The organism is Streptomyces sp. NPDC087787 (assembly GCF_044743035.1).
Taxonomy (GTDB): domain Bacteria; phylum Actinomycetota; class Actinomycetes; order Streptomycetales; family Streptomycetaceae; genus Streptomyces.
The window spans coordinates 55,606-113,276 of sequence record NZ_JBIUVQ010000020.1; the positions used below are offsets into that span (position 1 = coordinate 55,606).

The following is a 57,671-nucleotide window of genomic DNA, read 5'->3' on the forward strand; positions in this document are numbered from 1 at the left end:
GGCCCGTCCCGCAGCGGCCGTCCGCGATACGCATGCGCGTCTCGCGGGCCGATCCCTGGTCGGTGATGACGACGAGCTGTCTGGTGCTGCTGGGGCTGGGGGCCTGCGTGCTCGTCACCATGGTGCTCGTCTGGGCCATGCTGACCGCGCTGGACCCGGAGGCCTGGCCCTCCTTCGGCTGGACGCTCGTCATCGCCGCCGGTGTCGTCACCCTGGAGGTCGTTCTGGGTACGGCCCTGGCGACCCTGGGCGCGTTCCTCTACAACATGTCCTCCCAGTACGCCGGGGGTGTCCATCTGACCCTGGCCGACGACACGGCGGCGGGCTCGGACCCGCGGCCCGAGCTGCTGCCGGACGTCGGCCGCGTGTTCCGCCGGCTCCAGGCTCGCGTGGGATTCCCGCCGACCGGATGGGGTGCGCGCTACGTCGAGTTCGTCGACCACTGCGGCGACGCGTGGCGGCGGCTGAAGGGCCGGGCCGGCGCCAACGACCGGGCCGGCGGGCACGGCCGGGGCAGCGGGCCTGTTCGTGGCAGCGGTCACGAGGAGCGTGCGCGCGGGGACCGGGACGACCCGGACGCCCGGGTCGAGGAGACCACTTCCGGCTGACAGGCCCCCGCCTGGACTAGGCCCGGCTCCGCGCACCTGCTGGTCAGTCGCCGGCGACGGGCGGCAGGTGCAGCAGGCGCGCGATGGTGCGCAGGACGCCGTTGTCGTTGTTGGACGGGGCCAGGTGGCGGGCCCGGCCGATGACCTCGGGGTGGGCGTTGGCCATGGCGAACGACCACTCGGCGGCGTCCAGCATCTCCAGGTCGTTGAGGTAGTCGCCGAACACCAGGGTCTGCGCGGGCGTGATCCCCAGGTCGCGCTGGAGCCGGCGCAGGGCGGCGCCCTTGTCGGCGGTGCGGTTCATGACGTCGACCCAGTGCTCGCCCGAGACGACGACCTGGTGGGTCCCGGCGAACGGCGCCAGCGCCGGGGCGGTGGTCCGCTCGGCCGACCCGAAGTCGAACAGGGCCACCTTGATGATGTCGTCCTCCACGGCAGCCGCGTCCGGCACGATCCGGTGCCGTACGTAGTACTTGCGGACCTCGGCCAGGAACGCCTCGTCGGTCCGCTCCACGTAGGCCGACCGCTTGCCGCAGACCACGGCACCCACATCCACGCCCCCGGTGGCGAGTTCCCGTACGGCCCCGATCAGGCGGGCCGCGACGGCCGGGTCCAGAGGGTCGGAGCTCAGTTCCACGCCGTCCCGGACGACATGGGTCCCGTTCTCCGCGATGAACACCATGCCCTCGTCATGGCCGGCGAACTGCTCGGCCAGTGTGGCGTACTGGCGGCCGCTCGCGGGGCTGAACAGCACACCGCGGCGGCGCAGTTCGGCCAGGGTCGGCCAGAGTCCGGCCGGGAGCCGCTTGGCGTCGTCCAGGAGCGTGCCGTCCATGTCGGTGACGATCAGCCGTATGCCGGCGGGGCCGGTCAGGTTCCCGGGGGCGGGTTCGGAGGCGGTGAGCAGGGGCGAGGGTGTGCTGGGCATGTCCGTTTTCCGTGGCGGCGCGGCAGGCGCGTCCGGTGGTGGGTGCGCCGGCTCCGTTGCCGTGCGCGGGGCGTGCGGTGGCCGCCCCGAACCGGCTCCGGGCCGTCGTCGGCCGGGTCGGTCGGGCCGTGGTGCCACGGCCCGGCCAGCCTACCGGGGCCCGCCCGGCCGGCCAGCCGGGTTCGGCCGATTCCCGGACACGGTGATCACCGGGCGGCACAATGGCGGCGTCGGCCGCGGCAGGCCGCCGGCAGGGGCGTAGGCAGGAAAGCGACGGCAGGAGCGCGGACGTGGGAGCGGGCCGCACACCGCCGGGCACCTGCGCCCGCACCGGGGTGGCCGGCTCTGTCGAGGGCCTGTTCGAGCCGGGCCCGGTGCCGTGCTCGCGGTGGCGTCCGGGCGGCGACTCCCCCGTCGCGGTACCGCGGTTCGGCGCGGTCGCCGTGAAACGCTGACGCGGGCGGCGCCGGCCGCCGGTTCGCCCGAGCCCGTCGAGGAGGACTATGACCACCCTTGCCGACCCCGTTCCCGGCGGGCGTCCCGGCGACGTCGAGCGGGCCACCGCGCTCAGCGGCGAACTGGCCGGCCGTGGCGTGCACGGCGTCGTCCTGGCCTACGTGGACACCGCGGGGATCGGCCGGGTCAAGACGGTCCCGACGGCGAAGCTGCCCTCGGCCGCCGCCTGGGGGGTGGGCATGTCCCCGGTGTTCGACACCTTCCTGGCGCACGACTCGATCGTGACCACCGACGTCCTCGGCTCCCCCGACGGCGATCTGCGGCTCTACCCCGACCTCGACCGGCTGGTGGCCCTGTCCGGGCAGCCCGGCTGGGCCTGGGCCCCGGTCGACCGGATCACGCAGGAGGGCGAGCGCCACCCCGGGTGCGGCCGTACGTTCCTGCGCCGGATCAGCGCCGAGGCCGAGCGGCGGCACGGCCTCACCTTCAAGGCGGCCGTCGAGATCGAGTGGGCCGTTGGCCGGGGCGACGCGCCCGGCGGCGCGTTCGAGCCCGCGGTGTCGGGTCCGGCGTACGGGGCGGTCCGGCAGGTGGAGCTGAGCGACTGCGCCGCCGATCTGCTGGCCGCCCTCGCCGCGCAGGGCGTGGAGGTGGACCAGTTCCACCCCGAGTACGCGGCCGGGCAGTTCGAGGTGTCCGTCGGCGCGCTGGATCCGGTGGCGGCGGCCGACCGCAGCGTGCTGGTGCGGCAGACCGTGCGGGCCGTGGCCGGGCGGCACGGGCTGAAGGTGTCCTTCGCGCCGGCCGTCCTCGCGCGGGGCGTGGGCAACGGAGGCCACGTCCACCTCTCGGCCTGGCGCGACGGGACCAACCTGCACTCCGGGGGCGAGGGCCGCTACGGCATGACGCCGGAGGCCGAGTCCTTCACGGCCGGCCTCCTCGCCCACCTGCCCGCCCTGACGGCGGTGACCGCGCCGAGCCCGGCCAGCTACCTCCGGCTCAGACCCTCCCAGTGGGCCGGGGTGTTCACCGCCTGGGGCCGGGAGACCCGGGAGGCCGCGCTGCGCGTGGTCACCGGGACCCGCGGGCAGCGTGGGCAGGCGGCCAACCTGGAGGTCAAACCGGTCGACCTCGCGGCCAACCCGTACCTGGCGCTGGGCTGCCTGATCGCCGCCGGGCTGGACGGCACCGCCTCCTCGGCGTCCCTGCCCGAGGAGATCACCGGGGACCCGGTGCGGTTCGGCGAGGCGGAAGCGGCGGCCCGGGGCGTACGGCGGCTGCCGGTCTCACTGGCGGAGGCGGTCGCCGCGTTCCGCGGGGACGACGTGTTGCGCACCGCCCTCGGACCGGTCCTGGCCGACGCGATCACCGCCGTGCGCCGGGGCGAGATCGCGGCCGTCGAGGGGCTGGACGACGAGCAGGTCGCGGCGGCGTACCGCTGGGTGTACTGATGGGCGCGCCGGCCGGGGCCGACGCGGTCCACGAGGTGCTCGCGGCGCTGCCGCTCGTGGATCACCACTGCCACGGGGTCGTCACCGCCGACCTGGACCGTTGCGGCTTCGAGTCCCTGCTCACCGAGGGCGAGGCATGGCCCGGCAGCGGGATCTCGCCGTTCGACAGCCCGGTCGGCGTGGCCGTGCGCCGCCACTGCGCGCCGGTCCTCGACCTGCCGCGACACGCACCCGCGGAGGAGTATCTGGACCGCCGCACCGAGCTGGGCGCGGCGGAGGTCAACCGGCGCTTCCTCGGCGCCTGCGGCACGGACGTCTTCTGCGTCGACACCGGATTCGCTCCCGAGCCCGGCACCACCCCGCGGGAGCTGGCCGGCGCGGCGGGCGGTGACGCGGTGGCGTACGAGGTCGTGCGCCTGGAGCGCGTCGCGGAGGCCGTGGCGGCCGGGGGCGTCGAGCCCGGCGAGTACGGTGCCGCCTTCCGCGCGGCCGCGCAGGACGCCGTGCGGCGGCCGGGCGTGGTCGCGGTGAAGTCGGTGGCCGCCTACCGCACCGGCTTCGGCCTGGACCCGGCCCGCCCCGGCCGGGAGGAGGTCGCGCGGGCGGCGGCGGGCTGGCTCGCCCGCGGCGGCGACCGTCTCGACGATCCGGTGCTCGTACGGCATCTGCTGTGGACGGCCGTCGGTCTCGGTCTGCCGCTCCAGTTGCACACCGGGTTCGGCGACAGTGACATCCGTCTGCACCGTACGGACCCCGCCCTTCTGACCGACTGGCTGCGCCTGACCGCCGGCACGGTCCCGGTCCTGCTGCTGCACTGCTGGCCCTACCAGCGCCAGGCCGCCTATCTGGCCGCCGTGTTCGAGCACGTGTACCTCGACGTGGGCCTGACACTGCACCACGTGGGGCCCGCCCGGGCTCGGGCGGTACTCGCCGAGGCCCTGGAGATCACGCCGTTCCGCAAGCTGCTGTACAGCTCCGACGGCTACGGTGTGGCGGAGTTCCACCACCTGGGCGCGGTGTCCTTCCGGCAGGGCCTGGCCGGGCTGCTGCGGGAGCGGGTGGACACCGACGAGCTGAGCTGGGCGGACGCGGTGCGGATCGCCCGCTGGACGGGGCGGGACAACGCCCGGCGGGTCTACGGACCGGCCGGCCTCACCGCCCTCGACGACCCCGGCTGACGACGCCGGTCTTCCTGTCACCGACCTCCCCCATCGAGCACCACTGAAAGTATGATCAAGCGATGTCTGACATGACCGAAACCACGCCCGGTTGGCTGACCACGGACGAGCTGGAGTCGGCGCGCGCCCGCATGCCGATCCTGTACGTCGAGGCGGTACCGGTGCGCGTCGACGACAGCGGCGAAGTGACCAGCATCGGACTGCTGCTGCGCATCGGACCGGACGGAACGGTCAGCCGGACCCTGGTCTCCGGCCGGGTGCTGCACCACGAGCGCGTGCGGGACGCCCTGCTGCGGCATCTGGAGAAGGACCTCGGCCCGGTGGCGCTGCCCCGCGTGCCGGCGTCCCTCCAGCCGTTCACCGTCGCCGAGTACTTCCCGACGGCCGGTATCACGCAGTACCACGATCCGCGTCAGCACGCCGTGTCGCTTGCCTACATCGTGCCGGTCGCCGGTGACTGCCGTCCCCGGCAGGACGCGCTGGACCTGGTCTGGTTCAGCCCGCAGGAGGCGGCCTCCGCCGCGCTCCACAGTGAGATGCCGGGCGGGCACGGGGTGCTGCTCAAGCAGGCACTGGCCCACGTGGGCCACGCGTACTGACGCGCTGCGGGGAGGGCGCCGGCATCACCGGCGGCCCCCTCCCCGGCTCGGCCCGGCTAGCCGGCGGTCGCGCGGGCGGCCGGGACGGGGCCGCGGTCCTCGTCCGTCACGAGGTGGTCGGCCGGGCCGTCCGGGTCGAGGAGCCGGCCCAGCCGGCCCGGCACGTCGAAGCCGACGAGGACCACGACGATCATCGTCCCGGCGAAGGTGAGGACGGCCAGCGCGTGGCCCAGGTCCATGCCGGAGGCGAGGCGGGCGCCGAGGACGGGCGCCACGGCGCCGCCCAGGGCACCCACGTTGTACGTGAAGCCCAGCGCGGCGGCCCGGGTGTGGGTCGGGAAGTGACCGCCGATGTACCGGGGCAGCAGGCCGGAGATGCCGAAGCTGGTGGCCTGGAGCACGAACAGCAGCACACCGAGCAGCGGCAGGCTGTCCCGCACCGCGAAGACCGGGAAGACGAAGGCCAGTGAGGCCAGCAGCGTGAAGGCGTACGCCTTCCTGGTGCCGATCCGGTCGCCCACGAACCCGGCCAGCCAGCAGCCCGCCATCGTGCCGAAGCCGGCGTAGTAGAGCGCGTCGGTGACCTGGCCGGCGTCGTAGCCCAGGTCGGTCTTCAGATAGGTGGGCAGCAGCGCCTGGATGGGCCAGGAGTACAGGAACGCGAAGAAGATCGTGACGATCATCGACACGTACAGCAGCCAGCCGCGGCGGCCGCCCAGCTGCACGGCGAAGGCGATCAGGCAGGCTCCGGCGAGCACCGACAGCACCGGTACGAGACCGTCGCCGAGCGGGGTGAAGACGGCGAAGAGCGAGACGGTGGCCGCCACCGCGAGCACCACGTTGACGGTGGCCCTGGACCGGGTGGCGAACAGCGGGCGGAAGGGGTTGGGCCGCCGCTCCCGCTCGGCGACCGAGGCCTTCCAGTCGGCGGCCTCGGGCAGCGCGCGGCGCATCCACAGCGCGATCAGGACGGGGATCAGGCCGAGGTAGAACATCCAGCGCCAGCCGAGCGACGGCACGACCCACTTGTAGACCTGGGCGGCCAGCACCGTGCCCACTGAGTAGCCGGAGATCAGGAAGCCGCTGGCCCGGTTGCGCATGCGCACCGGCCAGCTCTCCATGACGTAGGTGGCGCTGGACGAGTATTCGCCCGCCATGCCCATGCCGATGGCGAGCCGGGCGACGAACAGGCTGGTGTAGTCCCAGGCGAATCCGCAGGCGAAGGTGCCCAGGGAGTACAGCAGGATGCTGACCACCATCGAGAGCTTGCGCCCGAAGCGGTCGCCGAGGGCGCCGAGCAGCGCGCCGCCGAGCCACCGTGTGATGAACGCGGCGGAGACCAGGCTCGCCGCCTGGACGGTGTCGAGGTGGAAGTCCGCGCTGATCTCGGTGAGGACCAGGGTGATCAGCACGAAGTCGAAGCCGTCGAGGACGTAGCCGATCCAGGCGGCGAAGAACGACTTCCACTGACTGCGGTCCACCTGGCGGAACCAGGGCGGCTTGGATGGCGCGATGTGGTGCACGGTTGCTCCAGGATGCCGGACGGACTCGTCGCCGAGCACCGTCGGAAGGTAAAGACGCCTCTATCGACGTGTGAGGTGCGTCGCGAAGCGGTGGGTGAGGGCGGTCGGGGCGGTGATGGCGGTGCCGACGACCACGCTGTGGGCGCCCCGGGTGAGCGCTTCGGCCGCCTCCTCGGGGGTGCCGATCCGTCCCTCGGCGACGACCGGGGTACCGGTCGCGCGGGCGAGGGCGGCGACCAGCTCCAGGTCGGGGCCGGACTGGCGCGGGGAGCCGGGCGCGTATCCCGACAGGGTGGTGGAGACGAAGTCGGCGCCCTGCCCGGCGGCGAGCAGGCCTTCCTCCAGCGTGGCGACGTCCGCCATGACCAGGGCGCCCGCCGCGTGCACGGCGGTCACGAGGTCGGCGAAGGAGCCGCCGTCCGGACGCGGGCGGGCCGTGGCGTCCGCGGCGACCACGTGGGCGCCGGCCTCGGCGACGGCGAGGGCGTGCCGCACGGTCGGGGTGATGTAGACGCCGGTGTCGCCGTCCTTCCACAGCCCGATCACCGGAAGGGAGACGGCGGCGGCGACGGCGGCCACCACCTCGGGGCCGTTGACGCGGACGGCCGCGGCGCCGCCGGCCTCGGCCGAGCGCGCCAGCCGCACCAGGGTCGCGGTGTCGCGCATCGGGTCGCCCTCGGGGGCCTGGCAGGAGACGATCAGCCGGCCCGCGACGGCGGCTACGGGCGAGGGGGTCGTGGTCATCGGGGTCCTCCTGTGAAGTGCGGGGACGCGGTGCGGGTGAGCAGGGCCGCCCCCAGGACGGCCGCGTCGGAGCCGAGGCGCGGAGGGACCGGGCGCAGATGGCGCAGCGGGGCCATCAGCTCGGCGCGGAAGGCGTCGGTCAGCGCGGACCAGTACAGGTCGCCGATCCGGGGTACGCCGCCGCCGATCACGACGCGGTGCGGGCCGAGCGCGTTGGCCAGTCCGCCGACGGCGCTTCCCGTGGCCCGCGCCCCGGTGGTGATCGCCTGCCGTGCGGTGGCGTCGCCCGCGCCGGCGCGTTCCGCCACGGTCTGGAGGCGGTCGGCGGTGCGGCCGCTCAGGCGCTCGTACAGGGCCGTGATCGCGGGTCCCGAGGCGATCGCCTCCAGGTGGCCGCTGCCGCCGCAGGTGCAGGGCAGGCCGGTGGCCTCGGGGCTCGGCACATGACCGAGGTGGCCCGCGATGCCCGCGCTGCCGTGCAGCATCCGGCCGTCCACCGCGACGGCGCCGCCGACTCCGGTGCCCACGGCGACGTAGACGAGGGAGGCGTACGGGTCGCCGGCCTCGGCGAGTTCGGTGGCGGCCGTGGCGCGTACGTCGTTGTCGCAGGCGACCGGCAGCCCCGTACGGTCGGACAGGCCTGCGGCCAGCGCGGTGCCGGCCCATCCGGTGATGGAGTCGGTGGCGCTGGTGACGATGCCGGTGCGCGGGTCCACGACTCCGGCGGCGGCGACTCCGATCGCCCGGGCGCCGTCGTCCACCTCGCGGGCCGCGGCGGCGAGCGCGTCGAGCACGGCCGGCGCGCCCGCCCGCGCCGGTGTCGGGCGGGTGTGCCGGCGCAGCACCGTGCCGTCCGGGCCGACCAGGGCGGCCGCGATCTTGGTGCCGCCCAGGTCGAGTCCGATGACGGGAGTGGTGTGCGGGGCCGGGGTCCGCGTCATCGGACCGGGGTGAGCCCGGCGGCGCGCAGCCGCGCGTCGACCGCGGCTACGGGTGCGGCGCCGAGCTGGATCTGCGGGAAGGCGGTGTCGCCGCAGTCGATGACGCCCAGCAGTCGCAGCGCCGTCTTGAACGCGCCCAGTGCGGAGGAGCTGCGGCCCATCTCGGCCTCGGGGCCCGCGTCGACCATGGTGAACAGGCCGGTGAGCCGCTCCTGCTCCTGGACGGCCAGCGGCCAGTCGCCGGCCCGGGCCGCCTCGTAGAGCCGGACGTAGCCGGCGGGGTCGACGTTGCCGAGGCCGGGGACGACGCCGTCGGCGCCGGCCAGCAGGGCCGCGTCCACGGTCAGTTCGGAGCCGGTGAGGACGGAGAAGGCGGGGGCGGGTCCCTCGGCGCGGCCCTGGCGTCCGCCGAGTGCGACGAGCAGGCGGCGCAGGGAGCCCTCGTCGCCGCTGCTGTCCTTGAGCCCGGCCAGGGTGCCGTCGGCGGCCAGTTCGAGGATCAGGGCGGTCGACAGCTTGCTGTGCACGGAGACCGGCAGGTCGTAGGCGAACAGCGGCAGGTCCACCGTCTGGCGGATCCTGCGGAAGTGGGCGGCGATCTCCCGGGGGTGGGTGCGGGTGTAGAACGGCGCGGTGACGACCAGGGCGTCCGCGCCGAGCCTGGCCGCCTCGCGGGCGTGGTCCAGGACGCGGGGGGTGGTGGTGTCGATGACGCCGGCGAGGACCGGTACCCGTCCGTCGACCACGTTGACCACCGTCTCCAGGGCGGTGCCCCGCTGCTCGTCGGTGAGGTAGGCGACCTCGCTGGTCGAGCCGAGGGCGAAGAGCCCGTGGACGCCGCCGCCGAGCAGGTGCTCGACCAGCCGGGCCAGGGAGGCCGTGTCGACCTCGCCGTGGGCGTCGAGCGGGGTGCACACGGGCGGGACGACTCCGCGCAGGGGTGCGGTCAGAGGCATGGGGGCTACTCCATGGGCTGGGTGACGGAACTGCGAGAACTGTGGATCGCAGCCGGCCGCGAAAAGGACGTCAGATGTCTGACGTCTGAACCATAAGACGCGGCCGCCCGGGTCGGTCAAGAGGGGGATGGCTCACACTCTCGACTCAGACCCGGGCGGCAGGTCCCGCGTTGGGAACGACGTCCGGAGCCCGCCGGTACGGGCACGCGACTTCCGGCGACCGGTAAGGCGGTGCGCTCGGGCGGCTTCCGGTGACCGGTCAGGCGGCATGCCCGGGCGGCTTCCCGTGAGCTGTCAGGCGGTGCGTTCGGCCTCGCCCACCGCACCCCGGCCCGCGTGCGCCTGCGCCTCCGCCAGCCGCCTGCGCACCGGCGCGTAGTGGCCGGAGAGGGCGTGCACGAAGCCCTCGACGTCCCCCTGCCTGGCCGCCCGCACGATGGCACGGTGGTCGGCGATGGTTCCCGCCTCGGCCTCCTCGGAGATGCCCTCCAACTGGGGCGCGACGATGGCGTAGACGTCCCAGAAGGCCAGCGAGAGCTGGCTGACCAGCTCGTTCTCCAGCGGCTTCATCAGCCGCTCATGGAAGGACCGGTCGCATTCCGCGAAGCCGCGGTCGTCATGGGCGCCGCGCCGGTCCATCTCGTCGACGAGGGCGTCGAGGGCGTCGAGATCCTCGGGCCCGAGCGTCGCCATGATGCGCGCGGCCATGCCGCGTTCGATCAGCTCCCGCACCTCGATCAGCTCGGACAGGATCCGGAAGTCGTCCTTGGGGCTGAGCAGGCCACGGAAGGCCAGCCCCTCCACCAGCGCGGACAGGCTCAGCCGGCCGACATACGTGCCGTGACCGCGCCGCACCTCGACGATGTCCAGCACCGCCAGGGTCTTCACGGCCTCACGGATGCTGGACCGGCTGGCACCGAGGGCGGTGCACAACTCCGCCTCCGACGGCAGCGGGTCCCCCGGCTTGAGGTGATTGTCGAGGATGTAGCTCTTGATCGCCTCCGAGACCTCCTGACGCAGTGACGGCCTGACCGCCGCACGGACCTCTTGCGGACGCGACGAATTCACCTCTTGACCCCTTCTGCTCAATGAAGCTACCTTCACAGCCTATCAAGGTCGGACATCAGACGTCTGATGACGAGACCTCAATTCTTCTTTCGTTTCCTCGCTTTGTGCCGCCCCCAGGAGGGACCTCTCGTGTCGTACAAGACGCCCGTCGGCATGGATCGTCGCAGATTTCTGCGCTATGCGAGTGCCCTCGGGGCCGCCTCGGCCCTGACCGCCTCGATCTCCGCGTGCAGCGGCCCGGCCTCGACCGGCTCGGACGCCGGCGCGGGCGGCTCGGGAGGTAAGGACACCATCGAGACGGGCATCTCCTACGCCCTCTCGACCGGCTTCGACCCGATGACCGCCTCGGGCGCCACCCCGATCGCCGCCAACCTGCACGTCTTCGAGGGCCTGGTGGACCTGGATCCGGCCACCCTCGAAGCCCGGCCCGGCCTGGCCACCGCGCTGCCGGTCAAGGTGAACGCCACCACCTACCGCGCCACCCTGCGCGAGGGCGCCACCTTCCACGACGGCTCCGACGTCACCTCCGAGGACGTCGTCCACAGCTTCGAGCGGATCCTCGACGAGAAGAACGCCTCCCTGATGGCGCAGTTCCTGCCGTTCCTCGACTCGGTGAAGGCAGTCGACGCCAGGACGGTCGAGTTCAAGCTGAAGTATCCCTTCGCGCTGTTCCCCGGCCGTGTCTCGGTCGCCAAGATCGTTCCGAAGAAGCTGGTGGAGGCGGACCAGAAGGGCTTCGACGCCCTGCCGGTCGGCTCGGGCCCGTACCGGATGGTCTCGGCGACCCGCGAGGACAAGATCGTCTTCGAGGCGTACGACAAGTACAACGGCAGCCACCCGGCCAAGGCCAAGAAGATGGTCTGGCGCCTGGTCTCCGACCCCGCCGCGCGGGTCAGCGCCATGGAGTCCGGCCGCGTGCAGGCCATCGAGGACGTGCCCTACCTGGACGTGGACCGCCTCGCCCGGAAGGTGAAGGTCGAGTCCGTGCAGTCCTTCGGCCTGCTCTTCCTGATGTTCAACTGCAAGAAGAAGCCCTTCGACGACAAGCGGGTGCGCCAGGCGCTGCACTACGCGCTGGACACCGACAAGCTCATCACCACGGCCATGGCCGGCAACGGCACGGCCGCGCGCAGTTACCTCCAGCCCACCCACCCCGACTTCCACCAGGCCGCCACGGTCTACGGGCACGACCCGGCCAGGGCCAGGAAGCTGCTCGACGAGGCCGGCGCCAAGAACCTCTCGGTCACGCTGCTGACCACCGACACCGGCTGGGTCAAGGACGTGGCCCCGCTGGTCAAGGAGAGCTGGGACGCGATCGGCGTGAAGACCACGCTGAGCATCGGCCAGTCCTCCGCCCAGTACGCCAAGGTGGACGCCGGCTCCTACACCGTCCTGCTCGCCCCCGGCGACCCGTCCGTCTTCGGCAACGACGTCGACCTGCTGATGCGCTGGTACTACTCCGGACTGTGGCCCGAGAGCCGCTACGGCTGGGGCGGGACCGCCGAGTACAAGAAGGTCAACTCCCTCCTGGACAAGGCCGCCCAGGCCGCCGACGAGGCCACGCGCAAGGAGCTGTGGGGCCAGGCCGTCGACCTGGTCGCGGACGCCGCCGCCCTCTATCCCGTGCTGCACCGCAAGCTGCCCACGGCCTGGAACGACAAGGCGCTGCGGGGGTTCAAGCCCCTGCCGACGACCGGCCTGTCGCTCCTGGACGTCGGCCGCGCCTGACTCGCCGTCCGGCCCCGTCGCCACGGCGGCGCGCACGGTCACTCCGGCGGGGACCCCGCCGGACGGCTGCCGCGGCCACGGCACCGCCTGCCGGGCGGTGGCCGCGCGCCGGTGCCTGCCGGGCGGTGGCCGCGCGCCGGTGCCTGCCGGGCGGTGGCCGCGCGCCGGTGCCTGCCGAGCGGCTGACGCCGGCCCGTCGGCCGCCGGACGGCTGCCGGGCCCGCGGGCCTGCTGGGCGGCCGCCGTGCCCGGGGCCTGCTGGACAGCAACCGCAATCCGGTGCCTACCAGGCGGCTGCCACAGCTTGTCTGCCTGCCGAACGGCTGACGCCGGCCCCGGCGCCCGCCGGACGGCTGCCGTGCCCGGGGCCTGCTGGACAGCAACCGCAGTCCGGTGCCTACCAGGCGGCTGCCACGACCCGGCCCCGCTGGGCGGCTGCCACAGCTCCGGCGCCCGCCGGACGGCTGCCGCGCCCGCGGGCCTGCTGGGCGGCTGCCGTACCGGCGCTCGCCGGGCGGCTGACGCAACCGTGCCGTACCAAACGGCTGCCACAACCCGGCCCCGCCGGGCGGCAGCCGTGTCCGCCGAACGGCTGACACAACCCCGGCGCCCGCCGGACGGCTGCCGCAACCCCGGTGCCCTCCCCCTTCTCTAGGAACCCACGATGGTCACATTCCTCCGGCTCGCGCTGCGCCGTCTGGCGATCATGCCGATGATGATCCTCGGCATCACGCTGCTCGTCTTCGTGGTGCTTCAGTTCTCGCCCGTCGACCCCGCCTACAACGCTCTGGGCGACGGCGCCTCGGCCGCGGCCCGCGCTGCCTTCGCCGAGGCCAACGGCCTCAACGACCCGCTGCCGGTGCGCTACGTCCGCTTCCTCGGCCGGCTGCTGAGCGGAGACCTCGGCTCCACCGTGCCGCCCAGCCAGCCGGTACTCGACCGCATCTCTGTCGCGCTTCCCCTCACCCTCCAGCTCACCGCGCTCGGTCTGGTGATCGCGATCGTCCTCGCCCTCGTGCTCGGCGTGACCGGCGCGGTCTTCCGGGACCGCTGGCCCGACCAGCTCACCCGGGTGCTGTCGATCGCGGGCGTAGCGGTCCCGTCGTTCTGGCTCGGGGTGCTGCTCATCCAGCAGTTCGCCCTGAACAGCCCGGTGTTCCCCACCGGGGGCTACGTCAACCCGGCCGACTCCTTCAGCGGCTGGCTCAGGTCCCTGACCCTGCCGGCCTTCGCCCTCGCGGTCCCCGTCGCGGCCTCGCTGGCCCGTCTGGTGCGCACCTCCATGGTGGCCGAGCTGGACCGCGACTACGTACGGACCGCCACCGGCAACGGACTGCCCCGTCACGTCGTCGTCCGGGGCGTGCTGCGCAACGCGCTCATCACCCCGCTGACCGTGCTCGGCGTACGGGTGGGCTACCTGCTCAGCGGAGCGGTCGTGATCGAGACGATCTTCGACCTGCCCGGCATGGGCAAGCTGATCCTCGAGGGGGTCACCGGCGGCGACGTCGCACTCGTCCAGGGCACCGTGCTCACCATCGCCGTCGCCTTCCTGGTCGTCAACGTCGTCGTCGACCTGCTGTACCTGCTGGTCAACCCGCGTATCAGGACGGTGTGACATGTTCCCCAGAAGCGGTCTCGTCAGGAGACTGTCCCGCCCCGGCATCCGGTTCCGGGCGCTTCCGCCGTCCTCACGGCTCGCCCTCGGCGTGCTGGCGGTCGTGGTCCTCGCCGCCGTGTTCGCGCCGCTGATCGCCGCCGATCCGCTCGCCACCGGCGTCCCCGTCCAGGCGCCCAGCGGCGCCCACTGGTTCGGCACCGACCGGGTCGGCCGGGACATCTTCGCGCGTGTCGTCCACGGCGCCCGGTACTCCCTGGTCATCGGTCTCGGCTCGACCGCCGCCGCCCTCGTGCTGGGCGCCGTCCTCGGCTCACTCGCCGCCACCTCGCGCAAACTCGGCGACGAGTCGGTGATGCGCACCCTCGACATCGTGATGGCCTTCCCGCCGATCGCGCTCGCGGCCGTGCTGGTCACCGTCTTCGGCACCAGCCTGCCCGTGCTCATCCTCTGTATCGCGTTCGTCTACATGCCCTCGCTCGCCCGTGTGGTGCGCGCCAACGTCATGGCGCAGTACGGCGAGGACTACGTGGCCGCCGAGAAGGTGATCGGCGCCCGCCGCGCGTACATCGTCGTCCGCCACGTGGCCGTCAACTGCGCCGCGCCCGTCATGGTGTTCGCCACCGTGCTGGTCGCCGACGCCATCATCTTCGAGGCCAGCCTGTCCTTCATCGGGGCCGGCGTGCAGGACCCCGACCCCAGCTGGGGCAACGTCCTGTCCTACGGCCGGCAGATCCTGCTGTCGGGCGGCTGGTGGGCCACCCTGCTGCCCGGCCTTGTGCTGCTGGCGACCGTACTCGCCCTGAACATCCTGTCCGAGGGCCTCACCGACGCGGCGGCGGCCCCGTCCGACGCCCGCGCGGACGACGGGGATCCACAGCCGTCGGCGCCCTCCATGCCCGGGTCCGCCGCGTCCGGTGCGGCGGGGAGCACCGAGTCCGCCGGCGCGGCCGGTGCCTCCGGTGCCGCTGGTCCCGCCGCGAGCACCGACGCCGCCACGGACGTCGACGCCGCGCTCGCCCGGCTCTCCGCGCGTGTGCTGAGTGGTCCGTCCGCCGTCACTCCGGTCGCCGGCGACGCGCCCGAGCTCCTGGTCGTGGAGGACCTGACCATCCGCTTCCCGGACCGCTACGGCGACACCCGGGTCGTGGACGGCATCTCCTTCTCGGTCCGCGAGGGCGAGACCCTCGGCCTGGTCGGGGAGTCCGGATGCGGCAAGAGCATCACCAGCCTGGCCGTCATGGGGCTGCTGGCCCGCAACGCCGAGGTCGGCGGTCGCGTCGAGTACCGCGGCCAAAACCTCCTGGAGCTCGGCCCCCGGCAGCGCCGTGCCCTCAACGGCCCGGAGATCGCCATGGTCTACCAGGACGCTCTCTCCTCACTGAACCCCTCGGTGCTCGTCGGCCGTCAGCTCAAGCAGCTCACCAGCCGCGGCGGTACGCAGACCCCCGCGGAACTGCTCGAACTGGTCGGCCTCGACCCGCGGCGGACCCTGCGCAGCTACCCGCACGAACTCTCCGGCGGCCAGCGTCAGCGCGTACTGATCGCCATGGCGCTCTCCCGCAGCCCCCGCCTGCTGATCGCGGACGAGCCGACCACCGCGCTCGACGTCACCGTCCAGGCCCAGGTGGTGGAGCTGCTCGAACGGCTGCGCGACGAGCTCGGCTTCGCGATGATCCTCGTCTCCCACGACCTGGCGCTCGTCGGCGACCTGTCGCACCGGATCGCCGTGATGTACGCCGGCCAGGTCGCGGAGGTCGCCGAGACACGGTCGCTGCTGTCCGCGCCCGCCCACCCCTACACCCGCGGGCTGCTCGGCTCGGTGGTGTCCCTGGAGGCGGGCGCCGAGCGGCTGCACCAGATCCCCGGCATCGTCCCGGCGCCCCGTCGCTTCGGGGACGGCTGCCGGTTCGCCTCGCGCTGCGCCGCGGCCACCGACGTGTGCCGCACCACCCCGCCCGTCCCCGGCGGCGGGCCCGACCACAGCACCGCGTGCCACCACCCCGTGCCGGCCGCCATGCTTCAGGGGAGCAACCGATGATCCGGCTCGACCACGTTCACGTACGCCACAAGGCCCGCGGCGGCGGCCTGTTCGACCGCAGCCACGTGCACGCCCTGACCGACGCCTCGCTGGAGGTCGGGCGCGGGGAGATCGTCGGCCTGGTCGGCGAGTCCGGCTGCGGCAAGTCGACCCTGGCCCGGGTGTTGACGGGTCTGCAGCGGCCCACCGAGGGCACGGTCACCTTCCACGGCGAGGACCTGTGGACGATGCCCGGCGCCCGGCGGCGCGGCGAGTTCGGGTCCTCCGTCGGCGTCGTCTTCCAGGACCCGTCGACCGCCCTGAACCCGCGGCTGCCGGTTGGCCGGATCCTGCGTGACCCGCTGGACGTGCACCGGCGGGGTGACGACAAGGAACGCGACGCGCGGGTCGAGGAGTTGCTGGACCTGGTCGGCCTGCCCGCGCACACCCTGCGGGCCCTGCCGGGACAGCTCTCGGGCGGGCAGCGCCAGCGCGTCGCCATCGCCCGCGCGCTCGCCCTGGAACCGGAGTTGATCGTCGCCGACGAGCCGACCAGCGCCCTCGACGTGTCGGTGCGCGCGCAGGTCCTCAACCTCCTGGTGGACCTGCGGGACCGGCTGAACCTCGGCATGGTGTTCATCTCGCACGACATCCAGACCGTGCGGCACCTCGCCGACCGGCTCGCGGTGCTCTACCTCGGCCGGATCGTGGAGGAGGGCCCGGCGCGACGCGTCGCCGACTCCCCCGCGCACCCGTACACCCAGGCCCTGCTGTCGGCCACCCCGAGCCTGATGGAGCGCAGCGAACGCATCGTGCTGCACGGGCCGGTGCCGTCGGCGGTCAACCCACCGCCGGGCTGCCCCTTCAGCACCCGCTGCTGGAAGGCCGACGACGCCTGCGTGACGGCCTTCCCCGCGGCCCGGTCCGACCCGGACGAATCCCACCGGTGGCACTGCGTCCACCCGCAGACCGGGGACGACCGGCCGTAGGGAGGCCGTTGTGCAAGGGCCCTCTCCTCCGCCTTCCCGAGGCGGAAGAGAGGGCCCCCGGAGATCCGAGGCCCTCGGCGGTCACGGTCCGTCCGGCCCTGTGCCTTCGGCCCGCCGGGAAAGACTCGGCAGGATCAGGCAAGAGGCCGGGAGGATCCTGCTGTCCCGCCGGGGCGTCGGATTGGTTGCCTTGAGGTGTCACATTTCGTGTGGGGACTACGGGCCCCACGTGCGCAGGAGGCACATCATGAACGACCCCGCGCTTGGCGATCTGGACGGCCGCGCTCTCGCCGATACCGGAGCTGGCGCCAGTGACGACGGCTACCTGCGTCATCCCGACATACAGCTCCAACGAGCAGGGAGCCAAGCACACTGTCGCCCGGATCCAGCTACTGGGCGGCACCGCCGTGGCGCTGCCCCTCGGCATCGGGGACACAGCGGGATTCCCGGCCTTCCGTGAGGCTGTGGCCGATGCCCTGCGCGAGACATGGCAGCGGGGGACGTTCGACCACCTCGTCAACAACGCGGGCTTCGCCGGAATGGCGATGATCCAGGACACCGGTACTGGCTGCCACAGTCGCAAGCCGGCCATGATGCAGCTCGGCGAACGGGCCGATGCGTACAGGGTGTTCCGCCCTCAGCGTGCTGCGCGCCCCACGTTCCGAGAATGACCAAGGGCCGGTTTCGGATGTCTCCGAAACCGGCCCTGATCTGCGACTGTCTCCAGTCGGGACGACAGGATTTGAACCTGCGACCCCTTGACCCCCAGTCAAGTGCGCTACCAAGCTGCGCCACGTCCCGTTGCCCGTCTGACCTGGGGTTTCCCCTGGCTGAACGCGCAGGAAAACAATACCGCACTCAGGTCGGTGGTCGCGCACGGGTTTTGTCCGGGCGGTGACGGGGTGGCGCTACTTGACCTCAAGTTTGGTTGAGGTCACACGATCGTGGCATGACGATCATCGAGGAGACCGAACGCGCCCACGGCTACGGCGATCTGCCCGGGCTGATGGGGCTCATGACCGGCGACGAGAAGCACGGACCGGCGGCCACGTCCACGCTGGACGTGCTCTGGGTGCTCTACGACCGGGTGCTCAGGGTCCGCCCGGAGCAGCCGGACGACCCCGAGCGGGACCGGTTCCTGCTGTCGAAGGGGCACGGCCCGATGGCGTACTACGCGGTGCTCGCCGCGAAGGGCTTCGTGCCGGTCGACTGGCTGCCGGACTTCGGTACCTACGACTCCCCGCTCGGCCACCATCCGGACCGCACCCTGGTGCCGGGCGCCGAGATCGGCAGCGGGTCGCTCGGGCACGGACTGCCCATCGCCGTCGGCACGGCCCTGGGGCTGCGTGCCCAGGGGCTGAAGCGGCCCCGCGTGTGGGTGCTGACCGGGGACGCCGAACTGGACGAGGGCAGCAACCACGAGGCCATCGCCTTCGCGGGGCCCGCCGGACTCGAACAATTGCACACCGTCGTCGTCGACAACGCCTCCGCCAGTCATGCCCGTCCCGGGGGGATCGTGGCCCGCTTCGAGGTGGCGGGCTGGTCGACCGTGAGCGTCGACGGCCGCGATCACGAGGCGCTGTACGCCGCGTTCACCGCGCCGCATCCGGGGCGCCCGCACGTGGTGGTGGCCCGGGTGGAGCCGAAGAACCCGTGATCCAGAGGCGCAGAGCAGACCCCCGACTTCCCGACACAGAAAGGCCCGACCTTCATGGACACCATGCGTGACCGTCTCGCACCGGCCGTCTCGCGCCTGCTCGACGAGGATCCGCGGGTGGCGCTCGTCCTCGCCGAGATCGGCAAGGACGGTTTCACCGACGCGTGGCGCCGGCATCCCGACCGGGTGATCAACGTCGGCATCCGCGAGCAGCTCCTCGTCGGAGCCGGCGCCGGACTGGCGTTGACCGGTATGCGACCCATCCTGCACACCTTCGCGAGCTTCCTCGTCGAGCGCCCCTTCGAACAGGTCAAACTGGATCTGGGGCACCAGGGCGTGGGCGCGGTGCTGGTCAGCGCCGCCGCCTCCTTCGACTGGCCCGCGGGCGGCTACACCCACATGGCACCCGGCGACGTGGCACTGCTCGACACCCTGGACGGCTGGACCGTCCATGTGCCAGGGCACCCGGACGAGGCCGAGGCGCTGCTGCGGCACGCGGTCGCCGCGGGCGACGACAAGGTCTACGTACGGCTGTCCGTGCAGTCGAACGCCCACCGCCGCGCGGTCGACGGCGAGCACTTCGTGACCGTCCGCGAGGGCCGCTCGGGCGTGGTGGTCGCCGTCGGGCCCCTGCTCGACGCCGTGCTCACCGCGACGGAGGGCCTGGACACCACCGTGCTGTACGCGACGACCGTACGGCCCTTCGACGCGGCCGCGCTGCGCCGGGCCACCGAGGCCGCCGGTACGGACGTCGTCCTGGTCGAGCCGTACCTGTCGGGCACGTCGGCCTCGGCGGCGAACGACGCGCTCCGCGATGTGCCGCACCGCGTCCTGGGGCTCGGCGTGCGCCGCGCCGAGCTGCGGCGCTACGGGACCGCGGAGGAGCACACCGCCGCGCACGGGCTCGACGCCCGGTCGCTGCGGGAACGGATCTCTGCGTTCCTCGGGACCCGGGCCGGGGCGGGCATCGCAAGCGCCTCAGGCGCCTGAGGGCCTGTCCCCCGAAGCCGGTATCGGAAGGCTCGATGTCTGAAGGCCGATGCCTCAAGGGGGGCCAGCGCCTTCAGGGGCCGGTGTCTGAAGGCTTTCGCGCGAAGGCAGGGTGGCGGTGGCCGGCCCCGGGGCCAAAGTCGCCCCCGTCAGTGGGGTTCGGGCTGCGTCCGACCGGGTGCCGTCTCCACGGCCCCCTCGGGCGCGTGCGGGCCATGGGTGCCGCGTGCGTCGGCACGTATGAGGCCGCGTATCGCGGGCACCGCCAGCAGGATCGCCGGGACGACGAGACTCATCCCGGCGGACACCAGCAGCACATGGTCCGCGCCCAGGACGGTGGCGGCCGGGCCGGCCAGGGCCTGGCCCACGGGCATCATGGCGAGGGAGCCCGCCACGTCGTAGGCGTGGATGCGGTTGAGGACGTCGGAGGGGACCTGGGTCTGGACGCTGGTCGCCCACATCACGCCCCAGAACGACATGCCCGCCCCGGCGACGGCGGCGCCGGCCGCCATGGCCGGCACGCCGAAGCCGGCCCCGACCGTCGCCGGGAAGCCGACGAAGGCGAACAGGGCGAAAGCTCCGGCGCGGAGCATACGGCGGGGGCGCAGCCGCAGGGCGAGGAAGCCGCCGACGACGGTACCGGCGCCGAGGGCGGAGTTGATCAGGCCGTAGGCGCGCGGGCCGTGCTGCTGGACGACTTCGGTCGCCACCAGCGGGACGGTCGGACCCCAGACGGCGATCATGTACAGACACCAGACGGCGATGACGCCCCAGAGCCATGACCTGGCCCTGAACTCCCGCCATCCTGCGATCAGATCCGCTCTGAAGGCACCGGTCGCGGTGGCGTCCGGGGTGCTGGTCCGGGTGAGCGCGGGCAGCCGGAGCAGGAGCAGGCACAGGGCGCTGACCCCGTAGGTGGCGGCGTGCGCCGCGAACACCCCGCCGGGTGAGGCGAAGCCGACGAGCAGGCCCGCGGCGGCGGGGCCCGCGAGCTGGGCCGCGGACTCGGCGATGCGTATGGCGCCGTTGGCCGCCTGGACGTCGGAGGCGAGCCGGGGCACCGTGCTCGCCACGCCGGGCTGGAACACGGCGCCCGCCACGCCGTTGACGAGGCCGATCGCGCAGATCTCCCAGAGCACCACGTGCCCGGAGTAGAAGAGCACGGCGGCCAGGGACTGGGTGCCGACCCGCACCAGGTCGGCGCCGATCATCAGCTTGCGGGTGCTGAACCGGTCGGCGATGACCCCGCCGAAGACCACGAGACCGGCGAAGGCGGCGGCCGTCGAGGCCATGGCGAGGCCGACCGCGCCCGCACCGTACCCGTGCTGGAGCAGGCCCGCGGCGAGGGCGACCGGCAGCATGGTGTCGCCGAGCCGGGCGACGGCCCGCGCGACGAAGAACAGCGCGAAGTCCCGCGACCACACGGGCCGCGCCAGACCTCCGTCCCCCACTCCGGCTCCGGCCTCGACTCGGGCCCCCGCTCCGGCCCCAGCCCCGACCCCAGCTGCGGCAGCGGCAGCGAGCTCGTCCCGCCCCGGTGCCTCCCCCGTCGACGGCTGCGACGGCTGCGACGACGTCCCGGTCATCCCTGCGGCACTCCCCTCCCCGACCGATCCCCCACTCCCCGGCCGACCGCGGCCCCTCCCGCGCCGGCCTGCCCCACTGTCTCCGGATCATGCCACGGCTCGCTGACAACGCCCGAGGGGTTGTCAGGGGGCGGTGGGCAGTCCCAGCTCCGGATGGGCCTCGAGCAGCCGCGGCAAAGCCGCCTGGCGCCAGGAGTCCGCCAGGATGTCCCGCAGCTCGGCCTCGTCCTCCAGCGCCGCGAGCCGGACCCGTACCCAGGCGAACTGCGCCTCATGACCGGCGATCCAGAACTTCTCCGGCTCGGCCAGGACCAGTTCGTCCCGCTCCTCCTTGGGACAGCGCACGGCTATGGAGGTCTCCTCCTCCGGCAGGGTGGCGAACATCTTCCCCGCGACCCGGAACGTGGGCATGCTCCAGGCGGTCTTCTCGGTGGTGTCCGGCAGGGACAGGGCGATACGGCGTACGTCATGGGCATCCGGCATGCCACGCACGCTAACCCGTGCCACTGACAGCCGGCCCGAGGAAGCCGGGGACACCCCCTACGTCTGCGCCGCCTCGTCCAGGGCCTGGAGCACCGGGCGGATCAGCGGGTGCCCCTCGGCGCCACGGCGCACCGCCGCGAAGACCCGTCGGGTGGGCGCCACGCCGTCCACGGGCCGGACGACCACGCCGGTGAGGTCCATGCCGCGCAGCGCGGAGCGCGGGACGAGGGCCACGCCCGCGTCGGCCGAGGCGAGGGCCACGACGGCGCGGAAGTCGTCGGAGGAGTGTTCCAGGCGGGGCTGGAAGCCGGCGCTCTCGCAGGCCAGGACGACCACGTCGTGGCAGGGGTTGCCGGGGTAGGGACCGATCCAGGTGTCCTTGGCCAGCTCGGCGAGCTGGACCTCGGCGGCGTCGGCCAGCCGGTGGGCGACCGGAACGACCGCGTCGAACGGCTCGGCGTACAGCGGTACGTGGGTCAGCCGGGGGTCGTCGGCGGACGGCGCGCCCCGGTACTCGACGGCGACCGCCACGTCGACCTGCCGGTCCAGCACCATGGGCAGGCTGGCGTCGCCCTCCGCGTCCCGCACGCGGATGCGGATGCCGGGCGCCGTACCGGCCAGGCGGGCCACCGCGGGCGCCACCACCTGCGCGATGCCCGTGGCGAAGGCGGCGACCGTCACCGTGCCGGCCTCGCCGGAGCCGTAGGCGGCGAGTTCGGCCTCCGCCCGCTCCAGCTGGGCGAGGACCGCGTTGGTGTGGCTGAGCAGGATCTCCCCGGCCGGGGTCAGCCGTACGCCCTTGGCGCCGCGCTCGACCAGCCGGTGGCCGGTCTCCTGCTCCAGGGCCGTGAGCTGCTGCGAGACGGCCGAGGGGGTGAGGTAGAGCGCGGCGGCAGCGGCGGTCACCGTGCGGTGGTCGGCCACCGCACGGAGGATGTGCAGCCGCCGCGCTTCGATCATGCGAACGATTATCGCAAGACCTGGGACCGGGCGGTCTCCGGCTCAGCCCTCCAGCTCGGCGCGCGCCGCGACGAACGCGTCCACCGCGCGGTTCACGTCCTCGATGGAGTGCGCGGCGGAGAGCTGCACGCGGATGCGCGCCTGGCCCTGCGGCACGACCGGGTAGGAGAAGCCGATCACGTACACGCCGCGTTCCAGAAGCAGCTCCGCCATGCGGGCCGCCTCGGCCGCGTCGCCGATCATCACCGGGGCGATGGCGTGGTCGCCGGGGAGGATGTCGAAGCCCTCCTCGGTCATCCGGCGGCGGAACAGCGCGGTGTTCTCGGTGAGCCGGACCCGCAGGTCGTCCGCGGACTCCAGCAGGTCAAGGACCTTCAGGGAGGCAGCCGCGATCACCGGGGCGAGCGTGTTGGAGAACAGGTACGGCCGGGAGCGCTGGCGCAGCAGGGCGACGATCTCGGCGCGGGCGGCGACGTAGCCGCCGGAGGCGCCGCCGAGCGCCTTGCCGAGGGTGCCGGTGATGATGTCCACGCGGTCCATGACGCCGTGCAGTTCGGGGGTGCCGCGGCCGCCGGGGCCGACGAAGCCGACGGCGTGGGAGTCGTCGACCATGACCATGGCGTCGTAGCGGTCGGCGAGGTCGCAGATCTCGCGCAGCGGCGCCACGTAGCCGTCCATCGAGAACACGCCGTCGGTGACGACCAGCTTGCGGCGCGCCCCGCCCTCGGTGGCCTCCTTCAACTGCCGCTCCAGGTCCGCGAGATCGCGGTTGGCGTAGCGGAAGCGGCGGGCCTTGGACAGCCGGATGCCGTCGATGATCGAGGCGTGGTTGAGGGCGTCGGAGATGACCGCGTCCTCGGGGCCGAGCAGCGTCTCGAACACGCCGCCGTTGGCGTCGAAGCAGGAGGAGTACAGGATCGTGTCCTCCTGGCCGAGGAACGCCGACAGCCGGGCCTCCAGCTCCTTGTGCACCTCCTGGGTGCCGCAGATGAAGCGCACGGAGGCCATGCCGTAGCCCCAGCGGTCCAGGGCCTGGTGGGCGGCGGTGACGACCTCGGGGTGGTCGGCGAGGCCGAGGTAGTTGTTGGCGCAGAAGTTGAGGACCTCGCCGGGGCGGCCGCCCGCGGTGACCTCGACGGTCGCGGACTGCGGGCTGCCGATGACGCGCTCGGGCTTGTGCAGCCCGGCGGCGCGGATCTCGTCGAGGGTGGCGCGCAGGTCGTCGCGCACGGAGTCGAACATCAGGGTGCTCCTTGAAGGTGCCGGCGGAAGAGAGTGAGGGAGGCGGTCACGCGGTCCAGTCGAGGATGATCTTTCCGCCCTTGCCGCTGGCCGCGTCGGTGAAGGCCTCCTCGAAGTCCTCGTAGCCGTACCGGCCGGTGACGACGGGAGCGAGGTCGAGGCCGCCCTCCAGCAGTACCGACATGGCGTACCAGGTCTCGAACATCTCCCGGCCGTAGATGCCCTTGATGGTGATCATCGAGGTGACGACGCGGGCCCAGTCGACGGGGAACTCCTGGGCGGGCAGGCCCAGCATCGCGATCTTGCCGCCGTGCGTCATGTTCGCGATCATGTCGCGCATCGCCTCGGGGCGGCCGGACATCTCCAGGCCGACGTCGAAGCCCTCGCGCAGGCCGAGCGTGCGCTGTCCCTCGGCGATCGTGTCCTTGGAGACGTTGAGGGCGAGGCTCACGCCGATCTTGCGGGCCAGCTCGAGGCGCTCCTCGCTCACGTCGGTGATGACGACGTTGCGCGCGCCGGCGTGCCGCGCGACGGCCGCCGCCATCAGGCCGATCGGGCCCGCACCGGTGATCAGGACGTCCTCGCCGACCAGCGGGAAGGACAGCGCGGTGTGCACGGCGTTGCCGAACGGGTCGAAGATCGCGGCGATGTCGAGGTCGACGGGGACGCGGTGCACCCAGACGTTGGCGGCGGGCAGGGCGACGTACTCGGCGAACGCGCCGTCGCGTCCGACCCCGAGGCCGATGGTGGCCCGGCACAGGTGGCGGCGTCCGGCCAGGCAGTTGCGGCACTTTCCGCACACCAGGTGGCCCTCGCCGCTGACCCGGTCGCCGGGCTTGATGTCGTCGACGTCCGCGCCGGTCTCGACGACCTCGCCGACGAACTCGTGCCCGACCACGAGCGGGGTGCGGATCGCCTGCTGGGCCCAGCCGTCCCAGGCCCGGATGTGCAGGTCGGTGCCGCAGATGCCGGTCCGCAGGACCTTGATCAGTACGTCACCCGGTCCGATGACGGGCTCGGGGACGTCCGCGAGCCACAACCCGGGCTCCGCCTTCTGCTTGACCAGCGCCTTCAACGCTACCGCTCCTGTGGTTCCGGGCCCCGGGTCAGGGCGTGCCAGGGCAGCCCGCGTCCGGGGGAGGGGTGGATTCCATCAGCAATCTGCCGTACGGCGGCACGCCGGTCCATCGAGGATTTCTTAAGCACGGCCACAGCTCCGCTTCACACCGTTCCCGGGCGTCGCCACAGGTCAGAACAGGAAACCCTCGGGCTCCCGGCGTTCCAGCCGGGGGGCGAGTTCCGCGGCGGCCGCCTTGATGGTCCGCAGCCCCTCCCGGCCCCACGGCCGCGGTTCGACGTCGACGACGCACACCGTGCCGAGCACCATCTGCGAACTGTCGATGAGCGGTGCGCCCAGATAGGAGCGGATGCCGAACTCGTCCACGATCGCGTTGCCCGCGAACCGCGGATAGTCGCGCACGTCCTCGAGGACCAGGGCCTTGTGCCGCACCACGACATGCGGGCAGAAGCCGTAGTCGCGGGCCAGCCGGCGGCCCAGCTCACGCCGGCCTCCGTCGCCGTCCCCTCCGGCGTCGGTGCCGGTGTCGGTGTCCACGCTCAGGACATCGCGTTCGGGCCGGTGCAGCCCGGCGAAGAACTGCCCCCGCTCGTCCAGGAAGTTGACCATCGCGTACGGCGCCCGGGTGAACGCGGCGAGGCGGTCGGCGAAGGCGTCGAGAGCGGGCTCGGACCGCTCCCCCAGGCCCAGGCGGCGCAGCCGCTCGGTGCGGGCGGGGGCGTCCTTGTCCTCCGGGGTCAGCAGCAGGCGACCGGCCGGGCGGAGCGGCTCGTAGCTCATGGCCGGGCTCCGTCGCTGTCGTCGTATGTCATGTACGGGCTCCCTGACGGTGTGCGGGGTCAGTGTGCCGGGGTCATCCGTGCGCGCCCCGGGCCGGCGCGGGGACGGCGGGTGCGTGGGCGAGGAGATGCCGGACGAGGGTCAGCAGGGTCTGGATGCCTGAGCTGGAGATACGGGCGTCGCAGCGGACCACGGGGATCCGCGGGTCGAGGTCGAGGGCCGCGCGCACCTCCTCGGCATCGTAGCGGTGGGCGCCGTCGAACTCGTTGACGCCGACGACGAAGGCGAGGCCGCGTCGTTCGAAGAAGTCGACGGCGGCGAAGCACTCCTCCAGCCTGCGGGTGTCGGCGAGGATCACCGCGCCCAGGGCGCCCTCGCACAACTCGTCCCACATGAACCAGAAGCGCTCCTGGCCGGGCGTGCCGAACAGGTAGAGCACGTGCCGCGGGTCCAGGGTGATGCGACCGAAGTCCATCGCGACGGTCGTCTCGACCTTGTTCTCCACGCCGTCGAGGTTGTCCGTGGCCGCGCTGACCGTGGTGAGCAACTCCTCCGTGCTCAGCGGCGCGATCTCGCTGACCGCGCCGACGAAGGTCGTCTTGCCCACCCCGAACCCTCCCGCCACCAGGATCTTCAGCGCGGTGGGGAAGGGGCCGGGTCCGTCGTCGTAGTCAGAGCTGTCGTCGTAGTCCATCGAGCACTGCCTCCAGAAGAGCCCGGTCGGTGGGGTGGTGGTGGTACGCGGGCGGCCCGGTGGTCAGCGCCCCGCAGTCGACGAGATCGGACAGCAGCACCTTGGTCACCACGGCCGGCAGCTTCAGATGGGCGGCGATCTCGGCCACCGGGAGGGGGGCGCGGCACAGGTCGAGTGCCTGGCCGTGCTCCGGGCCGAGGTGGACCGGCGGCGCCGCCCCGGTGGCCATCACCTGGGACATCAGGTCGAGCGCGATGCTGGGCCGGGTACGGCCGTCGCTGACGGTGAAAGGACGCACCAGCCGTCCGGCCGCGTCGTCGAGCCAGGGCCTGTCGCCGGCCGCCGCCGCGCTCAAGGCCGCAGCGCCCGGGATTCGGCGGAATGCTGCCGGGGCGCGGTCTCCAGGTAGGGGCGGACGCTCTTGACGAGCATCGCCATCTCGTAGCCCAGCACGGCCGCGTCGGCCTCGCGGCCCGCGAGCACGGCCAGGCAGGTGCCGGTACCCGCGGTGGTGACGAACAGCAGCGTCGCGTCCAGTTCGACGACGACCTGACGCACCTCGCCGCCGTCGCCGAAGCGGACGCCGGCGCTGCGGCCGAGGGAGTACAGACCGGAGGCCAGGGCGGCCATGTGGTCGGCGCTGTCGTGGTCGAGGCCGTGCACGGACTTCACCAGTCCGTCGCAGGACAGCAAGACCGCGCTGGTGGTGTGCGGTACGCGCTGCACGAGGCCGCTCATCAGCCAGTCGAGGTCGGAGACACGGCCGGTCGGCGCATCGCTCGCCATGGTGGATCGACTCCTTGGGGTCCGAAGGTCTGCGCATGCTCTGGGGTCGGGGGTGGTGGCCGGGCTGGGCGGGCTCGTGGTCATCCGGCCGGCTCGCTCCCGTCGTGCCGGACGGTGAGGTGCTGCCCCGGCGGGAGCACGGGCCGCGCCTCCGCCGGCCCGGACGTGTCCAGGGGGTACGCGGGGTGGGCGGCGCCCGGGGAGTGCGGCTCCCGCGCAGGGCCCGGCTCCCGGCGCTGTTCCGACTCCGCGAGGCCCATCCCGCGCTGGAAGGCGGCCATCAGCCCGGGGTCGTGGCCGGTGACGTACCCGGATTCCTGGCGTGACACCGGGGCATCGCGCAGTTGCGGCACGAGGTGCTCCTGGGCTCGCCGCCGGGGCAGTCGGGGCCTCGCCATGGTCCCGCGCACCGCTCCGGCGCGCGGAACGGGCGGCGCACCGGCGTTCGCCGCCACGGCGGCCCGGTCGGCGGGCCGGATCCCCGGCACGGCCTCGGCGGGATTGTCCTGCCCTTCGCGCGCGGTCCGCCGCGGCAGGGGTTCGAGGTGCTCCCGGTGGTCGCGGTCGGCGGACTCGACGGGTCGTACGTCGCCGACGGGCGAGGTGGGGGCGGGCAGCAGATCGCCGCCGGGGGCGGGCGTGTCGCCGCCGGGCATGGGCGCGGGTACGGGGATGGGCGTGTCGCCCACGGGCGCGGGCGCGGGTACGGGGAAGGGCATGTCGCCCACGGACGCGGGCGCGGCCGTGGGTGTGTCGCGCCGGAACACAGGCGCGGGCACGGACGGGGGTACGTCGCCGCCGGGCATGGGCGCGGCCATGGACGAGAACGCGTCGGCGCCGTACGGAGGCGCGGGTACGGACACCGACCTGTCGCCCCCGAACACGGGCTCGGGCACAGACCCCGGGATGTCATCCCCGGGCACGGGGGCGGGGACGGGCCCAGACACCGGCTCATCACCTCGGGATGTGGGCGCGGGCACGGACACCGCCATGCCATTCCCGACCCCAGGCGCGGGCATGGACATCGGCATGCCACTCCCTGCCCCAGGCGCAGGCACGGACACCGACCCGCCATCCCCGGCCCCTGGCGCAGGCACGGGCGCCGGCACGCCGTACCGGGCCACAGGCGCGGGCGCGGACACCGGCGCCCCATCCCCGGCCCCAGGCGCAGGCACGGGCGCCGGCTTGCCGTGCCGGGCCTTAGACGGAGGCACGGACACCGGCCCGCGGTCCCCGGACCCGGGCGGGGGTACGGCCATGGGCGTGTCGCGTCCGGACACCGGTGTGGCCACCGGCGTGGCGGGCCCGGTGGTGCCGTTCGCGTGGGGCGCGACCGGGGGCCGGTGGGCTCCGGCCGCGCGCGTGCCCGTCACGGGATGCATCCCGCCCTCGCGCTGGCGTGTGTCGCCGGGGCGGGCGGGGGCGCCGAGCAGGCTGGTGACGGGGCTCGGCGAGGGGCGTACGCCGGTGCCGTGACCGCCGGAGAACTCCGGCGCGCGGTGGGTGCCGCCGCCGTGCAGGGCCGGCGGTCCGCCGTACGGCCCCGGGACCGCGGGCCGTGCGCCGGTGTCCAGCGCCCCGGACGACGTGCCGGAGGCTCCCGTCGACGCGCCCAGCAGGGCCTGCGGCAGGACGACGACCGCCTGCACTCCGCCGTAGATGTTGGTCTGCAGACGGACGTGGACGCCGTGCCGCCTGGCGAGCTGGGAGACCACGTACAGACCGATGCGGCCGTCGGCGAGCAGGCTCGCGACGTTGACCTGGTCGGGGTCGGCCAGCAGGGCGTTCATCCGAACCTGCTCACCGACCGGCATGCCCAGGCCCCGGTCCTCGACCTCCACCGCGAGTCCGGAGGTGACGAGGCTGGCGCGCAGCAGGACCTGGGTCTGCGGGGCGGAGAACAGCGTGGCGTTCTCGACGAGTTCGGCCACCAGGTGGATCACGTCGGCGACGGCGTGGCCTCGCAGCCGCCCCTCGATCGGCGGGGCGAGCCTGACCCGTGAGTACTGCTCGACCTCGGCGATGGCCGAGCGCAGCACCTCCGTCATGCAGACCGGGTTGCTCCACTGGCGGCGGGAGACGGCGCCGCCGAGGACGGCGAGGTTCTCGGCGTGCCGGCGGACCCGGGTGGCGAGGTGGTCGACGTGGAAGATGCCCTTGAGCAGGTCGGGGTCCTCGATGTCGTTCTCCAGCTCGTCGAGGATGGAGATCTCCCGGTGCACCAGGGACTGAAGACGCCGGGCGAGATTGACGAAGACCTCCAGTTTCTGTTCGCTGCCGGTGCGGCTGGAGAGCTGGGCGGCGTGCACGACGGCGGCGAGGGCCCCGTCGTGGGCGCGTGCAAGGTCCGCGGCGAGCAGGTCGATCTCGTCGGCGTCCTCCGGCGGGCCGCCGTGCGGCTTGCGCCGCGGCAGGGCCTCGCCCCGGCGCAGGGCGTCGACGAGCCCGCGCAGTTCGGCCTCGCGACGCTCGGTGCCGTGGCGCAGGACGCCGATCCGGTCGTGCACCGACCGGGCGGCCCGGCCGGCGGCGACGGCGGCGATCGCGATGCCGGCGACCGTGACCGCGAACGCTCCGGCGAGCACGGCCCACAGGACGAGACCGGGGCGTGCGCCGGTGGAGCGCACGGTGAAGAGCACGGCCGCTCCGGCGCTGAGCGCGACCGAGGTCGGCGGCAGCACCGCCATGCGCAGCAGCTGAGGCCGTAGACGGGTCTCGGGCAGCGAGGGGACGGTGCGGGTCACCGGCCGCCCGTGCCGCCCGCCCTCACGGCGGTCTGCGCGGGCGGCCGGTGCACGGAGGTGAGACATCTGATCCTCGTACGGGTCCGTCGGGCCTGTGTACTCGCGCCCGGGGCGCGAGCGGGCATGCGCCATCGCTGTGCCGGTCGACAGCGGCGCGTGTACGGCCCCGCGTCGCCCCACGGACACTGACAGTAGTCACCAACGCACGAGGTGAAATGGACAGTTGACGAAATCCCCCAGGAAGCGTCCCGCTCTGGTATGAGCGTTCGCACGACAGAGCTATCACCAGCGCCGCCATACGGAAGCGGACCGAAAGACAGCGATCCCTCCCGGTCAGAACCGGTCACGAACGAACGGCGGAGCCGGAGGGCCCTCCCTCTCCGGCCCCGCCGTCCGCCGCGCCGTCGGTGCGGCCTCGTCGGGCCGGAGCGATCCCTGCCCCTCTCCGCCCCCGACCAGCACTCTCCGCACCGTCACCCGCTGTGTCGGACCACGCGTCAGGGTCGGGGATCGGCGACGGCATCCGGCTCGTAGGAGTGGCGCCGGGCCAGTTGCGGTACGGACTGGACGGAGCGCAGGGCGGCCGGGGAGTAGGCGCCGCGCGGTGGTGGTGTGCCGCCGCCCGCCGCCCATCCCGCCGGAGTACGCCCGCGGGACGGCTCCGCGCCCGGGCGGACGCGGGGGGTGAGCAGGCCGAGTTCGGCGGCGCGCACCCCCGCCTGGAACCGGGACCGGGCGTCGAGGATCTCCATGATGGTGGCGATGTGCCGGCGATAGGTGCGCACGGAGATGGACAGTTCGCGCGAGGCGGCCTCGTCGGTGGCCCCGGTGTGGAGGTAGTGCAGTATCTGCTGGACGAGTTCGACGCGGGCATGGGCGCCCAGGCACACCCAGGCGGTGGCGTCGACCGCGTGACTCCAGACGGTGTCGAAGAGGGTCTGGCCGCACTGGGTGACGGAGGACGCCCGCAGGACGGACGCCTGGCGCTCGCCCGCCGTCTCGGTGCACACCAGCGTCGTCCGGCCGTCGACGATCAGGGACGTCATCAGCGGAATGCGGGCGATACGGACGGCCTTGCGCCCCCTGCGGGCGAGCTCCCGCACCAGTTCGTGGTCGAGTGTGTCACGGGTGCACAGGATCCTGAGCCGCACCAGGTCGCCACGTCTGCACAGCAGTTCGCGCAGTATCGCGTAGACGGCCTCCGCGTGACCGGGTAAGGCGACCACGGCGTCGACCGAGCGTCCGGCCCCTTCCGCCAACTCCACGGCGGCCGCCAGGATCTCGGCGTCGATCGGGTGCAGCGCGGTGGCGAGCGGTTCTCCGGACGCCCCGTCCCGGTGCTCCCGGTACTCCCGGTGCTTCGCCACCGTGGAGAGAATCAGGGAATGCACGTCCAGGAAGACCTGGTCCATGTCGTGCCGGCCCGCCCCCTCCCGGCCGGCTCCCCCGTGTTCATGCGACCTTCCCCCGAACTGGTTCCGCATTCCTCACCCCGTCTGGCCGGATCTGGCTGCACCTGAGTGCTCGACCGTACGGCGAGGGGCATGCCCGGGGAAGGCCGCGCCCGCGCCCCCGTTCGCGCACTGCCGACCGCCGGGCCGCGCGATTGGGACGGCAGGCGCCGACGGTTCGGGCGCGAGTCCCCAGCCCTCATGGGACGTGGGGGCCCACCTGGGACACGTATGATGTCTGTGAACTGGAGGGGACGCTAGTTCCGCAACATGTTCCACGTCAACGGCCCCTGGAGCAAAGAAAGTTCTGCCGGGAAGTAAACCTCCGGGGGCGGTCGGAGCCCCTCTCGGCGCCCGCCTTCCCGTGGCCCCCTCTCGCTCCTCCAGCTCTCACTCCTCCAGGCGGATGGCCCGGGCCGGGCAGACCGCGGCGGCCTGCCGGACGTCGTCCGCGCGGTCGGCGGGCGGGGTGTCGTCGAGCAGGACGGCGATGCCGTCCTCGTCCCGCTGGTCGAACACGTCGGCGGCGGTCAGCACGCACTGGCCGGAGGCGACGCACGTGTCCTGGTCGATGAGAACCTTCATGACTTCCTCCTCGGAACGCCCTCGGGGCCTGAAAAGGGGCTGACCTGTGCGGGCGCGGCGGCACCGCCGCACGGGCGAGCCCGCCCCACGCACAGATCAGCCCGCGGCCGGCGGCTACTCGCCCGCCGCCGCCTCCATCTCACGCACCAGGCTGAGCGGCCGCATGTCGGTCCAGTTCTCGTTGACGTACTCCAGGCACGCCTCCCGGCCGGCCCGGCCGTGCGCGACCGTCCAGCCGGCCGGAACCTCGGCGAAGGCCGGCCAGAGCGAATGCTGGCCCTCGTCGTTGACCAGCACGTAGTAGTCGGCGTCGTTGTCCTCGAAAGGATTGGTGCTCATATACCCTTCTCCATCCTGCGATGCGGTCCGCCTGAACTGGGTTGTCTCCACAGGCGATTGCGGGAATCCTTCGTATCGGTGATTTCAATCCTCCCGGACTGTTCGACGTCGAACGGGGCAGGCCGCCGGGAATTGTCAGAGCCGGACGGGAAGCGCGGCCGGAGACCTGACGAGCAGAGCGGGCTGATAACGGAGCTCCGACGGGTGCACGGCGAGTCGGACGTCCGGGAAACGCTCGAAGACACGGCGGATCGATATCTCCGCCTGGGCCCGCGCCAGATGCGTTCCGATGCAGTAGTGGATGCCGTGCCCGAAAGTGAGGTGCACCGGTTTCGGGCGGTCGATGTCCAGTTCGTCCGGCCGGTCGGGAAAGGCCTCCGGGTCGTGGTTCGCACTGGCCGGGGAGAGCATCACGATCTCGCCCGCCGGAATCGTGGTGCCCGCGATCTCGACGTCCTCCAGGGTCAGCCGCTGGAGGGTGTACATCATGGGGCCGGCGAACCGGATCAACTCGTCGACGGCCCGGGGGATCCGGTCGAGGTCGGCCTTGAGCCGCGCGGCCTGGCCGGGGTGGGTCAGCAGTCCCACGAAGCAGCCGGTCACCAGGGCGGTGGTGGTCTCGTTGCCGCCGGTCATCAGCGCGAAAGCGGTGGAGAGGATCTCCTTCGGGGTCAGCAGCTTGTCGCCCTCGGCGTGCACCATCGCGGAGACCAGGTCGTCGGTCGGGTGCCGCTGCTTCTGGGCGATCAGATCGGCCATGTAGGCGGACAGTTGCCGGGTGTGCTCGGCCAGGACGCCGGTCGGGTCGGCGGCGTCGGTGGACCGCATCGTGTTCGACCAGACCTTGAACTGCCGCCAGTCGGCGGCGGGAACGCCCAGGAGCTGGGCGATCGCGATGATCGGCAGCGGCTCGGTGAGACCGGACAGCAGATCAGGACGCGGCTGCGCGGCGAGTTCGTCGAGCAGCCCGTCGACGACCTTCTCCAGGCTGGGACGCATGTTCGCGACCCGCTTGGGCGTGAAGGCGAACACCAGCGCCTTGCGCAGCCGGGTGTGCCGCGGCGGGTCGGAGTTGGCCAGGTGGTGGGTGATCTCGTCGGCCGGCTGCAGCTCCTTGCCGATCTGCCGGCCGAGCGCCCGGTACAGGTTCCCGATGTCCCGGCTCATCCGGGGGTCGGCCAGCGCGTTGCGGACGTCCTCGTACCGGGTGACCACCCAGGCCCGCGCTCCGTCCGGTGTCTGCACCATGGTCACCGGCTGTTCGGCGCGCAGCGCGGCGAAGGTCGGATACGGGTTCTGGGTGTATGCGTCACTGAACATCCAGTGCTTCGAAAGCGCTCCGCCGGCTGCCATCGATGCTCTCCCTGCGGTCGTCCGGTGAGCCTCCGCACTGCTCGCGGGGCACGTCCGGCCCACCAGCCTGGCCGGGCCGGGCGTGTTCGTCAGCGCTGATGCGGAATCTTCGATGTGCCGCTCCGGGACGGGCCACACGTGGCTGATTCGAATTCTTCGTACCGGTCTGGTGAACGTCGGTTCACCCCGGCTACGTTCGCCGAGGCGTGTGAGTGATGCGCCGAATTCCAAGAGGAATTGCCGGTACGAACGGGGAACTTCCGTGCCGGACCTGGTGATCGAACTCGTCCATTCCATGCGCGGCTCGTTCGGGCCGGCGTCATCATCACGAGGGAGCAGGATCGATATGACGACCTCTGCGGAGAGCACGTCCGAGAAAATCAAGGAAATCGTCTGCGACATTCTCGAGCTCGAGGAGGACGAGGTCACCGAGAGCAGCCTGTTCAAGGAGGACCACGGCGCCGACTCGCTGCGCGCGATCGAGATCCTCGCCGCCCTGGAGAAGCACTTCCACGTCGTCATCGACCAGGCCGAACTGGGCCGCATGGTCAACCTCAAGGGCGTGGAAGAGGTCGTCGCGGAAGCCGCCGGCAAGTAGGCACGACCGAGCGGTACCGCCGCGGCACCGCCGATCGAAACCGGACGGAGAGACCATGCGTGCAACTGCAACCAGCAACGGGTCGGCACCACCAGCGCATCGCGTGGTCCTGACCGGCTTCGGAGTCTTCTCGAGCATCGGTGTGGGCGCGGTCGAGTTCGCCGAGGGGCTGCGGGCCGGGCTCAGCGGCGCCAAGCCGATCACCAGGTTCGCGACCGAGGGTTTCGCCCACGCCAACGGCTGCGAACTGGTCGGCTTCGAGCCGCGTCAGTGGATCCGCAATCTGGACGTCGACGAACTCGGCCCCGCCACCCGCTTCTCGGTGGCCGCGGCCAGGATGGCCGTCGCCCATGCCGGACTGAGCGAGGACATCCTGCGCGGACAGCGCGGACTGATCTCCATCGGGTCCACCGACGGGGAATCGCACGACCTCGACCGCCTGGTCGAGACCGAGATCGAGCACGGCCCCGAGAAGATGGACCCGCAGGTGGTCCGGCGTGTCCCGGCGAGCCGGCTGGCCACGGCCGTCGCGCACGAACTGGGCCTGGAGGACGTCGAGGCGGTCACCATCCCGACCGCCTGCGCCGCGGGCAACTACGCCATCGGCTACGGCTTCGACGCGGTGCGCACCGGCGAGGTGGAGTTCGCGCTGTGCGGCGGCGCGGACGCCATGTGCCGCAAGACCTTCGCCGGCTTCTACCGGCTGGGCACGATCGCGCCGGACTGCTGCCGGCCGTTCGACAAGGACCGCAAGGGCATCCTGACCGGTGAGGGCGCGGGCGTACTGGTCCTGGAGAGCCTGGAGTCGGCGCTGCGCCGCGGTGCCACCATCCACGCCGAGGTCCTGGGCTACGGGCTCAACTGCGATGCCGACCACCCGGTCGCGCCCAACCAGGGCAGCATCGCCCGCTGCATGGAACTGGCCCTGAACAACGCCGGGGTGAAGCCGTCCGAGGTCGATCTGATCTCCGCGCACGGCACCGGCACCAAGGCGAACGACGTCACCGAGACCCGCGCGGTCCGCGACGTCTACGGCGAGGCGCCGCCGCGCACCGTCTCGCTGAAGTCGATGCTCGGCCACACCATGGGCGCCGCCAGCGCGCTCGCCGCGATCGCCTGCGCCCTGGCCGTCGAGGGCGGGTTCATCCCGCCGACCATCAACCACCGGGAGACCGACCCCGAGTGCGAGGTCGACTGCGTGCCCAACCACGCCGTCGACGCGGATCTGAGGATCGTGCAGAACAACGGGATGGCCTTCGGCGGCAACAACGCCGTCGTGATCCTCGCCAAGTACGAGGAGCAGGCCTCATGAGCCGGCCCGTCGTCGGAATCGGCGCGGTCGCGAGCATCGGGCGCGACCCGTCCGAGTTGTTCGAGAGCCTGTGCGCCGGGCGGAGCGGGCTGGCCCCGCTGCGCGGCTTCGACCGGTCGAAGTTCAAGGCGGGGCACCTCTTCGAGATCGACGACCGGCCCGCGCCGGGCGTGGACGTGCCGGGCCGGGCGACCGCGTTCCTGCTCGACGCGGTCGGTCAGGCGGCCCGTGACGCCGGTCTCGGTGAGGACCTCCGCGACGTGCCGATCCTGGTCGGCACCGGGCTGCGGGAGCTGCGGTCGCTGGAACTGTGGTGGCGCGACGGCGCCGAGTTCTCCCCCAAGCTCTCGGCTCCGCTCGAGCAGGGGGGACCCCCATCCGGGCGGATGCACTTCGGCACCGCCCTGCGGGAACGCTTCGGCGCGGTCGACACGCACACCTTCTCCAACGCCTGCTCCGCCTCGCTGTACGCGCTGGCGCTCGCCGTCGACCAGTTGGACTCCGGTGCGGTGGAGCACGTGATCGTGGCGGGCACCGACTCGATCACCGAGAGCATGTTCGGGCTGACCGACGCCTTCCAGCTGGAGCCGCCCGGCCGGCTCAGACCCTTCGACGTCGACCGCAAGGGCACCATCCTCGGCGAGGGCGCGGGCGCGATCGTGCTGGCCCGCGAGCCGGACGGCCACCGCCGGGTCCATGGCCGGGTGCGCTCGGTGGGCGTGAACTGCGACGCCCACCACACCACCGCGCCCCTCCAGGCCGGGGTCGCCGCCGCGATCAGGCAGGCGCACCGGCGGGCCGGGGTGAAGCCGGAGAACGTGGACCTGGTCATGCTGCACGGCACCGGTACGCCGCTCAACGACGAGGTGGAGGTACGGGCGCTGCGCGAGGTGTTCGGCGAGCACGAGCGGGTGCCGCTGGTGACCGCCGTCAAGTCGATGACCGGGCACACCGCGGGCTCTGCCGGGGTGCTGAGCCTCATCACGGCCCTGCGGGCCATGTCCACCGGGCGGATCCCGCCGGTGACCGAACTCGACGAACCGACCGAGGACGTGAGCGCGTTGCGGCTGGTGCACACCACCGAGGCCACCGGTCGCGTCGAGGTGGCGCAGGTCAACGGCTTCGGCTTCGGCGGGCTGAACGCGGTGGCCATCGTGGAGGCGGCCCGGTGAACGAGTTTTTGAGGATCGTGGTCAGCGGTGTGGGTCCGGCGCTGCCCGGGGTGGCCGGCCCCGGGGACCTGGTGGCCGGGCCGGCCTTCCCCGCGGAGCCGGTGGACCCGGCCGCCCTGCTCGGCAAGAAGGGCCTGAAGTACAAGGACCGCGCCACCCGGCTCGGACTGTGCGCGGCCTTCGCCGGACTGTGCGACGCCGGGCTGCGGGACGCGGACGGCCCGTTGGCCGACGGCGACGGCGTGGGCGTCGTGGTGGCGTCCAACTACGGCAACGCGGACACCATTTGCCGGGTGGTCACGACCATCGCGGCCGAGACGACCCGGGGCACCAGTCCCATGGACAGCCCCAACGCCTCCAGCAACATCGTCGCCTCCGAGATCGCCATCCGCTTCAAGCTGAGCGGCCCCAACCTGACCGTCTGCAACGGCGACTCCTCCGGGCTCGACGCGCTGCGCTGGGCCGCCGGCCTGCTGGGCTCCGGACGGGCCGAGCAGATGGTGGTCGTCGGGGTCGAGCCGGACAACGAGGTGGTGCGCAAATTGGTCGGCTCCGACCGGATCGTGGACGGCGCAGTCGCGGTGGTCCTGGAGCGCGCCGAGACCGCGCGGGCGCGCGGGGTGCGGCCGCGGGCCCGTCTGGGCGGCTTCGTGCGCACCGGCGGGATCGAGGAGTGCGTCGGGCGGCTCGACGCGCTCGGCGGCGGCACCCCGGCCGGGTGGTACCCGCCGGAGACCGCCAGCGGCACCGAACCGCCCGCGAAGCTGCTGGCCGGGGTTCCCCGGCACCGGATGCCCGACGGCTGGGGCGTGCTCTCCGGCGCGCTGGGCCTGGCTCAGTGCGCCGCCGCCACCGGCCGGTTCGACGCGGGCGAGCCCGGCCCCCTGTACGCGCTGGCCGGCCGCGGGGACGACGGTGTCGCCGGACTCCTCCTGCTCGCCCCCGGAGACGCCCGGTGAGCCACGACCGGCCGCAGCCGCCGGACCCGGCCGGCGACTCCGCGTGCGCGGTGCACCGCAAACGGCCGACCGGCGGTACCCGTGCCCTCCTGCTGCACGGACTGGCCAACAGCTCATCCGTATGGGACGCGTTGGCCGCGAGGGAGGCCGGCGGCCTGGACCTGTGGACCGCCGAACTCCCCTGGGGCGGCGGGCGGTCACCGGCCTGGGCCTACGGCCCGCACGCGTCCCGCGCGGTCGCGGACGCGCTCGGGCAGGTGCCCGACGGCGCCGGCATCGTGGTGGCCCACTCCTTCTCCACCGTGCTGCTCCTTGAGCTGCTCGGCGAGGAACTGGCCAGAGGCGGCGACCCGTTCGCACGCCACGGCATCGAGGGCCTGGTCCTGGTGTCGCCGTTCTACCGCCGTGATCCGGAGAGTTTCGAGTACGGCGTCGTCGGCGACATGCTGGAGAACTTCCGCCGCACCATGGAAGAGGGCATCCGGGTGGTGGCAGGACCCCGGCTCGACCCCTCGCTGCGCCGCGACATGGCGCAGCGGGTCTGCGAACAGGTCGGCCCGTACGGCTATCTGAGCTTCTTCCGCAGCTATCTGCACACGCCCTGGCTGCGCACCGAACTGATCACGGTGCCCTCGCTGGTGATCGGCGGGGAGGAGGACTTCACCGCCGTCCCCGCCGAGAGCAGGGCGCTCGCCGCCGATCTCCCTGACGCCCGCTGCCGGTTCATCCCCGGGGCCGGCCACTTCCCGATGGTGGAGCAGGCGGACGCCTTCTCCGCGGCCCTCGGTGAGTTCCTCGACGCCATCGGGTGCCCCGCGCCCGCGGCCGTCGACCAACCCGCTTGACAGAACAGGAGCCTGAGCAGCATGACGTCCCCGATCAGCAGTGTTCCCGAGCCGACCGAGCAGTCGTTGGACGATTTCTTCGACGTCACCGGCCACTTCTCGCTGCGGCCGTCCTACGAGGGCGGCAACATCAGCACGACCATCGGCTTCAAGCACGTGCACTACCTGCTCGAGGCCGCCGTGCTCGAGCACTTCCGCGCCGCGGGTCTGGGCGCCACGGCCCTCTACGTCGAGTACGGCGCCGGCTTCGACGTGGTCTCCGTGGACACCCGGCTGCACACGGTGCTCACCCTGGACGACACGGTCGCCGTCGAGGTCAGGCCGGTCACCAAGGACTCCGACACCCGGCTGCGTTTCGCGCTCACCGGGACCGTGGAGCGGGACGGCGCGCCGCGCAAGGCGGTGACCAGCAAGGTCGAGGTCTCCCTCCGGGCCATCGAGCACGTACCGGACCCGAAGCCGCTGCCCGAGCGCCTGACGCGCTTCGTGGTGCCGCGGCTGGGGCAGGCGACGCCGAAGCCGCTCGCCGCCGCCCCGGTGGACAACATCGACCTGTCCGCGCAGCGCGGTGTCACCACCCGCTCCGGCGACCCGGTGCTTGCCGAGATCATCGGCGACGACAACGCGTTCGGCTGGAAGTGGCGCGTGCCGTACTTCTACTGCCACTTCACCAGCCACATGCAGATGTCCGGCTTCCTGCGGCAGATGGAGGAGGTCCTGCACCTGTTCGTCGCCGACCGGGGCATCGCCATCCAGCGCCTGCTGGACGAGCGCAGCTGGATCCCGGTGGTGACCAAGTGCGACATCGAACTCACCGACGAGGTGCGGATCGAGGACGAGCTGTACACCGTCTTCACCGTCGAGGACATTTTCAAGGCCGTCCTGTTCACAGCCCGAATGGACTGCTACGTGGTGCGCGACGGCGCGCTGGTGCCGGTCGCCACCGGACACATCACCCACGGCTACGTCACCAAGGAGTCGCCGGAGCGCGACTGGTCCCTGGTCACCTTCGACGACGAGGTGCTGGCCGCGCTCGGCGGCAAGACCCCCGCCGCCGGCTGACCCGACCTGTCGGAAGGAGCTGTCGCCATGAGCAGCGACACCAGGGGCGCCGCCCGCAGACCGGTGATCACCGCCTGGTCGGCCGTGTCCCCGTTCGGGATGGGGCGTGCGGCGTTCGTCGAGGGGATGCACAAGGGCGGTGAGACCGCCGTCCGGATCGACCGCGAGCAGTGGCAGGTGCCCGACGAGCGGGCCAGGCTGGTGCCCGGCTTCAGCCCGCGCGCGGCGCTGGGCCGCAAGGGCACCCGGTCGATGGACCGGGTGACGGGGCTCGCGGTCAGCGCCGTCGGTGCGCTGCTCGACGACGCCGAGCGCAACCACGAGGTCGCCACCGGCGACCGGGGGGCCGTCGTGCTCGGCACCACCACCGGCAGCGCGCAGAGCATGATGGACTTCACCCGTGACTCGCTGACCGGTGAGCAGCCGTACTTCGTCGACCCGGCGCAGATGCCCAACACGGTGATGAACTGCGCGGCGGGCCAGTGTGCGATCCGGCACCGGATCAAGGGTCCGAACGCCACCATCGCCGGTGGCCGGCTGGCCGGGCTGCTCGCGCTGAACTACGCGCGCAGACTGCTCGGCGCGGGCCGGGCCGAGGCGGTGCTGTGCGGCTCCGCGGAGGAGTACTCCAACGAGCGGTCCTGGCTGGAGTGGCACACCCGGACCGACGAGGAGAGGCCGGCGCTGCTCGGGGAGGGCGCCGGCATGCTGCTCCTCGAACCCGAGGAGTCCGTCGCCGCCGAACACGTGCTGGCCGAGGTGCTCGCCGTGGAGAGCGGCGTGTTCGCCGAGGGCCGGCTGCCGATGGTGCTCGGCTCCTGTCTGCGCCGCGCCATGGACCGCGCCTCGGTGGAACCTTCGCAGGTGTGGGCGGCCGTGCCGTGCGGCGCCGGCGACGCGCTCGGCGCGCGTGAACGCGCCGTGCTGGCTGAGACGTTCGGCCCCGCAGCGCTCGAACAGGTGCCGAACACCGAGCTGTTCGGGGACGCGTCGGCGGCCTCGGTGAGCCTTCAGATCGCCTCCGTGCTCGCGGTCGCCGAGCGGACGCCCGGTACCGCCGGGCGGGTCGCGGTGGTCACCGCGGTGGAACGCGACGGCGGAACCGGCTGCGCGCTGCTGCGGCTGCGCTGAGCACCGGTACGGCCCGGAACCGACCGGGCCGTACCGGGAAACGAAACGAACGGAGGAGAGCGGAAGTCATGACGGCACAGCCCTTCGAGAAGCTGGACAAGGAAGAACTGCGGCGGACCCTGGCCGATGTGATCGACGTCGACGCCACCGACATAGAGGAGGCCACCGACTTCGTGGAGGAGTTGCAGGTCGACTCGCTGCTGCTGCTGGAACTGGTCGTGGTGCTGGAGAAGAAGTACCAGGTCAAGTTCACCGAGCAGGAGATGCGGACGGCCCGCACCTTCAGCCAGGCACGCGCGCTGCTCGAACGCAAGCTGGCGGTGTCGGCGTGACCGTCTCCCCACCGGCGGCACCCGCCGAGCCGGTCGCCCGGGGCTCCTACGAGCCGGTCGTCCCGAGGTCCTACGCCCCGAGACCCTCCCCGGTGGACGCCGGGATCGAGGTGGCGTCGGTGGCCCGGTCCGTGCCGGACGCCGGAGGCGCCGGAGTGCTCAGCGCGGTGGCCACCGTCGCGATCGACGGGACGGAGCCGGTCTTCGCGGGCCACTACCCCGACTTCCCGATCTTCCCCGGTGTCTGCATCGTCGAATGCGTGCAGCGCGCCGCGCTCGCGGTGGCCGAGCGGTCCGGGATGCCCGAACCCCGGCTGCTCGCCGTGGAGTCCACCCGTTTCCTCGGTGCCGTACGCCCCGGTGATCTGCTCACCGTGCGCCTGGAGCTGCGTGACCACGCGGGCGGCGTACGCTGCCGGGCCACGGCGAGCACCGAGCGCGGCGAGGCCGCTTCGGTACGGCTGCGGCTGTCCGGTGAGGTCGCGGTATGAACACCGTCCAGGTCGAGCGCCTGCTTCCGCACCGGTTCCCCATGCTCCTCGTCGACCGGGTCGTCGACCTGGTTCCGGGCGAGAGCGTCACCGCGACGAAGGCGATCACCCGCAACGAGCAGTGCTACCGCGGCGTCGGCGCGCTCAACGCCGGCGTCTGCCTTCAGTACCCGCCGACGCTCCTGATCGAGTCCTGGGGCCAGACCGCCGGCATCCTGGCGACCTGGCGCTCCCCCGGCGAGCAGGGCGACGCGCACGAGACCGACCGGGTGATGCTGCTCGGCGGGCTCTCCGGGGTCGTGTTCCACCGGCCGGTGCTGCCGGGGGACGTGCTCCTGCACCGGGCCCGGCTCTCCCGCGCCCTGTCCGACACCGCGATTTTCGAGGGCGAGACCTCGTGCGACGGCGAGGTGGTGATGTCGGTCGAGCGGATGGTGATGGCGTTCCGCCCGTCCGGCCGGCTGCTGCCGTCCGCCGGTTGAGCCGACGTACAGCCGGCATACGGCCGACGTACGACCGACCTACGACCGACAAGGAGGAACGCCCGATGGCACAGGACACCAAGCCGGTCGCGCTGGTCAGCGGCGGCTCGCGCGGCATCGGCCGCGCCGTGGTGAAGCGGCTGGCCGCCGACGGCCACGACGTCAGCTTCTGCTACCAGTCCAACGACGAGGCCGCGACCGCGCTGGAGAAGGAGCTCGCCGAGTTCGACGTCCGGGTGCTGGCCAGGAAGGTCGACGTGGCGCAGCCCGATTCGGTGCGCGCCTGGGTGGCCGAGACCCAGGAGATTCTGGGCACGGTGGACGTCGCGGTCACCGCCGCGGGCATCACGCGTGACAACCCGCTGCTGATGATGACCGACGAGCAGTGGAAGGACGTGCTCGCGGTCAACCTCGACGGCACGTATCACGTCTGCCGCTCGGTCGTGTTCGAGATGATGAAGCGCCGCTCCGGCTCGCTGGTGCTGCTCTCCTCGGTGGCCGGCGTCCACGGCCACGCCACCCAGTCCAACTACGCGGCGACCAAGGCCGGGATCATCGGCTTCGCCAAGTCGCTGGCCAAGGAGGTCGGCCGCTACGGCATCCGGTCCAACGTGGTCGCCCCCGGCTTCATCGAGACCGACATGACGGCGGTGCTGAGCGACAAGGTCCGCGAACAGATGCTGGCCTCGATCCCCCTGAACCGTTTCGGCGGGGCCGACGAGGTCGCCGACCTGGTGTCCTTCCTGGCCTCCGAGCGTGCCGGCTACATCACCGGTTCCGTCTTCCAGGTCGACGGCGGCATCACCATCTGAGCCCACCCCCGATTTCCCCACCGAAGGACGCCGCCATGGCCAAGAAGCCGCCCCGCTGGTACTTCTCCCTGCGCAGCCCGTACTCCTGGTTCGCCCACCACGACCTGAAGAAGCACCATCCCGACGTCCTGGACAGCGTGCGGTGGATCCCGTTCTGGGAGCCGGACGCGCGCAGCCAGGAACTGCTCGCCCAGGCCGGGGCCGAACTGCCACTGGTGCCGATGGCGCGGGAGAAGAACTTCTACATCCTCCAGGACGCGCGGCGGCTGGCCGAGGACCGCGGGCTCGACGTCACCTGGCCGATCGACCGGGAACCGGTCTGGGAGGTGGCGCACCTGGCCTATCTGGTGGCCGAGGACGCCGGGAAGGGCAAGGAGTTCGTCGACCGGGTCTACCGCGCCCGCTGGCAGGAGTCGCAGAACATCTCCGACCCCGCCGTGATCGGCTCGATCGCCGAGGAACTGGGCCTGGACCCGGACCGGGCCGCCGGCGCGGCCGACGATCCGCAACTGCGTGCCCGGGGTGCGGACATCCTGGCCGCGTCGGCGAGGGACGGCCTGTTCGGGGTGCCGTTCTTCGTCCACGGCCACGACAAATTCTGGGGCGTCGACCGGGTGGCCGCCTTCGTCGCCGCGCTGCGCGGTGTCCCGCGCTCCGCCGTCGCCGTGCCGGACGCGGACGCGGCCGCGCTGCCGCGGATGGCCGCGGCGGGCGCGGACGCCGGTCACGCCGGCGGCTGCGGCTGAGCCGCCTTCACCGAGACGATCCCGAGGGGGCGCGATGAGCGACGAGCACCGGCTCGCGGACGACTGGGACGCGATCGTGGTCGGCAGCGGCATGGGCGGACTGACCTGCGCCGCGTACCTGGCGGTGGCCGGCCACCGGGTGCTGGTGCTCGAACAGGCCGGGGTGCTGGGCGGCAACAGCCATGTGTTCCGCCGCCGTTCGGCCTACGAGTTCGACGCCGGCGTGCACTACATCGGCGACTGCGGTCCCGACGGCGTACTGCCGTCGATCCTGCGGGGACTGGGCCTGGGCGACCGCGTCACGTTCCGCGAGATGGACCCGGACGGATTCGACGAGGTGGTCCTGCCGGAACTCAGGATGTCCGTACCCGTCGGCTGGGACCGCTATCTCGGCCGGCTCGTCGAGGTGCTGCCTGCGGACAAGGACGGGCTGCGGGAGTTCGTGGCCGTGTGCTCGGCGGTAGGCGCCGAGATGCGCTGGACGCTGCTGTCCGCGGCCGGGGCCGAACCCGCCGAGGTGCTGCGCCGCACGCCGACCGCGGTGGCCTGGGGCCGCCGCACGCTGCACGAGCTGTTCGAGCACTGCGGCCTGTCCGCCGCCGCCCGCACCGTGCTGGCCGCGCAGGCGCTCAACTACGGGATCGGCCCCGAGGAGGCCACGGTCGGCATGCACGCGAGCGTGACCGACCACTATCTGCGGGGCGCCGCCTATCCGGTCGGCGGCGGCCAGATGCTGGCGGCGTCGCTGACCGAGGCGATCACCGGGCACGGCGGGACGGTCAGGACCGGGCACCGGGTGGACCGGGTGCTGGTCGAACAGGGCCGTGCGTGCGGTGTCGTGCTGGACGGCGGACGGGAACTGCGCTCGCCGGTCGTGGTGTCCAACGCCGACTATGTGCGCACCGTCCGGGAGTTGACCGGCGAGGAGCACTTCCCCGCGTCGATCGGGAAGCGGGCCCGGACGGCCGTGACGGGCTTCCCCCTGGTGGTGCTCTACGTGGGGCTCGACCGGGAACTGCCGGGCAGAACCGGGGCGAACCTGTGGTGGCACGGGAACGCCGACGTCGAGGAGGCGTTCCGCCGGCTGGCCGGAGGGCGCTTCGACGCGCCGCCGTCGGTGTTCATCTCGTTCGCCTCGCTCAAGGACCCGGACACCGCGGCCATCCGGCCGCCGGGACACGCCAACTTCCAGGTGATGGCGCTGTGTCCGCGGTCGCTGGAGGCGTGGGGCGCGGCGGCCGCGTCCGAGAGCGGCGGGCCGTACCGCCGCGACCCGGCCTATCTGGCGGAGAAGGAGAGGGTCACCGAGGCGATGCTGGCCACCGCGGAACGCGCGCTCGGCCCCTTCCGCCGGTACGTGACCCATCTGGAGCTGGCCACTCCGGCCACACAGCGCCGCTACACCCGGTCGACCGGCGGTTCGCCCTTCGGGCTGGCCCGCTGGGGCGGCACGGGCGCCAGGCCGGACACCCGGACCAGCGTGACCGGCCTGTACGTGGTGGGGCAGAGCACCCGCTACGGCAGCGGCATCACCGGCGCCGCCGTCAGTGGCATCGCCTGCGCCGGGCAGATCCTCGGCCGCCCGCTCCTGCCGGAGGTGCACGCGGGCGCGGTGCTGGGAGACCCGGGCCGGCTGCCCGCACGCGGTCCGGACTGGGACCCGCTGCGCCTGTGCGGGGGCCGGGCCCGCCGCGGAACGCGCCCCCGCTGCACCGGTGTTCCCGGGCGGGGCGTCCTTTCCCGGTAATTGCTCGGGCGACCTGCGGCGATGGTTTATCGAGGCTTCTTATAAGGCCGTTCCGGTACGCCGGGTGAGCGGTAACGTCCCAGGCGCGGGGCGAGATCTGCTCGCCCGCCCGGCCCGGATGCGCCCGATCGGTGTGGCCCGCGGGGGCTGTTCTCCACCAGTTTTCCGATTCAAGGGGAGTGAGTAGTCGTGCCACAATCCGGTGAGATCCGACTCCCTCTGACGCCGGCTCAATCGGGTATTTGGTTCGCGCAACGGATCGACTCCGGCAACACGGTGTACAACATCGCCGAGTATCTCGACATTCACGGTCCGGTCGACCCTGTCCGCTTCGAGGCGGCGCTGCGCCGGGTGGTCGGCGAGACCGACGCGCTGCGGGTGCGGTTCGCCGAGCACGGTGAGATCCCCGAGCAACGGATACTCCCCGCCGTCGATTTCCCGTTGCCCGTCGTGGACCTGTCCGGCGAGGCCGACCCGGAGGCCGGCGCGCGGAAGTGGATGGACGAGGACCGTACCCGGCCGATCGACCTGTTCGGCGACTCGCTGTTCGCCTTCGCCCTGTTCAGGATCGCCGAGGACCGCTGGTGGTGGTACCACCGCGTCCACCACATCGTGCTGGACGGTGCCGGCGTGGCCATGTTCGCGCCGAGGGTGGCCGAGGTCTACTCCGCGCTGATGGCGGACACCCCCGTACCGGTCAGTCCCTTCCCGCCGCTGAAAGGCCTGGTGGACGCCGCCCGGGCCTACGCCGATTCCCCGGACCACGCCGACGACGCCGCGTTCTGGACCGAGCGGCTGACCGGCGCCCAGCCCCCGGTCAGCCTGTCCGGCGGCCGGCAGCACCTGCCCGGCAGTGTGATCCGCCGCAGCGTGACACTCGGCGCCGCAGAGACCGAGGCGATCCGCGGACTCGCGCGCGAGGCCGGCACCGGCTGGCCGACCGTGGTGGTGGCCGCGCTCGCCCTCTACGTGCAGCGCCTCACCGGCACCGACGAGGTCGTCGTCGGCCTGCCGGTCGCCGCGCGCCAGGGAAAGGGCCTGCGCAACGTGCCCGGCAGCGTCTCCAACCTGGTCCCGCTGCGGCTGGGCGCCGCACCGGACACCCCGGTGGGCGACCTGCTCACCGCCGTCTCCGCAGAGATGCGGCAGGCCGTGCGCCACCAGCGCTACCGGCACGAGGACATGCGGCGCGACCTGCGCCTCGGCCCCGAGCAGCACCTGATCGGACCGCACGTCAACCTGGTCCTGTTCGACTACGACCTGGACTTCGCCGGGCACCGGGCGACCGTGCGCAACCTGCCGGGCGGCCCGATCACGGACCTCGCGATCGTGCTGGACACCCGCTCCGCCGACGGCGCGCTGCGCTTCGACTTCGACGCCAACGCGGCGCTGTACGACGAGGAGTCGCTCGCCGCGCACCAGCACCGCTTCCTCGACCTGCTGTCCCGGCTGTGCGCCTGCGACCCCGCGACACCGGTCGGACGGCTGGACACGGCCACCGACGAGGAACGCGCGCGTGTGCTCACTCCGCCCGTCCCGGTCGGGACCCCTGCCGCCACTCTTCCGGAGCTGTTCGAGCGGGTCGCCGCCGAGCACCCCGAGCGCACGGCTGTGGTGAGCGATGGAGTGGGCCACGGCTACCGGGAGATCAACGCCCGCGCCAACCGGCTGGCCAGGACGCTGATCGAGCGGGGCGCCGGCCCGGAGCGGTTCGTCGCGCTCGCGCTGCCGCGTTCGGCGGAGATGGTGGTCGCGCTGCTGGCCGTCCTCAAGGCCGGCGCCGCCTACCTGCCGCTGGACCCGGCCTACCCGGCCGAGCGGATCGCGTTCATGCTCGCGGACGCCGCGCCGGACCTGGTGCTGACCGACACCGCGCACGCGCCGCGCCTGCCGGACACCGAGGGCGTCCCGGTGCTGGCCCTGGACGACGCCCGTACCGCCGCCGAACTGGCCGCGCGGGCCACCGATGACGTCACCGACGCCGATCGAGCCGCGCCGCTCGACCCGCGGCATCCGGCGTACATGATCTACACCTCCGGGTCCACCGGCCGGCCCAAGGGCGTGGTCGTCCCCCACCGCAACGTGCTGCGCCTGTTCACCGCCACCGAGCAGTGGTTCGGCTTCGGGCCCGAGGACGTGTGGACGCTGTTCCACTCCTACGCCTTCGACTTCTCGGTGTGGGAGATCTGGGGTCCGCTGCTGCACGGCGGCCGGCTCGTGGTCGTCCCGCACGAGGTGAGCCGTTCGCCGGTGGAGTTCCTGCGGCTGCTGGCCGACGAACGCGTCACGGTGCTCAACCAGACCCCCTCTGCCTTCTACCAGCTCACGCAGGCCGACGAGGAGCACTCCGGGGCCGGCGGCGCCCCCGCGCTGCGGTTCGTGATCTTCGGCGGTGAGGCGCTGGACCCGCGGCGCCTGGAACGCTGGTACGCCCGCCACCCGGACGACGCGCCGGTGCTGGTGAACATGTACGGCATCACCGAGACCACGGTGCACGTCAGCCATGTGGCGCTGGACCGGAGCACCGCGGACGGGCGGCCGGGCAGCGTCATCGGCTCACCCATCCCCGACCTCGGCATCCACCTTCTGGACGGCGCGCTGCGACCGGTGCCGCCCGGCGTCGCGGCGGAGATGTACGTCTGCGGCGACGGGCTCGCGCGCGGCTACCACGGGCGCCCGGACCTGACCTCGCACCGGTTCGTCGCCGACCCGTTCGGCCCGCCCGGCAGCCTGATGTACCGCACGGGCGACGTGGCGCGCCGGACGGCGGACGGCGAGCTGGAGTTCGTCGGCCGGGCCGACCAGCAGGTGAAGATCCGCGGTTTCCGGGTCGAGCCGGGCGAGATCGAGGCCGTGGTGGAGGGCGTGGCCGAGGTCGCTCAGGCGGCGGTCGTCGTCCGTGAGGACCGGACCGGCGACAAGCGGCTGGTCGCCTATGTCACGCCGGCCCGCGAGCGCGCGGGTCTCGACCCCACGGGTCTGCGCGAGACGGTGGCCGCCGCGCTGCCGGACCACATGGTGCCGTCCGCGTTCGTGGTGCTGCCGCGGCTGCCGCTCACCGCCAACGGCAAGCTGGACCACGCGGCGCTGCCGGAGCCGGAGTCCGTGGCGGGCTCGGCCGGGCGCGCCCCGCGCACCCCGGTCGAGGAGGTGCTGTGCGGGCTGTTCGCCGAGGTCCTGGGCGTGCCGGGCGTCACCATCGACGACAACTTCTTCGACGTGGGCGGCCACTCCCTGCTGGCCACCCGGCTGGCCAGCAGGATCCGTTCGGTGTTCGGGGTGGAGCTCCAGATCCGGACGCTGTTCGAGGCGCCGACCGTCGCGGCCGTGGCGGACCGCGTCACCTGCGCCGACCACGCCCGTTCCGGCATCTCCCCGATGCCGCGCCCGGCGGAGGTCCCGCTGTCCTACGCGCAGAACCGGCTGTGGTTCGTCGACCGCCTCGAGGGTCCCAACTCGGCCTACAACATCCCGCTGGTGCTGCGTCTGTCCGGGCCGCTGGACCGGGGCGCGCTGCTCGCGGCGTTCGGTGACCTGCTGGCCCGGCACGAGAGCCTGCGGACCGTCTTCCCCGATGTGAAGGGCGTGCCGAGCCAGGTCGTGCTCCACCCGGAGACGGCCGTGATCGAGCTGCCCGTCTCGGCGATCGGCGCCGAGGAACTGCCCGCGGCGCTGGCCAGCTGCGCGGCCGGCGCGTTCGACCTGGCCACCGAACTCCCCCTGCACGTGGACCTGTTCTCGCTCGGCGAGGAGGAGCACGTGCTGTCCGTCGTGGTGCACCACATCGCGGCGGACGGATGGTCGCTGGGCGTGCTGGCCCGCGACCTGTCCACGGCGTACGCGGCCCGGCTGGACGGGACGGGACCGCGGTGGCGGCCGCTGCCGGTGCAGTACGCCGACTACACGCTGTGGCAGCGTGAGACGCTCGGCGACGACCGGGACCCGTACAGCACCATGGCACGGCAGATCGCCTTCTGGCGCTCGGAACTGGCCGGTCTGCCGGACGAGATCGCGCTGCCCGCCGACCGGCCGCGCCCGGCCGAGGCCGACTACCGGTCCGACGTGGTCGAGCTGCGGCTGCCGCCCGAACTGCACCGCGGCCTCGCCGAGCTGGCCCGGCAGACCGGCACCACCCTGTTCATGACGCTCCAGGCCGGGCTGGCCTCGCTGCTGTCGGTGCTGGGCGCCGGCCCCGACGTGGTCCTCGGCAGCCCGGTGGCGGGCCGCACCGACGACTCCCTGGACGACCTGGTCGGCTTCTTCGTCAACACGCTGGTGCTGCGCACCGACGTCTCCGGCGATCCGACGTTCCGCGAACTGCTCGGCCGCGTCAGGGAGTCGGACCTGGCGGCGTACGCCCATCAGGACGTGCCCTTCGAGCGCCTCGTCGAGGTGCTGAACCCGGAGCGTTCGCTGTCCCGTCATCCGCTGTGCCAGGTGCTGTTCTCGCTCCAGAAGAAACTCGTCACCACCCTGGAATTCCCCGGTCTGACGGCGGTCGCCGAACCGGGCGTGCGCACGATGGCCAAGTTCGACCTGTCCTTCGAATTCGGCGAACGCGTCGGTGAGACGGGAACCCCGGACGGTATCGACGCGGTCGTCGAATTCCGTACGGATCTCTTCGACCGTTCCAGCGTGGAAATGCTCGGCCACCGGCTGGTGCGTTTCCTTCAGGCGCTCGTGGCCGAACCGGACGCCCCGGTGCGGGCGCTGGACATGCTGTCGCCGCCCGAGCGACGGCGGCTGCTGCGCGAATGGAACGACACGGAACGCGGCGTCCCCGCGGGGACCCTGGTCGACCTCCTCGAGCGGACGGCGGCAGAGCACCCGGACGCGGTGGCGGTGTGCGACGGGCCGCGGACGCTGACGTACCGCGAGGTGCACGAGGCCGCCAACCGGCTCTCACGGGAGCTGATCGCCCGGGGCGCGGCTCCCGAGCGCGTGGTGGCGCTGGGCATGCCGCGTTCGGCGGAGCTGATCGTCGCGCTGCTTGCGGTGCTCAAGTCCGGTGCGGCGTATCTGCCGGTCGACCCCGCCCATCCCGTCGAGCGGGTCGCGCTGCTGCTGTCCGACGCCGCTCCGGTACTGCTGCTGAGCACCGAGGGCGTACTGGCCGGCTGGCCGCGGGAGGCCCTGGCCGGGGTGCCGGCGCTGGCGCTGGACGCCCCCGGCACGGTGGAGGCGGTCGCGGCCCGCCCCGGCACGAACCCGGTGGACGAGGACCGCGGGACGCCGCTGCGGGCGGACAACGCCGCCTACGTCATCCACACCTCCGGCTCGACCGGAACGCCCAAGGGCGTCGTGGTGGAGCACCGCAACGTGGTCAACCTGGTCACCTGGGCGGCGCGCGAGATCGGGGCCGACGCCCTGTCCCGGCCGCTGGCGTCGACGTCGCTCAGCTTCGACGTGTCGGTCTTCGAGATCTTCGCGCCGCTGACGGCCGGCGGGCGCATCGACGTGGTGCGCGACCTGCTGGCGCTGGCCGAGCGGGAGGGCGGCTGGTCGGGCAGCATGATCAGCGCAGTGCCGTCCGCGCTGGCCGAACTCATCGGCCAGGACAACGTCTCCGCCTCGGCCGGCCTGGTGGTGCTCGCCGGCGAGGCGCTCACCGGCCGGGCGGTGGCGGACATCCGCGCCGTCATGCCCGGGGCACGTATCGCCAACATCTACGGGCCGACCGAGGCCACGGTGTACGCGACCGCCTGGTACTCCGACGGCGGGCCCGCGGAGCCGCTGATCGGCCGGCCGGTCGCCAACACCCGCGTGTACGTGCTGGATCCCTGGCTGCGGCCGGTTCCCGCCGGTGTTCCGGGCGAGCTGTACCTGGCGGGCGCGGGCCTGGCCCGCGGCTACCTGGACCGGCCGGCCCTGACCGCGCAGCGGTTCGTGGCCGACCCGTTCGGCCCGCCGGGCTCCCGCCTGTACCGGACCGGCGACGTGGTGCGCTGGACCGCCGACGGCGAGCTGGCCTACCTGGGCCGCACCGACGAGCAGGTGAAGGTGCGCGGATTCCGCATCGAGACCGGTGAGATCGAGTCGGTGATCGCGTCGGACCCCGCCGTGGCGCAGGTGGTGGTGGTCGCGCAGGAGGACCAGCACCGCCACAAGCAGCTCGTCGCCTACGTCGTGCCCGCCTCCGGGGCCGAGGCGGACACCGCGCGGCTGCGCGAGCTGGTGGCGGCCACCCTGCCCGGCTACATGGTGCCGGCGGCCTTCGTCACCCTGCGCAGGCTGCCGCTCAACACCAGCGGCAAGCTCGACCGCGGCGCCCTGCCCGCGCCGCGGTTCGCCGGCGGGCGAGGCGGCCGGCAGCCGCGCACCCCGCAGGAGCAGGTGCTCTGCGGTCTGTTCGCGGAGATCCTGGAGCTGTCCTCGGTCGGCGTCGACGACAGCTTCTTCGACCTCGGCGGGCATTCGCTCATCGCCAACCGGCTGATCATCAGGATCCAGTCGGTGCTCGGCGTCGATCTCGCGGTACGTGACCTGTTCGAGGCGCCCACGGTGGCGCAGCTGGCGGAACTGGTCGAGCGGGCCGGTACGGCCAGGCCCCGGGCGGTCCCGATGCCGCGCCCGGACCGGCTGCCGGTGTCGTTCACCCAGCAGCGGCTGTGGTTCCTCAACCGTCTGGAGGGCCCGAGCCCCACCTACAACCTCGGTGTCTCGCTGCGCTTCACCGGCCGGATCGACCGCGACGCCCTCCACCAGGCCCTGCACGACGTCATGGCCCGGCACGAGAGCCTGCGCACGGTCTTCCGCGACCACGACGGCGTACCGGTCCAGTGCGTCGTACCGGAGCGGGAGGCACGCCTGAGCATCCCGGTGACCGAGCTGGCCGAGCCGGAACTGGACACGGCGCTGACCGCGGCCGCCCGCCGCGGTTTCGACCTGGAGAACGAACTGCCCGTCCGGGCCCAGCTGTTCGTGCTCAGCCCCACCGAGCAGGTGTTCCTGGTCCTGGTGCACCACATCGTCGCCGACGGCTGGTCGTTCGCGTCGCTGGTGGGCGACCTGTCCACCGCCTACGCCGAACGGCGTTCGGCGCGCGCCCCCCAGTGGGCGCCGCTGCCCGTGCAGTACGCCGACTACACGCTGTGGCAGCGGGAGGTCCTCGGCGACCTCGCCGACCCGGACAGCGTGCTGGCACGGCAGATCGGCTACTGGAAGGACACGCTGGCCGGTCTGCCGGACCAACTGGACCTGCCGGCCGACCGGCCCCGCCCGGCGGCCCCCAGCCACGACGGCGGATTCGTGCCGATCACCGTCGGGCCCGAGGTGCACGCACGGCTCCTTGAGATCGCCCGCGGCAGCGGCGCCAGCCTGTTCATGGTGATGCAGGCCGCGCTCGCCGCGCTGCTGAACCGGCTGGGCGGCGGCACGGACATTCCCATCGGCACCTCGGTCGCCGGGCGCAACGACGAGTCGCTGGTCGACCTGATCGGCTTCTTCGTCAACACCCTGGTCCTGCGCAACGACCTGAGCGGCGACCCGACCTTCCGGCAGCTCCTCGGCCGGGTGCGCGAGGCGGACCTGTCCGCGTACGCCCACCAGGAGGTGCCGTTCGAGCTGCTGGTGGAGACGCTCAGGCCGGAACGCTCTCTCTCCCGGCACCCGCTGTTCCAGGTGCTGCTGAACTTCGAGAACACCCCCGAGATGGAGCTGGGCTTCCCCGGGGTGCGCACCCGACTGCACCCGGTGAACACCGAGGTCGCCAAGTTCGACCTGTCGTTCTCCGTGCGCGACCGGTACGCCGACGACGGCGCCCCGGCCGGAATCACCGGCCTGCTCAACTACAGCGGCGACCTGTACGACCGTGCCACCGCCGAGGACGTCTCCGCCCGGCTGAGCCGCCTGCTGGAGTCGGTCGCGGCCGACCCGGCGCAGCGGGTCAGCGAGTTGGACCTGCTGGGCGAGGCCGACCGCCACCGCGTCCTCGCCCTCGGAGTGGGCGAGATCCGCGCGGAGGTCCCGCCGACGTTCGTCGAACGGTTCGAGCGGCAGGTGGCGACGACTCCGGACGCCGTCGCCCTGGTCTGCCGGGACGAACAGGTGACCTACCGCGAACTCAACGCGCGCGCCAACCGGTTGGCCCACCACCTGATCGCGCGCGGTGTCGGGGCGGAGGACTGGGTCGCGGTCGCCCTGCCGCGCACCCCTCAGCTGGTGACCGCCCTGGTGGCCGTCCTGAAGGCGGGCGCCGCCTACCTCCCGCTCGACCCGGACTACCCGCCGGAGCGTGTCGAGTTCATGATCGAGGACGCCTCGGCCATGCTGCTGCTCACCGACGGAGCCATCGGCGCGGGCCTGCCGCACTCCGACGGCCTGCCGCGGCTGCTGCTGGACGATCCGGACACCGCCGAGGCCGTGGCCGGCCGGCCCGTGACGGATCCGACCGACGCCGACCGGCTGCACCCGGTCCACCCGCACCACTCCGCGTACGTCATCTACACCTCCGGATCCACGGGGCGCCCCAAGGGGGTGCTGACCGAACAGCACTGCCTGAGCGACTACTTGCGCTGGAGCACGTCGGGCTACCCGAGTGCCGCGGGCGCCGCGGTGCTGCACAGCCCGATCTCCTTCGACCTGACGGTGACCGCGCTCTACACGACGCTGTCCGTCGGCGGCACGGTGATCCTGGCCACCCTGGACGACGGCGACCCGCGGACCCTGGCGGACCTGGAGCGGACGCCGTGCACGTTCCTCAAGGCCACCCCGAGCCATCTGCCGCTCCTCGAGGCACTGCCCGACGCGTTCTCCCCCAGCCGCGAACTGATGCTGGGCGGAGAGCTGCTGCTCGGCGAGACGCTGACCGAGTGGCGTACGCGCCACCCCGAGGCGCACATCTACAACGGCTACGGGCCCACCGAGACCACCGTCAACTGCACCCAGCACGTGATCAGGGCGGGCGAACCGGTGGGCAGCGGCCCGCTGCCGATCGGCCGTCCCATGCCCAACACCTGGCTGTACGTGCTGGACGCGTCCCTGCGGCCGGTGCCCATGGGCGTGGCCGGTGAGCTGTACGTAGCGGGCGAGGGCATCGCGCGCGGCTATCTGCACCGGCCGACGCTGACCGCCGAGCGGTTCGCGCCGAACCCGTTCGGCCCGCCCGGCTCCCGCATGTACCGGACCGGCGACATCGTCAAGTGGAGGCCGGACGGCGAGCTGTACTTCCTGCGGCGCGTCGACGACCAGGTCAAGATCCGCGGCTTCCGGGTGGAGATCGGCGAGATCGAGAACGCGCTGCTGCGCCGTGCGGGCGTCGCCCAGGCCGCCGTCGTACTGCGGGAGGATCTGCCGGGCGACCAGCGCCTCGTCGCCTACCTGGTGCCGGACGGCCCGCTGGACCGGGCCGAGGTCGCCCGCGAGGTGGCCGGGGACCTGCCGGACTACATGGTGCCCGCGGCCTTCGTGGTCCTGGACGAGCTGCCGCTCAGCCCCAACGGCAAGGTCGACCGACGGGCCCTGCCCGCACCGGACCACTCCCCCACCGCCAGCGCCGGCCGCGCGCCGCGCACACCGCAGGAAGAGCTGCTGTGCGCTTTGTTCGCGCAGATCCTGAACGTGCCCGCGGTCGGCGTCGACGACAACTTCTTCGACCTGGGCGGCCACTCCCTGCTGGCCACCCGGCTGGTCAGCAGGATCCGTTCGGCCTTCGGCACGGAACTGCCGATCCGCGCGCTGTTCGAGAGCCCGACCGTCGCCGCCCTGGCCGGATCGCTGCGCGGCGCGCCGCAGGGACGGCAGGCGCTGCGCGCCGCACAGCGGCCGGCGCACCTGCCGCTGTCCCACGGCCAGCGGCGGCTGTGGTTCCTGAACCGCCTCGAAGGCCACGGCGCCACCTACAACCTGCCGGTCGCACTGGACCTGGAGGGTCCGGTGGACGTCCTGGCGCTGCGCTCCGCGCTCGCCGACGTCGTCGCCCGCCACGAGTCGCTGCGCACCATCTTCCCCGAGCGGGACGGCAGCCCGTATCAGGTGGTGCTCGACCCGTCGGTCGCCGCACCGGAGTTCACCGTGCTCGACGTCGCGGCGCGCGAACTGGACGGGGAGTTGCGGCGCATCGCCGGCCGGGGCTTCGATCTGACGGTCGAACTGCCGCTGCGGGCTGCCCTGTTGCGGGTCGGCGAGCGGGAGTCGGTGTTCGTGGTGGTGATGCACCACATCGTCGTCGACGGCTGGTCGACCGGGCCGTTCGGCCGGGACCTCGCCACCGCCTACGCCGCCCGGCGCGCCGGCGCGGCACCGAAGTGGACGCCGCTGCCGGTGCAGTACCCGGACTACATGCTCTGGCAGCACGCGGTGCTGGGCGACGAGGACGACCCGGACAGCGTGGCCGCGCGGCAGGCGGCGTACTGGCGCGAGGCGCTGGCCGGGCTGCCGGACGAGCTGAGCCTGCCGGTGGACCGGCCGCGGCCGGCGACCCCCTCGTACCGCGGTGGCTGGGTCACGTTCCGGCTGGAGCCGCGGCTGCACCGGGACCTGGCGGCCCTCGCCCGCCGTCGCGGGGTCAGCATGTTCATGGTCGTCCAGGCGGGCCTTTCGGTGCTGCTGCACCGCATGGGCGCGGGCACCGACATCCCCCTGGGCACGCCGATCGCGGGCCGCACCGACGAGGCCCTGGACGAGCTGGTGGGCTTCTTCGTCAACACGCTGGTGCTGCGCACCGACCTGTCCGGCGACCCCACCTTCACCGAACTCCTGGACCGGGTACGGGAGACGGACCTGGCCGCGTACGCCCACCAGGACGTGCCCTTCGAGCGGCTGGTCGACCTGCTGAACCCCGAGCGGGTCATGGCCCGCCACCCGCTGTTCCAGGTGATGGTCAGCCTCCACAACAACCCCGAGGCCGGCTACGACCTGCCCGGGGTGTCCGCGCGGCGCCGGATGCTCGACCTGAACACGGCCAAGTTCGACCTCAACGTCAACCTGCGCGAGCTGTTCGACGACGACCACGCGCCCGCCGGGATCGACGCGGTCGCCGAGTACAGCACGGACCTGTTCGACCACGACACGGTGGTGGGGCTGGCCGGACGGTTCGCGCACCTGATGGAACGGCTGTGCGCCGAGCCCGACCGGCCCGTCGGCGACGTGGACGTCCTGACCCCGGCCGAGCGCACCCTGCTGCTGGACGACTGGAACGCCACGAGCACCGGCTTCGGCCCGCGGTCGCTGACGGAGGCGATCGAGGCGGCGGCCGCCCGCACACCGGACCGGGTCGCGGTGGTCTCGACCGACGGTGAGATCACCTACGCCGAACTGAACACCGGGGCGAACCGGCTGGCCCGGTACCTGGCCGGCCGCGGCGCCGGTCCCGAGGTGCGGGTCGCGGTGAGCCTGCCGCGCGGAACGGACCTGGTGGTGGCGCTGCTGGCGGTGCTCAAGTCCGGAGCGGCCTACATCCCCCTCGACCCGGCCTACCCGGCCGAACGGGTGCGCCACATCCTCACCGACGGCTCGCCCGCCCTGGTGCTGACGACCTCCGGACTCGCCCGCGAACTGCCCGTACCGGCGGGGGCGGAGACGGTCGCGGTCGACGACCCGGCGCTGCGGGCACGGATCGCCGCCGTGCCGGAAACCGACCTGCCCGGCACGGCGCACGGCGACCACCCGGCGTACGTGATCTACACCTCCGGGTCCACCGGCCGCCCCAAGGGTGTGGTGGTCACCCGGGCGAACATCGCCAACTTCGTGCGGGACATGCGCGAGCGGCTGCCGGTCACCGAGGCGGACGTCCTGGTGGCGGTCACCACCGTCGCCTTCGACATCGCCGGTCTCGAGCTGTACGTCCCCCTGGTCGCCGGGGCCCGGCTGGTGCTCGCGACCACCGAGCAGGTGCGCGACGTCGACGGGCTGGCCGGGCTGATCACCGGCACGGGTGCCACCGTGGTCCAGGCGACCCCGACGCTGTGGCAGACGCTGGTGTCCGGACACCCGGACGCCCTCGCCGGGCTGCGGGTCCTGGTCGGCGGCGAGGCGCTGCCCGCGGGGCTGGCCGCGCGTCTGCGCGAACTGTCCGCCGGCGTACGCAACTTGTACGGCCCCACCGAGACCACGGTGTGGTCCACCACCGCCGAACTGGACGGCAGGCCCGGCGCGCCGGTGATCGGCCGGCCGATCGCGAACACCCGGGTGTACGTGCTGGACGACCGGCTCGCGCCGGTCCCGGCCGGGGTGGCGGGCGATCTGTATCTCGCCGGTGACGGCGTGGTCCGCGGCTACCTGGGCAGGCCGGGGCTGACCAGCGAGCGGTTCGTGGCGGACCCGTTCGGCTCGGCCGGCACCCGGATGTACCGCACCGGCGACATCGCCCGCTGGAACACCGCGGGCGAGCTGGAGTTCGTCGGACGGGCCGACGACCAGGTCAAGGTGCGCGGTTTCCGTATCGAACCGGGCGAGATCGAGGCCGTGCTCGCCGCCCACCCGGCGCTGGCCCAGGCCACCGTCGTGGCCCGG

General features: G+C 72.8%; 45 protein-coding genes and 1 tRNA gene (2 of these 46 only partly in view). 25 read left to right on the plus strand and 21 right to left on the minus strand.

The genetic code is table 11. The features are described 5' to 3' along the window. Window positions 1-608 carry the 3' portion of a DUF3566 domain-containing protein gene (locus ACIOWN_RS28000; protein ID WP_362353879.1) on the plus strand. 52 nt of this gene lie to the left of the window's left edge, so 608 of the gene's 660 nt are visible here — the last part of the coding sequence; its start codon lies off the left edge, out of view; its stop codon occupies window positions 606-608. Window positions 609-651: 43 nt separating this feature from the next. On the opposite strand, the gene ACIOWN_RS28005 is transcribed toward ACIOWN_RS28000, so the two are convergent. Next, window positions 652-1,536, minus strand: coding sequence for a Cof-type HAD-IIB family hydrolase (locus ACIOWN_RS28005; RefSeq protein ID WP_362353881.1), 885 nt, complete (start codon window positions 1,534-1,536; stop codon window positions 652-654). Between the two features lie 503 nt (window positions 1,537-2,039). Between ACIOWN_RS28005 and ACIOWN_RS28010 the strand changes: the two genes are divergently transcribed. The 3 genes from ACIOWN_RS28010 (at window position 2,040) to ACIOWN_RS28020 (ending at window position 5,220) form a co-directional block, all read left to right on the plus strand. Continuing rightward, window positions 2,040-3,443, plus strand: a complete 1,404-nt coding sequence (locus tag ACIOWN_RS28010; RefSeq protein WP_362353883.1) for a glutamine synthetase family protein — start codon at window positions 2,040-2,042, stop codon at window positions 3,441-3,443. Further along, window positions 3,443-4,621: an amidohydrolase family protein gene (locus ACIOWN_RS28015; RefSeq protein WP_362353885.1), complete on the plus strand. Its 1,179-nt coding sequence runs from the start codon at window positions 3,443-3,445 to the stop codon at window positions 4,619-4,621. Before ACIOWN_RS28010 ends, ACIOWN_RS28015 begins: the two co-directional genes overlap by 1 nt. A 71-nt stretch (window positions 4,622-4,692) precedes the next feature. Beyond that, window positions 4,693-5,220 (plus strand): NUDIX hydrolase family protein, encoded by a 528-nt coding sequence (locus tag ACIOWN_RS28020; protein ID WP_362353962.1) that lies wholly within the window; start codon window positions 4,693-4,695, stop codon window positions 5,218-5,220. 56 nt (window positions 5,221-5,276) lie between these two features. On the opposite strand, the gene ACIOWN_RS28025 is transcribed toward ACIOWN_RS28020, so the two are convergent. From ACIOWN_RS28025 to ACIOWN_RS28045, 5 genes are all read right to left on the minus strand, one after another. Then, window positions 5,277-6,743: a sialate:H+ symport family MFS transporter gene (locus ACIOWN_RS28025; RefSeq protein ID WP_362353964.1), complete on the minus strand. Its 1,467-nt coding sequence runs from the start codon at window positions 6,741-6,743 to the stop codon at window positions 5,277-5,279. Window positions 6,744-6,803: 60 nt separating this feature from the next. After that, entirely contained in the window at window positions 6,804-7,487 is a 684-nt protein-coding gene (locus ACIOWN_RS28030; protein ID WP_362353887.1) for an N-acetylmannosamine-6-phosphate 2-epimerase, read from the minus strand. After that, complete coding sequence (locus ACIOWN_RS28035) at window positions 7,484-8,428, minus strand: ROK family protein (RefSeq protein ID WP_362353889.1); 945 nt, start codon at window positions 8,426-8,428, stop codon at window positions 7,484-7,486. Before ACIOWN_RS28035 ends, ACIOWN_RS28030 begins: the two co-directional genes overlap by 4 nt. Then, the gene (locus ACIOWN_RS28040; RefSeq protein WP_362353891.1) at window positions 8,425-9,384 is read right to left on the minus strand and encodes a dihydrodipicolinate synthase family protein; all 960 of its coding nucleotides are present in this window, start codon (window positions 9,382-9,384) and stop codon (window positions 8,425-8,427) included. Before ACIOWN_RS28040 ends, ACIOWN_RS28035 begins: the two co-directional genes overlap by 4 nt. Window positions 9,385-9,678: 294 nt before the next feature. Then, entirely contained in the window at window positions 9,679-10,452 is a 774-nt protein-coding gene (locus tag ACIOWN_RS28045) for an FCD domain-containing protein (RefSeq protein WP_362353893.1), read from the minus strand. Between the two features lie 153 nt (window positions 10,453-10,605). Here ACIOWN_RS28045 and ACIOWN_RS28050 point away from each other — a divergent pair, with 153 nt between their 5' ends. The 5 genes from ACIOWN_RS28050 to ACIOWN_RS28070 all read left to right on the plus strand — a co-directional run bounded on the left by ACIOWN_RS28050 (window position 10,606) and on the right by ACIOWN_RS28070 (window position 17,475). Further along, complete coding sequence (locus ACIOWN_RS28050; protein WP_362353966.1) at window positions 10,606-12,180, plus strand: ABC transporter substrate-binding protein; 1,575 nt, start codon at window positions 10,606-10,608, stop codon at window positions 12,178-12,180. A 664-nt stretch (window positions 12,181-12,844) separates the two neighbouring features. Then, entirely contained in the window at window positions 12,845-13,795 is a 951-nt protein-coding gene (locus ACIOWN_RS28055; protein WP_362353895.1) for an ABC transporter permease, read from the plus strand. Window position 13,796: 1 nt separating this feature from the next. Continuing rightward, complete coding sequence (locus ACIOWN_RS28060) at window positions 13,797-15,836, plus strand: dipeptide/oligopeptide/nickel ABC transporter permease/ATP-binding protein (protein ID WP_362353897.1); 2,040 nt, start codon at window positions 13,797-13,799, stop codon at window positions 15,834-15,836. Then, window positions 15,833-16,804, plus strand: coding sequence for an ABC transporter ATP-binding protein (locus ACIOWN_RS28065; protein ID WP_362353899.1), 972 nt, complete (start codon window positions 15,833-15,835; stop codon window positions 16,802-16,804). Before ACIOWN_RS28060 ends, ACIOWN_RS28065 begins: the two co-directional genes overlap by 4 nt. 263 nt (window positions 16,805-17,067) lie before the next feature. Continuing rightward, window positions 17,068-17,475 (plus strand): hypothetical protein, encoded by a 408-nt coding sequence (locus ACIOWN_RS28070; protein WP_362353901.1) that lies wholly within the window; start codon window positions 17,068-17,070, stop codon window positions 17,473-17,475. Window positions 17,476-17,531: 56 nt separating this feature from the next. Here the strand turns inward: ACIOWN_RS28070 and ACIOWN_RS28075 are convergent. Continuing rightward, window positions 17,532-17,605: transfer RNA gene (locus ACIOWN_RS28075), tRNA-Pro, on the minus strand. A gap of 148 nt (window positions 17,606-17,753) precedes the next feature. On the opposite strand from ACIOWN_RS28075, the gene ACIOWN_RS28080 reads away from it, so the two are divergent. Continuing rightward, window positions 17,754-18,461 carry a transketolase gene (locus ACIOWN_RS28080; protein ID WP_362353903.1) on the plus strand — a complete coding sequence of 236 codons (708 nt, stop codon included), beginning with the start codon at window positions 17,754-17,756 and terminating at the stop codon, window positions 18,459-18,461. Between the two features lie 54 nt (window positions 18,462-18,515). After that, window positions 18,516-19,451 (plus strand): transketolase, encoded by a 936-nt coding sequence (locus ACIOWN_RS28085; protein ID WP_362353905.1) that lies wholly within the window; start codon window positions 18,516-18,518, stop codon window positions 19,449-19,451. Between the two features lie 149 nt (window positions 19,452-19,600). Here the strand turns inward: ACIOWN_RS28085 and ACIOWN_RS28090 are convergent, their stop codons facing one another. The 14 genes from ACIOWN_RS28090 to ACIOWN_RS28155 form a co-directional block, all read right to left on the minus strand. Then, window positions 19,601-21,037 (minus strand): MFS transporter, encoded by a 1,437-nt coding sequence (locus tag ACIOWN_RS28090; protein ID WP_401983665.1) that lies wholly within the window; start codon window positions 21,035-21,037, stop codon window positions 19,601-19,603. Between the two features lie 123 nt (window positions 21,038-21,160). Continuing rightward, on the minus strand, window positions 21,161-21,520 hold the full coding sequence (locus ACIOWN_RS28095) for an MmcQ/YjbR family DNA-binding protein (protein WP_362353909.1): 360 nt from the start codon (window positions 21,518-21,520) through the stop codon (window positions 21,161-21,163). A gap of 57 nt (window positions 21,521-21,577) precedes the next feature. After that, a complete protein-coding gene (locus ACIOWN_RS28100) occupies window positions 21,578-22,480 on the minus strand; it encodes a LysR substrate-binding domain-containing protein (protein WP_362353911.1) in 903 nt (300 codons plus the stop codon). Window positions 22,481-22,522: 42 nt separating this feature from the next. Then, a complete protein-coding gene (locus ACIOWN_RS28105; protein ID WP_362353913.1) occupies window positions 22,523-23,722 on the minus strand; it encodes a glycine C-acetyltransferase in 1,200 nt (399 codons plus the stop codon). Window positions 23,723-23,768: 46 nt separating this feature from the next. After that, the gene (gene tdh / locus ACIOWN_RS28110) at window positions 23,769-24,797 is read right to left on the minus strand and encodes an L-threonine 3-dehydrogenase (RefSeq protein WP_362353915.1); all 1,029 of its coding nucleotides are present in this window, start codon (window positions 24,795-24,797) and stop codon (window positions 23,769-23,771) included. Between the two features lie 174 nt (window positions 24,798-24,971). Then, complete coding sequence (locus ACIOWN_RS28115; protein ID WP_362353917.1) at window positions 24,972-25,580, minus strand: GAF domain-containing protein; 609 nt, start codon at window positions 25,578-25,580, stop codon at window positions 24,972-24,974. A 73-nt stretch (window positions 25,581-25,653) separates the two neighbouring features. After that, window positions 25,654-26,274, minus strand: coding sequence for an ATP/GTP-binding protein (locus ACIOWN_RS28120; protein WP_362353919.1), 621 nt, complete (start codon window positions 26,272-26,274; stop codon window positions 25,654-25,656). Next, window positions 26,252-26,629: a DUF742 domain-containing protein gene (locus ACIOWN_RS28125; protein ID WP_362353921.1), complete on the minus strand. Its 378-nt coding sequence runs from the start codon at window positions 26,627-26,629 to the stop codon at window positions 26,252-26,254. The genes ACIOWN_RS28120 and ACIOWN_RS28125 overlap by 23 nt, the downstream gene beginning before the upstream one ends. Then, on the minus strand, window positions 26,626-27,060 hold the full coding sequence (locus tag ACIOWN_RS28130) for a roadblock/LC7 domain-containing protein (protein WP_362353923.1): 435 nt from the start codon (window positions 27,058-27,060) through the stop codon (window positions 26,626-26,628). The genes ACIOWN_RS28125 and ACIOWN_RS28130 overlap by 4 nt, the downstream gene beginning before the upstream one ends. Before the next feature lie 80 nt (window positions 27,061-27,140). Beyond that, entirely contained in the window at window positions 27,141-29,870 is a 2,730-nt protein-coding gene (locus ACIOWN_RS28135; RefSeq protein WP_401983668.1) for an ATP-binding protein, read from the minus strand. 431 nt (window positions 29,871-30,301) lie between these two features. Next, window positions 30,302-31,216 carry a LuxR family transcriptional regulator gene (locus ACIOWN_RS28140; RefSeq protein ID WP_362353927.1) on the minus strand — a complete coding sequence of 305 codons (915 nt, stop codon included), beginning with the start codon at window positions 31,214-31,216 and terminating at the stop codon, window positions 30,302-30,304. Window positions 31,217-31,645: 429 nt separating this feature from the next. Further along, a complete protein-coding gene (locus ACIOWN_RS28145) occupies window positions 31,646-31,840 on the minus strand; it encodes a ferredoxin (RefSeq protein WP_100570044.1) in 195 nt (64 codons plus the stop codon). Between the two features lie 114 nt (window positions 31,841-31,954). After that, window positions 31,955-32,179 carry an MbtH family protein gene (locus ACIOWN_RS28150; RefSeq protein ID WP_100570043.1) on the minus strand — a complete coding sequence of 75 codons (225 nt, stop codon included), beginning with the start codon at window positions 32,177-32,179 and terminating at the stop codon, window positions 31,955-31,957. A gap of 135 nt (window positions 32,180-32,314) precedes the next feature. Next, complete coding sequence (locus tag ACIOWN_RS28155) at window positions 32,315-33,499, minus strand: cytochrome P450 (protein ID WP_362353930.1); 1,185 nt, start codon at window positions 33,497-33,499, stop codon at window positions 32,315-32,317. A gap of 379 nt (window positions 33,500-33,878) precedes the next feature. Here ACIOWN_RS28155 and ACIOWN_RS28160 point away from each other — a divergent pair, with 379 nt between their 5' ends. The 14 genes from ACIOWN_RS28160 to ACIOWN_RS28225 form a co-directional block, all read left to right on the plus strand. Further along, window positions 33,879-34,130 carry an acyl carrier protein gene (locus ACIOWN_RS28160; RefSeq protein ID WP_100570041.1) on the plus strand — a complete coding sequence of 84 codons (252 nt, stop codon included), beginning with the start codon at window positions 33,879-33,881 and terminating at the stop codon, window positions 34,128-34,130. Window positions 34,131-34,185: 55 nt separating this feature from the next. Beyond that, complete coding sequence (locus tag ACIOWN_RS28165) at window positions 34,186-35,442, plus strand: beta-ketoacyl-[acyl-carrier-protein] synthase family protein (protein WP_362353932.1); 1,257 nt, start codon at window positions 34,186-34,188, stop codon at window positions 35,440-35,442. Then, the gene (locus tag ACIOWN_RS28170; RefSeq protein WP_362353934.1) at window positions 35,439-36,614 is read left to right on the plus strand and encodes a beta-ketoacyl synthase N-terminal-like domain-containing protein; all 1,176 of its coding nucleotides are present in this window, start codon (window positions 35,439-35,441) and stop codon (window positions 36,612-36,614) included. Before ACIOWN_RS28165 ends, ACIOWN_RS28170 begins: the two co-directional genes overlap by 4 nt. Continuing rightward, window positions 36,611-37,573 carry a beta-ketoacyl synthase N-terminal-like domain-containing protein gene (locus ACIOWN_RS28175; protein ID WP_362353936.1) on the plus strand — a complete coding sequence of 321 codons (963 nt, stop codon included), beginning with the start codon at window positions 36,611-36,613 and terminating at the stop codon, window positions 37,571-37,573. The genes ACIOWN_RS28170 and ACIOWN_RS28175 overlap by 4 nt, the downstream gene beginning before the upstream one ends. After that, window positions 37,570-38,418: an alpha/beta hydrolase gene (locus ACIOWN_RS28180; protein WP_362353938.1), complete on the plus strand. Its 849-nt coding sequence runs from the start codon at window positions 37,570-37,572 to the stop codon at window positions 38,416-38,418. The genes ACIOWN_RS28175 and ACIOWN_RS28180 overlap by 4 nt, the downstream gene beginning before the upstream one ends. A 21-nt stretch (window positions 38,419-38,439) precedes the next feature. Continuing rightward, window positions 38,440-39,480, plus strand: coding sequence for a thioesterase family protein (locus ACIOWN_RS28185; protein ID WP_362353940.1), 1,041 nt, complete (start codon window positions 38,440-38,442; stop codon window positions 39,478-39,480). 27 nt (window positions 39,481-39,507) lie between these two features. Next, window positions 39,508-40,611, plus strand: coding sequence for a beta-ketoacyl synthase N-terminal-like domain-containing protein (locus ACIOWN_RS28190; protein ID WP_362353942.1), 1,104 nt, complete (start codon window positions 39,508-39,510; stop codon window positions 40,609-40,611). A 68-nt stretch (window positions 40,612-40,679) separates the two neighbouring features. Beyond that, window positions 40,680-40,943, plus strand: a complete 264-nt coding sequence (locus tag ACIOWN_RS28195; RefSeq protein ID WP_100570035.1) for an acyl carrier protein — start codon at window positions 40,680-40,682, stop codon at window positions 40,941-40,943. After that, window positions 40,940-41,434 carry a hypothetical protein gene (locus ACIOWN_RS28200; protein ID WP_362353944.1) on the plus strand — a complete coding sequence of 165 codons (495 nt, stop codon included), beginning with the start codon at window positions 40,940-40,942 and terminating at the stop codon, window positions 41,432-41,434. The genes ACIOWN_RS28195 and ACIOWN_RS28200 overlap by 4 nt, the downstream gene beginning before the upstream one ends. Then, window positions 41,431-41,916, plus strand: a complete 486-nt coding sequence (locus ACIOWN_RS28205; protein ID WP_362353946.1) for a beta-hydroxyacyl-ACP dehydratase — start codon at window positions 41,431-41,433, stop codon at window positions 41,914-41,916. Before ACIOWN_RS28200 ends, ACIOWN_RS28205 begins: the two co-directional genes overlap by 4 nt. Window positions 41,917-41,981: 65 nt before the next feature. Next, a complete protein-coding gene (gene fabG, locus ACIOWN_RS28210; protein ID WP_362353947.1) occupies window positions 41,982-42,728 on the plus strand; it encodes a 3-oxoacyl-[acyl-carrier-protein] reductase in 747 nt (248 codons plus the stop codon). A gap of 35 nt (window positions 42,729-42,763) precedes the next feature. After that, window positions 42,764-43,474 (plus strand): DsbA family protein, encoded by a 711-nt coding sequence (locus tag ACIOWN_RS28215; protein WP_362353949.1) that lies wholly within the window; start codon window positions 42,764-42,766, stop codon window positions 43,472-43,474. A 34-nt stretch (window positions 43,475-43,508) separates the two neighbouring features. Next, window positions 43,509-45,221 (plus strand): NAD(P)/FAD-dependent oxidoreductase, encoded by a 1,713-nt coding sequence (locus ACIOWN_RS28220; protein WP_362353951.1) that lies wholly within the window; start codon window positions 43,509-43,511, stop codon window positions 45,219-45,221. A gap of 189 nt (window positions 45,222-45,410) precedes the next feature. Next, window positions 45,411-57,671 carry the 5' portion of an amino acid adenylation domain-containing protein gene (locus ACIOWN_RS28225; protein WP_401983672.1) on the plus strand. Its footprint extends 1,977 nt past the window's final position, so only the first 12,261 of its 14,238 coding nucleotides appear in the window; it begins with the start codon at window positions 45,411-45,413; its stop codon lies beyond the right edge, outside the window.

What these genes read in the sequence shown, in the direction of transcription:
- ACIOWN_RS28005 (WP_362353881.1), bottom strand. Translation starts at nt 1,536, where the DNA reads ATGCCCAGCACACCCTCGCCCCTGCTCACCGCCTCCGAACCCGCCCCC.
- ACIOWN_RS28010 (WP_362353883.1), top strand. Translation starts at nt 2,040, where the DNA reads ATGACCACCCTTGCCGACCCCGTTCCCGGCGGGCGTCCCGGCGACGTC.
- ACIOWN_RS28015 (WP_362353885.1), top strand. Translation starts at nt 3,443, where the DNA reads ATGGGCGCGCCGGCCGGGGCCGACGCGGTCCACGAGGTGCTCGCGGCG.
- ACIOWN_RS28020 (WP_362353962.1), top strand. Translation starts at nt 4,693, where the DNA reads ATGACCGAAACCACGCCCGGTTGGCTGACCACGGACGAGCTGGAGTCG.
- ACIOWN_RS28030 (WP_362353887.1), bottom strand. Translation starts at nt 7,487, where the DNA reads ATGACCACGACCCCCTCGCCCGTAGCCGCCGTCGCGGGCCGGCTGATC.
- ACIOWN_RS28035 (WP_362353889.1), bottom strand. Translation starts at nt 8,428, where the DNA reads ATGACGCGGACCCCGGCCCCGCACACCACTCCCGTCATCGGACTCGAC.
- ACIOWN_RS28040 (WP_362353891.1), bottom strand. Translation starts at nt 9,384, where the DNA reads ATGCCTCTGACCGCACCCCTGCGCGGAGTCGTCCCGCCCGTGTGCACC.
- ACIOWN_RS28050 (WP_362353966.1), top strand. Translation starts at nt 10,606, where the DNA reads ATGGATCGTCGCAGATTTCTGCGCTATGCGAGTGCCCTCGGGGCCGCC.
- ACIOWN_RS28055 (WP_362353895.1), top strand. Translation starts at nt 12,845, where the DNA reads ATGGTCACATTCCTCCGGCTCGCGCTGCGCCGTCTGGCGATCATGCCG.
- ACIOWN_RS28060 (WP_362353897.1), top strand. Translation starts at nt 13,797, where the DNA reads ATGTTCCCCAGAAGCGGTCTCGTCAGGAGACTGTCCCGCCCCGGCATC.
- ACIOWN_RS28065 (WP_362353899.1), top strand. Translation starts at nt 15,833, where the DNA reads ATGATCCGGCTCGACCACGTTCACGTACGCCACAAGGCCCGCGGCGGC.
- ACIOWN_RS28080 (WP_362353903.1), top strand. Translation starts at nt 17,754, where the DNA reads ATGACGATCATCGAGGAGACCGAACGCGCCCACGGCTACGGCGATCTG.
- ACIOWN_RS28085 (WP_362353905.1), top strand. Translation starts at nt 18,516, where the DNA reads ATGGACACCATGCGTGACCGTCTCGCACCGGCCGTCTCGCGCCTGCTC.
- ACIOWN_RS28090 (WP_401983665.1), bottom strand. Translation starts at nt 21,037, where the DNA reads ATGACCGGGACGTCGTCGCAGCCGTCGCAGCCGTCGACGGGGGAGGCA.
- ACIOWN_RS28095 (WP_362353909.1), bottom strand. Translation starts at nt 21,520, where the DNA reads ATGCCGGATGCCCATGACGTACGCCGTATCGCCCTGTCCCTGCCGGAC.
- ACIOWN_RS28100 (WP_362353911.1), bottom strand. Translation starts at nt 22,480, where the DNA reads ATGATCGAAGCGCGGCGGCTGCACATCCTCCGTGCGGTGGCCGACCAC.
- ACIOWN_RS28105 (WP_362353913.1), bottom strand. Translation starts at nt 23,722, where the DNA reads ATGTTCGACTCCGTGCGCGACGACCTGCGCGCCACCCTCGACGAGATC.
- ACIOWN_RS28115 (WP_362353917.1), bottom strand. Translation starts at nt 25,580, where the DNA reads ATGAGCTACGAGCCGCTCCGCCCGGCCGGTCGCCTGCTGCTGACCCCG.
- ACIOWN_RS28120 (WP_362353919.1), bottom strand. Translation starts at nt 26,274, where the DNA reads ATGGACTACGACGACAGCTCTGACTACGACGACGGACCCGGCCCCTTC.
- ACIOWN_RS28130 (WP_362353923.1), bottom strand. Translation starts at nt 27,060, where the DNA reads ATGGCGAGCGATGCGCCGACCGGCCGTGTCTCCGACCTCGACTGGCTG.
- ACIOWN_RS28135 (WP_401983668.1), bottom strand. Translation starts at nt 29,870, where the DNA reads ATGTCTCACCTCCGTGCACCGGCCGCCCGCGCAGACCGCCGTGAGGGC.
- ACIOWN_RS28140 (WP_362353927.1), bottom strand. Translation starts at nt 31,216, where the DNA reads ATGGACCAGGTCTTCCTGGACGTGCATTCCCTGATTCTCTCCACGGTG.
- ACIOWN_RS28145 (WP_100570044.1), bottom strand. Translation starts at nt 31,840, where the DNA reads ATGAAGGTTCTCATCGACCAGGACACGTGCGTCGCCTCCGGCCAGTGC.
- ACIOWN_RS28150 (WP_100570043.1), bottom strand. Translation starts at nt 32,179, where the DNA reads ATGAGCACCAATCCTTTCGAGGACAACGACGCCGACTACTACGTGCTG.
- ACIOWN_RS28155 (WP_362353930.1), bottom strand. Translation starts at nt 33,499, where the DNA reads ATGTTCAGTGACGCATACACCCAGAACCCGTATCCGACCTTCGCCGCG.
- ACIOWN_RS28160 (WP_100570041.1), top strand. Translation starts at nt 33,879, where the DNA reads ATGACGACCTCTGCGGAGAGCACGTCCGAGAAAATCAAGGAAATCGTC.
- ACIOWN_RS28165 (WP_362353932.1), top strand. Translation starts at nt 34,186, where the DNA reads ATGCGTGCAACTGCAACCAGCAACGGGTCGGCACCACCAGCGCATCGC.
- ACIOWN_RS28170 (WP_362353934.1), top strand. Translation starts at nt 35,439, where the DNA reads ATGAGCCGGCCCGTCGTCGGAATCGGCGCGGTCGCGAGCATCGGGCGC.
- ACIOWN_RS28185 (WP_362353940.1), top strand. Translation starts at nt 38,440, where the DNA reads ATGACGTCCCCGATCAGCAGTGTTCCCGAGCCGACCGAGCAGTCGTTG.
- ACIOWN_RS28190 (WP_362353942.1), top strand. Translation starts at nt 39,508, where the DNA reads ATGAGCAGCGACACCAGGGGCGCCGCCCGCAGACCGGTGATCACCGCC.
- ACIOWN_RS28195 (WP_100570035.1), top strand. Translation starts at nt 40,680, where the DNA reads ATGACGGCACAGCCCTTCGAGAAGCTGGACAAGGAAGAACTGCGGCGG.
- ACIOWN_RS28205 (WP_362353946.1), top strand. Translation starts at nt 41,431, where the DNA reads ATGAACACCGTCCAGGTCGAGCGCCTGCTTCCGCACCGGTTCCCCATG.
- fabG (WP_362353947.1), top strand. Translation starts at nt 41,982, where the DNA reads ATGGCACAGGACACCAAGCCGGTCGCGCTGGTCAGCGGCGGCTCGCGC.
- ACIOWN_RS28215 (WP_362353949.1), top strand. Translation starts at nt 42,764, where the DNA reads ATGGCCAAGAAGCCGCCCCGCTGGTACTTCTCCCTGCGCAGCCCGTAC.
- ACIOWN_RS28220 (WP_362353951.1), top strand. Translation starts at nt 43,509, where the DNA reads ATGAGCGACGAGCACCGGCTCGCGGACGACTGGGACGCGATCGTGGTC.